The sequence below is a fragment of the Curvibacter gracilis ATCC BAA-807 genome (genome assembly GCF_000518645.1).
Taxonomy (GTDB): domain Bacteria; phylum Pseudomonadota; class Gammaproteobacteria; order Burkholderiales; family Burkholderiaceae_C; genus Curvibacter; species Curvibacter gracilis.
This window is the reverse complement of sequence record NZ_JADZ01000010.1, coordinates 1-53,834: the sequence shown is the minus strand read 5'-3', so window position 1 is coordinate 53,834 and position 53,834 is coordinate 1. Positions and strand designations below refer to the sequence as shown.

The window sequence follows — 53,834 nt, the reverse complement described above, 5'->3', positions numbered from 1 at the left end:
ACCGTGGTGCGGCCCGGGCGGGCGGCCAGCGCGGCCTCCAGCGCCTGGCGCAGGCTCACGGGCTCAGCCTGCAGCATGCCGCGCCCCAGCAGGTGGTCGGCACGGTACAGCGGGGTGTCGTAGCCATGGCGCTGGCCCAGCGCACACAGGGCTGGGAACCGCGCCTCGGCCTCGGGGCCGGGGGGCAGCTCGGCCAGCAGTTCCAGCCATTCGCGGGCGCTCTGCCGGTCGTAGATCTCCCAGGGCTGCAGGCTGTCGGTGGCGGCCACCTTGCGGGCCAGGTCGGCCTCGTCGTAGGCAAACCAGGCGTGCGGCTCAGCCCGGGCGGGGACCAGGGTCCCCGCCTCGGCCTGTACCTCGGCGGGGCGCTCCAGGATGTAGATCATGGCGCGCTTCACTCAACGCCATCGGCCTCGGCCTTGGCCCACAGGGCCCGCCGGATGCGCTGGTTGATGCCCGAGGGGCTGGCGTCGAACTGGCGCTGCTCCTGCGTCAGGGCACCTTGGGCGGTGGCGGCCTCGCTGAGGGTGAGCGGCAGGCGGCCGGCCACATAGGCCGCATCGGGCATGACGCGGGCGATGGCCTGGCGGTTGGGGTGCTCGCTCAGGGGCACCAGCACCGTGGTCTCGGGCACACCGGCCAGGCACAGTTGCCCGCCGATGACCTCGACGCGACGCCCGTCCTGGGTGGTCTTCACATAGGTGACATGGGGGTTCATGAGGGCGCCTCCTCGGTGGGCTTGGGCGACGGGGCCAGGGGGTTGGGATCAGGGTGAGATCGGGGTAGATCCTGCCGGGCCCGGTCGGCACGGGCCACCCACCCGGGGTGGCCCGAGGACCTGGGCCCGTCAACGTCAACGTCAGCGGATGATGTCGAACGAGTAATCGGTCTTGGAGGCCACGTTGGTGTTGGCATCCAGGGTTTCAAAGAACTCGTCGAGCAGGGTGACCAGCACGCGCAGGCCGCCGTCATAGCCCCAGGTGGGGTAGCGGTGGTAGTGGTGGCGGTCAAAGATCGGGAACACCATGCGCACCAGCGGGGTACCGGTGTCGCGCTCCAGGTACTTGCCGTAGGTGTTGCCGATCAGAAAATCCACCGGCTCAGTGAACAACAGCGAGCGCAGGTGCCACAGATCGCGCTTGGGGTAGACCTTGCAGCCGGCGCCGTAGGGTGAGGCGTCGAACAAGGCCTGCACCCGGCTTGCCCACTCTTCGTTACCGTTGGTGGCCACCACATGGGCCGGCTCGGCGCCCAGCTCCAGCAGGAACTGGGTGTAGCCCAGCATCTGGTCGGGGTCGCCGTACAAAGCGTAGCGCTTGCCGTGCAGGTGGGCCTGGCTGTCGGCCATGGCGTCGACCAGTTGGCCGCGCTCCAGTTCCAGCTCGGCCGGCACGGGCTTGCCCGTGAGGCGCGAGATGGCCAGCAGGAAGGCATCGGTGCCGGCCACGCCCACGGGGGCGTTCAGCACCACCACTTCCTGGCCATGTTCCTTGATGAACTTGGTGGTCTTCTCGCAGCAGAATTCCTGGAACACGATGGTGGCCTTGGCATGCAGGGCGCGCTCCACCTCTTCCTTGGTGGTGCCGCCTTCGTACATGCGGAACTCGCCATCGGTGGGGGTGTTCCAGTTGCCCGAGGGGTCGCACAGCACGTTCACCTGCACGCCGAACAGGCTGAAGATGCGGCGGATCTCTTTCATGTTGCCGACCACAAAGCCATCAAAGCCGCCAATGAAGTTGATGCTCTCGTCGGGCACGCGGGTCAGCGGCGCGGTGGTGCCGGCCTTGCCATCCCAGAAGTGCTTGAGGATGCCCAGCAAGGCGTTGTCGTAGCCGGTGATGTGGCTGCCCACAAAGGCCGGGGTGTGGGCAAAAGGCACGTCGTAGGCCTCGGGCACGCTGCCCTTTTGCTTGCTGTTCTTGATGAAGGCGTCCAGGTCATCGCCGATCACCTCGGCCATGCAGGTGGTGGACACCGCAATCATCTCGGGCTTGTACAGGTTGTAGGCGTTGGCCAGGCCATCGATCATGTTGTTCAGGCCCCCGAAGACGGCGGCGTCTTCGGTCATCGACGAGCTCACGCACGAGGTGGGCTCCTTGAAGTGGCGCGAGAAGTGCGACCGGTAGTAGGCCACGCAGCCCTGGCTGCCGTGCACAAAGCTCAGGGTCTTGTGAAAGCCGTTGGCCACGTACACGGCGCCCAGCGGCTGGCAGGCCTTGGCCGGGTTCACGGTGAGTGAGTCGCGGGCAAAGTTCTTTTGCTTGTAGTCTTCGGTCTTGGTCCACTCGATGACCTGCTTGACGGTGTCGTCGGAGTGGTTGAACTCGAAGTTCTCTTTCTTGCTTCGGAAGATTTCCTGGTACTCGGGCTCACGGAACAGCAATTCGTGGTCGAGGATCTTGTCGGCGGATTGGGGCATGACGGGCTCCGGTAAACGAGAGGGGGTTCAGGGGGCCCCGGGCGCGGGGCACCCGGGGCGCTGGCGAGGCTGGCAGTGGCCGGCGGTGGCTGATGGGATCAGGCGGCCTTTTTCCAGGGCGCCTGGGTCAGGCCCCAGATCGGGCTGGAGATGGCCATGTCCATGTCGCGCGCAAAGATCGCGAAGCCGTCATAGCCGTGGTACGGGCCCGAGTAGTCCCAGCTGTGCATCTGGCGGAAGGGCACGCCCATTTTCTGGAACACGTACTTTTCCTTGATGCCCGAGCCGACCAGGTCGGGCTTGACCTGTTCGACGAACTTCTCGAACTCGTAGCCGGTCACGTCGTCATAGATCAGCGTGCCGTCTTTCACGTAGTGGGTGGTGCGCTGGTAGTCGTCGTTGTGGCCGAACTCGTAGCCCGTGCCCACCACTTCCATGCCCAGGTCTTCGTAGGCGCCGATCACGTGGCGCGGGCGCAGGCCACCCACGAACAGCATGACCTTCTTGCCTTCCAGGCGGGGCTTGTACTTGGCGATCACCGCGTCCATCAGGGGGCGGTAGCGGGCGATCAGCTTCTCGGCATTGGCCTTGATGGTGTCGTCGAAGTGGCTGGCAATCTCGCGCAGGCTCTTCTCGATCATCGAGGGGCCGAAGAAGTTGTACTCCACCCATGGGATGCCGTACTTTTCTTCCATGTGGCGGCTGATGTAGTTCATCGAGCGGTAGCAGTGCAGCACGTTGAGCTTGGCCTTGGGGGTGTTCTCCAGCTCGGCGATGGTGCCGTCGCCCGACCATTGCGCGATCACGCGCAGGCCCATCTCTTCGAGCAGAATGCGGCTGGCCCAGGCGTCACCACCGATGTTGTAGTCGCCGATGATGGCCACGTCGTAAGGGGTGGAGACAAAGTCGGGGCGCTTGTTGGGGTCGACCTTGTCGAACACCCAGTCGCGGATCGCGTCGTTGGCCAGGTGGTGGCCCAGCGACTGGCTCACGCCGCGAAAGCCTTCGCAGCGCACCGGCACGATGGTGTGGCCTTCGTACTGCTTGGCCTTCTTCTTGGAGACGGCTTCGATGTCGTCGCCGATCAGGCCGATCGGGCACTCGGACTGGATCGAGATGCCCTTGTTGAGCGGGAACAGTTCCTGGATCTCGTCAATGATCTTGTCGAGCTTCTTGTCACCGCCGAAGACGATGTCTTTTTCCTGGAAGTCCGAGGTGAACTGCATCGTCACGAAGGTGTCGATGCCGGTGGTGCCGATGTAATAGTTGCGGCGCGCAGCCCACGAGTACTGGCCGCAGCCCACCGGGCCGTGGCTGATGTGGACCATGTCCTTGATGGGGCCCCACACCACGCCCTTGGAGCCCGCGTAGGCACAACCCCGGATCGTCATGACGCCGGGCAAGGATTTGATGTTGGACTTGACCCCGCAATCGGGCTTGCCGTCCTCGAAGGTGCCCAGGTGCTTGGCGCGCCGCTTGGCCATCTTCTCAGGGTAGGCCTTCAGCACTTCATCGATCAGGGCCTTGTTCGCGGCCTTGCGTTCTTCAACGGTGGCGGTCATGGAGAGCTCCGGTTAGATAGTTGTCAGTGAGAGTCGGGCGCGGGGGCAGGCCCTCGTGAGGTGGGGCCCTGCGCCCCGCACCCGGGGGCCCTTCAGGCGGCCACGGCCGACTTGCCGACTTGCGACTCGTCGATCTGCTTCATGATCCCGTGCTCCATCAGCAGGTCTTCCAGCTGGTCCATGGTGATGGGGGTGGGGATGGTGCCGTTGCCAGCGTTGTTGTGCACCTTGGTGGCCAGTTGGCGGTACTCGTCGGCCTGCTTGGAGTCCGGGGCGTACTCGATCACGGTCATGCGGCGCAGCTCGGCGTGCTGCACGATGTTGTCGCGCGGCACGAAGTGGATCAGGCGCGAGCCCAGCATCTTGGCCAGCGATTCGGCCAGCTCCAGTTCCTTGTCGGTCTGGCGCTCGTTGCAAACCAGGCCACCCAGGCGCACACCGCCCGAATTGGCGTACTTCAGAATGCCCTTGGAGATGTTGTTGGCCGCGTACATGGCCATCATCTCGCCCGACATGACGATGTAGATCTCTTGCGCCTTGTTCTCGCGGATGGGCATGGCGAAGCCGCCGCACACCACGTCGCCCAGCACGTCGTAAGAGACGTAGTCGACACCGTCGTAGGCGCCGTTTTCTTCAAGGAAGTTGATCGAGGTGATCACGCCGCGGCCGGCGCAGCCCACTCCGGGCTCCGGGCCACCGGATTCGACGCAACGGATGTCCTTGTAGCCGATCTTCATCACGTCCTCGAGCTCCAGGTCCTCCACCGAGCCGGCTTCGGCCGCCAGTGACAGGATGGTGTCCTGGGCCTTGGCGTGCAGGATCAGGCGGGTCGAGTCGGCCTTGGGGTCGCAGCCGACGATGAGGATCTTCTGACCGAGTTCGGTCAGCGCGGCCAGCGTGTTCTGGGAGGTGGTGGATTTGCCGATGCCGCCTTTGCCGTAGAAGGCGATTTGCCGAAGTTTAGACATTGCAGTACTCCATTCAGGAAGGGTTGAGAACCAAGGTAGCGAACTCGCGACCATGTCAGCCTGGCGTGCCTGTTGGTCTTCTTCTATCGGGTCACGTTGGGCCGGACTTGTGTCCGCGCACTGGTTCTTTGCACCTTCTGTGCCATGCCGAAATCACGGTGTTCCAGCCCGATCAGCGCGCTGTTTACGACAAAACGACACCAACATGTCGGCTTGTGGCGGGCTTGGCGGGCGCTTTGTCCGGCCTGCTGCAACGCTTTGTTCCGTTTGCGACAAACCGGGCCCGGCCATCCCCACACCGCTGAGGCAGGCGCCCACCAAGGGCTGTTTTGTCGCGTTTGGTGGCCGCCCACGCGCGCGCCTGGCCTGGTACGGTCATTGCAGAAAGAAGGGCATGAGCACGCTGCCCCACCCCACGGCCCCTGCCGAGTCAGCCCCCCCGTTGGGCCCCCCATCGCGGCCCGTGGGCGCGCCGGTGTCAGCCCAGGTATCGCACTACCAACAGCTGGGCGGCCTGGCCCGGGTGCAGGCCCTGGTCGAGGCCTTCTATGCGCAGATGGACCAGCGCCCCGAGGCGCAGGTGATTCGCGCCATGCACCCCGCCGACCTGGGCCCGGTGAAGGCCGTGCTGGTGAGCTACCTGTGTGAATGGCTGGGTGGGCCGCGTGACTACAGCGCACAGCGCGGCCACCCGCGCCTGCGCATGCGCCACCAGCCCTTTGCCATTGGCGACGCCGAGCGCGATGCCTGGCTGAACTGCATGCAGGCCGCCCTGCTCGCCACCGAGGTTCCCCCTGGCCTGCGCCAAGCGCTGATGCAGGCCTTCTCCAAGACCGCCGACCACCTGCGCAACCGCGCGGCCGGCCCCTCTGTTTCCTCCACCCTTCCAAGGACTGACCATGACTGAAACCCTGGTGCGCAAACCCATTGAAGACACGGCCCTGGGCCCGCTCGATGCCGATGGCCGACTGCTGAACCCCGTGCTCAAGGCGCCCACGGCCAAGCCCGGGCGGGTCGGCTTCCGGGGCGAGCTGGCGCTGCGCTTTGCCGCCAAGCTGGCCGACGAGGCCCGCCCCCCCGAACTGACCTGCGACCAGGTGATGGCCGTGGCCCAGGTGGGGGAGGCCCACCTGCCCTTCTTTGCCGGCTACCTGCTGAGCTTCGAGCACCTGAAGGACGTGGCCGAGGTGCTGGGCGACAGCCTGAGCGCAGGCGGCAAGTACTTCTTGTTCTGCAACAACATCGACCTGTCGAAGAAGTACCAGGTGCCCTACCGTGGCGCGCTGTTCTATGTGCTGCCCATCGACGAGTCGACCGTCTACAACGAGCTGCTCGACCTGCTGTACCTCGAGAAGAGCGAGCTCAAGAAAAAGGACACGGCCGGCAAGCTCGACGCCGTGGCCGATGCGGCGCTCAAGTACGACGTGACCTTTGACACCATCACCTACGCCGAAGGCCTGAGCCTGATGGGGCCGGTGCGCAACCCCAACGAGAACCGCCCGGTCTGAGCGACGGCGCCATGCGCGGCCCCCGCCTCTTCCGCCGGCTCACGCTGGCCGAGCTGGAGCGCTGGTGCGCCAGCCGGCCCCACGCCCTGGTGCTGGATGCACGCGACCCGGGCAGCCACCAGCGCGATGGCTGGGCCGGCTCGGTGCGCCTGGGCCCGCACAACCAGGACGCGCTGCTGCTGCAGACCGATCGCAAGCGCCCCATCCTGATCTACTGCCACCACGGCCACGCCAGCCAGACCTGGGCCCAGATGTTTGCCGACTTCGGCTATGTGGACGTGTGCGACCTGGTCGGCGGCCACGCGGCCTGGGCCCAGGCCCACCCCCTGCCCCCGGAGGAGCCCGCATGAGCCACATCGTCTTCTACGAAAAGCCCGGCTGCGGCGGCAACGCCCGGCAGAAGGCCGCGCTGCGCGCTGCCGGCCACACCCTGGAGGTGCGCGACCTGCTGCACACCGCCTGGACCCCCGACACCCTGCTGCCCTTTCTGCAAGGCCAGCCCGTGCCCAGTTGGTTCAACCGCGCAGCGCCCCGCATCCGCCAGGGCCTGCTCGACCCCGACACCCTGAGCGCCGATCAGGCCCTGGCCTGCCTGCTGGCCGAACCCCTGCTGATACGCCGCCCGCTGATGCAGTGCGGCACCCGACACCACCTGGGCTTTGTGACGGAGGCCGTGCACGCCTGGGTGGGCCTGGGCCCCAGCCTGGCCACGCTGCCGGGGAGCACCGGGCTGGAGGGCTGTGCCCATGCCCATGCCCATGCCCATGCACACGCTCATACGCACCCTCACACCGCATCGACCACCCCACCGGACCCCGAGGCCGGCCGCTGCGCCAGTCCGCCGCCGCTCGCCGCCTGATGCCCCCACCACACAAGGACCCTCGCCATGCCTCTTTACGACTACCACTGCCCCGCCTGCGGCCACCGTTTTGAAGCCCTGGTGCGCGCCGGCAGCACCCCCGCCTGCCCCCAATGCGGCAGCAGCGCCCTGGAGCGCCAGATCAGCGCCCCGGTGCCCCCAGGCCAGAGCAAGGCCATCATCGCCTCGGCCCGCCGCCAGGCCGCACGCGAAGGGCATCTGAGCAACTTCTCGAAGGCTGAGCGCGGCAAGCTGGGTTGAGGCCAGGTCTCAGCCTGGCCCCTCACAACCCAATGCGAAACCACCGCGGCTGTTGTTGGCGGTAGAAGCGCAGCCACAGCAAGGTGGCGGGCACCAGCGATTCGACGGCGAACCACAGCGCCTCGTCCAGCGCGGGGCCGGCGGGGGCGCGCAGGCGTGGAGCCAGGGCGGCCCAGCCGGCCCAGTCCAGCTCGGGCATGGCGGCCTGAACGGCCGCGTCCAGCTGGGTGGCCGACAGGGTCAAAGTGCTCAACTGGCGTAACACTTCTGTGCGGGTCAGGCGCGAGCCCAGCAGCTCATCGCGGGTCAGGCCTTCACACAGCACCAACACGCCCTGGGCGGCCTGCTCGATCAGGCCCAGCAAGGCCCCGGTGGCCCAGGGCGAAGGGCCTGAGAGATCGATCTCGTCCGGGGTGGAAGGCCCAGGGGTGGAAGGAGACTGCGAGTTGGCGCCCGGCTTGGCCGGGCCGGGGCCGCTCACCGGCCGCCTCAGACGAAGCTGAGCAGTTCGACGGTGGCAGGCTCGGTGCCCAGCACCACCTGGCAGGCCAGGCGCGACTTGGAGCTGACGCCTACCAGCGCGTCGAGCTTCTCGTTCTCGAGCTTCTGGATCTTGGACAGGCCCTTGCGCCCTTCCTGGATGAACACATGGCAGGCGCCACATTTGGCCTGCCCATCGCATTTGCTGGCGATCACCTCGCCAACGGCAAGCAGGGCCTGCAGCAGGGTGCTGCCGGCAGTGGCTTCGTAGGTTTTGCCCGAGGGCAGGACGGTCAGTGCAGTCATGGTGGTACTCAGCTCAAGGCTGGTTCTGGTTGAGGAAAGGGGTGACGAGGCAACGGTGGGCCAGGCACTCAGGCGGTGGCGGTGTCCTGCAGGGCCTCCACCAGGCCGGCGGCAAAGCTGGCCAACGGCTGGGCGATGCGGGTGATGCCCTGCTCCTGCAGAAAGCGCGCCTCCATGCGCGTGGGTTCGTCGGGCAGCACGGCCCAGTGCTGGGCGCTGGAGCGCTTCATGATCTGGCGCGCAAAGCTGCGTGTAAGCTGGTCGTCGAAGCGGCAGCCCAGAAACAGAAAATGCCGCCCGCTGCGCCAGGCCTGCACGGCCGCCGGGATAGGGGTCTGGATGTCGATCTCGGTCAACACCTCGACATAGTCGCTGTCAGACACCAGGTAGTTGCCGGCCGGCGCGTGGGCCCCGATGGGCTTGTAGAGAATGGGCTGCGCGCCGCCCGGGGCCTGGGGCAGGAACTCGCCGTTGGCGGCATAGGCGCCCGTCCAGTGGCCGAAATGTTCCGATTGCGACAGGCCCTGCAGCTGCAGCCATCCGCCCTCGGGCCGCACCTGGGCCAGTGCGGTGGCCAGGGTGTCGTCGTACCAGGCATCGACCAGCAGGCCGGCATTGCTGCGCGCCAGGGCCAGGTGCAGGGCCGAGGGCGTGGTGGGCGCGGCAAAGGCCTGGTTCATCAGGTGCACCACTGATTTGCGGTGCTTGAAGTTCTCGATGAACTGCGCCGCCTGCGTCAGCCGCTTGCGGATCTTGTGCGGCACGCTGACCTGCGAGGTCATCAGTTCGGCCAGTGCCAGCGGCGTGGCCGGCACCGGGGCCTCGGGGCACAGGGCCAACATGCCCGGGCCGAGGTAGGGCACGATCAGGCCCTTGTCAAGTTGCTCGGCCAGGGTGGCCATCAGAGGTGTGTTCATGGGCGGCTTTCACAGGTAGATGGCGGCCCCGGCACCGACATTGGTGGCGGTGTCCTTGAGGGTCTTGACGATGTACTGGATGTGCTCCGGCCCCAGGCCGCCATGCAGCGGCAGGGCCAGGGCGCGGTCACCGATGCGCTCGGTATCGGGCAGCAGGCCGCGCTTGCGGCCGATGGTGTCGCCGGCGTTCATGTAGAAGAACTGCTGGTGCAAGGGGTGGCTGTAGGCCGCGCTCTCGATGCCGCAGGCGCGCAGGTCGTCGATCATCTGGGTGCGGGCGCTGGCGGTGAAGCGCTTGCCCAGGTGCACCACGTAGAGCATCCAGTGCACCTCGTCCACATCCTCGCCCAGGTAAGGGGGCTTGATGCCTTCAAAGCTCTGCATCTGCTCGTGGTACCAGGTCTCGACCTGCTTGCGCTGCAGCAGGCGCTCGTCCAGCGACGCCAGCTGGGCCAGGCCCAGGGCGGCACTCAGCTCGCTGAGGCCGGCCTGCAGGGGCACGCGCGAGCCCACCGACACCGAATGCCGGTCGCTCAGCCGGCGCTGGCGCAGGTAGCGCAGCTCATGGGCCAGTTGCTCGTCGTCGGTCACCACCATGCCGCCCTCGCCCGTGCACAGGGCCAGCGGTGAGGAGAAATCGAACACCGCCAGGTCGCCAAAGCTGCCCACGGTCTGGCCGCCGTAGCGCGAGCCCAGCGCCTCGGTGCTGTCTTCGATCAGCGCCAGGCCGTGGGCCTGGGCCAGGGCCCGCAGCGGCCCCCAGGCAGCCGGGTGGCCATTGGTGTTGCCGGCCAGCAGGGCCCGGGTGCGCGGGCCGATGCGCAGCGCGGCCTTGTCGGCGCTCAGGCAGCCGCTCCAGTAGTCGATGTCGGCAAACACCGGGGTGGCCCCGCACAGCGTGATGGCCTGGGCCACCTGGTGCCAGGTGTGGGCCGCGCACACCACCTCGTCGCCCGGCCCGATGCCCAGGGCGCGCAGGGCCATCCAGGTGCCCAGGGTGCCGCTGGCCACGCCCACGGCATAGGCACGGCCCACCCAGCCGGCAAAGGCCTGCTCAAAGGCTTCCAGCATGGGGCCGTCGCTCCAGCGGCCCGAATCGAGCACGGCCTGGATCAGCGCGCTCTCCTGCGGGCCGGCCTCGGGCTCGAACAGGGCGATGGTGTCGGTCTGCATGCTCAGACCTCGGTCAGGATCAGCGCCGAGGCCTGGGCCGGCTCCTGCGTGATCTGCCAGCAATGGCCGTCGCTGGCGGCCAGGTAGACGCGGCGGGCGCCCAGGATCAGCGTGGGGGCCTCGTCGCGCATGTCGAAGGCGTCCACCACCAAGGCGCGGATTTCGGGGTGGTGGGCGCGCCACAGCGCGGCGGCATCGCGCAGGCTGGAGGCGGCACCCACCAGCTGGCTGGCTTCGTGCAGGTGTTCGGGCATCAGGCTCATGGGGGGCTCCTGGGGTGGCGGGGGATCAGGACGGATTCAGCCGGTGATCAGCTGAAGATCACTCGGCGGCCGCGATGCGGCGGGCCTCGACGGTGATGGGCAGTGGCGTGTCGGGCGCCATGGCCGGCAAGTCAAGCTGCCAGCCATTGCCCAGGGTGACCAGGCCCCCCCACATGCCGGGCTCGACCATGGAGACGATGGGCTCCTCCAGGTCCTTCTTGGGCACATAGGCACTGAGCTGGCCTTTGCTGTCTTTTCGGATCATGACTTTCATGGGGGGCCTCTCGTTGGGTTCGGGGTTAAGGGAAGGGGGTGAGCGCTGTCGTGGCCTTCAGTGGCAGGCCTGGGCTTCGTGCAGCAGCGGCGCCAGCAGGGCCGGCAGGCCTTGCAGCACGGCGTTCACGTCGTCGGCCGTGCTGTCGCGGCCCAGCGACAGGCGCACGGCCGCCAGCGCCTGCTCGCGCGGCACGCCCATGGCCGACAGCACATGCGAAGGCTGGCTGCCGCCCGAAGAGCAGGCAGCGCCCGACGAGGCCGCCACACCGAGGCGGGCCAGGCGTTGCAGCACCGTATCGGCCGCCAGCAGGCCCACACGCAGGTAGCTGGTGCCCGGCAGCCGGGCCTGGCCCTGGCCCCACACCTGCAGCTCGGGCAGGGCCTGGGCCAGGCCCTGCTCCAGCGCATCGCGCAGGGTGGCCTGGCGGCGGGCTTCGGCGTTCACCGCCCCCGCATCGCCCAGCTGGCTCAGGGCCGTGGCCAGGCCCACGATGGCGGGCAGGTTCTCGGTGCCGCCGCGGCGCCCGCGCTCCTGGCTGCCCGGCACGGGCGAATGGAAGGCCAGGCCCTGGCGCAGCAGCAGGCCGCCCACGCCCTTGGGGCCATGGAACTTGTGGGCCGAGAAGCTGACCGCGTCGGCCGCGCAGTCGTCAAACCGGAAGGGCAGCTTGCCCAGCCACTGCGTGGCGTCGGTGTGCAGCAGCGCGCCGGCCTGGCGCGTCAGGGCGGCCACCTCGGCCAGCGGCATCAGCACGCCGGTCTCGTTGTTGGCGGCCATGAGCGACACCAGGGCCACCTCGGGGTTGATCAGCTCAGTGGCGGCCCGCAGGTCGAGTGCCCCGTCGGGCCGCACCGGCAGCCAGCCCACCGACACCCCCTGGGCCGCCAGGCTGCGCGCCAGGGCCAGGTGGGCGCTGTGCTCCACCTGGCTGAACAGCACGCGCCGGCGCCCCACCGGCGCGCCGGCCAGCAGGCCGCGCACGGCCAGCTGGTTGGACTCGGTCGCGCCGCTGGTGAACACCAGCTCGGCCGGCTTGCAGCCCAGGGCCTGGGCCGCCTGCTGCCGCGCCTGGGCCAGGCAGCGGCGCGCCTCTTGCCCTGGCGCGTGTTGCGACGAGGCATTGGCCCAGTGCTGCGCCATGGCCTGGGCCATGGCCTGCAACACGGCGTGGCTGGGCGCGGTGGTGGCGTTGTGGTCGAGGTAGATCATGGTTGCTGCGGCTCAGGCGGGGGTGGCGGGTGCGCTCAGGGCCAGAAGACCCGCTGCGGGTCCTGGCACAGCAGCGCCAGCAGGGGTTGCAGCGCCTCGTCTTCGGCCTGCGCGGCCCAGCAGCCGGCGGTGTGGTCGCGGGCATACAGGGTCCAGCCCCGGCCCCCTCGCGAGGTGCCGGGCTGCAGCAAGGCGATGTCGATCACGCCGCCGCTGCGGTCGATGTTGCGTGAGCAGCAGGGGCTTTCGATGCGCACGCCCTCGCCTTCGCGCAGTACCCGTGGCTTCACGTAGCGGTAGCGGCTGCGCTCGCCCAGCACACGCTGCACCTGGCGGATCAGCAGGTCCATCACGCGGCTGCCTGCCGGGGTGGCGGGCTGGGCGGCCATGCCCGAGGGCATCTCACGTCGACGCGCCTGAAGGGCGCGCTGCGTCTGCCGCAGCGGCCGCAGGGGGCGCACCTGGGCGCCGCCCACGCAACGCCCGGTCATGCCGGCACCTCGTCGGTCTCGGGCAGCACGCCGGCCGGGGCCGGGGCCAGTTCGACCTCCAGGCAGCCCACCACGGCATGGGCAAACTGCACCAGGTAGACGGGCTCGTTGAGCTCGACGGCGTGTCCGATGTTGACCACCTCGCCCACGCTGCCGCGCGGCGCCAGCAGGGCATCGGGGGCGCACTCGGGGTGGCTGCCGTCGTTGACCAGGTCGTCCAGCGCAATCACGCGCTGGCCCCAGGCGTAAACGGCGCTGCGGGCTTCGATCGGCAGCGGGGGGGTGGTCATGGCAGGTCCTCCTTGGGGGCGGGTGGCAGGCCCAGGTGGTTCAGCGCCTGGGCCTTGTCGCCCAGTTGCTGCAGCACCTCGTCGGGCAGGTGGTCCAGGGTGCACAGTTCCTTGGCCCGCATGCCGACCCGGTGGCCCGAGTCGACAAAATCGACGGCGTAGATGTAGAACTGCTGCAAAAAGGTGTTGATCTGGGTGACGTAGCCGATCTCGCCGCGCTGCACCAGCACGGCGCCGATGTCCAGGCCGTTGTAGGTGCCGTCGTTGCGCACCACCGAGCGGGCCACCACCCGCTCGCCAAAGCCGAAGCGCGGGGGCGAGGCGATCTCGATCAGGTCATCGTCACGGTTGATGTCAGCCATGGGCGTTGCTCCCGTGGGTGGAGGGGCCAGCCTGGGGGGCCGGGGCCAGAGGCAGGCGCTGGCGGGCGGCCGCGCGCACCTCGGGGTCGTCGTCGTTCAGCAAGGGGCTGAGGGCGGCGGGGGCGGCACGCTGGGCCACCTCCCAGCGCACGCGCCAGTCGGGGTCGCCCAGCAGCCGGGGCAGCAAGGCGGTGGGCAGGCGCTGGGCCACGGCGCGGCGCACCTCGCCTTCGGGGTCGTCGGCCAGGGCCAGCAGCGCGGGCATCTCCAGCCGCTGCGCCACGCGCAGGCGCACCGCCCGGTCGGGGTCGTGGGCCAACGCGCTCAGCAGGGGCAGTGGCAGGCGGGCTGCCACGCATTCGCGCACGCCATAGTCGGGGTCGCGCAGCAACGGGCCCAGTTGGGCCGGATCGATGCGCTGGGCCACGCGCAGGCGCACCTCGCGGTGCGGGTCCTGCGCCAGCATGGGCAGGTGGGCCAGCAGTTGGGCGATCGGCAGCCTTTGCACCACCTGCATGCGCACGGTCTCATCGGGGTCGCGCAGCAGGGCCGGCAGGCGGAACACGCTGGCGTGGCGCACGGCGATCGCACGCACCTCGAAATACGGGTGCTGCAACTGGGCGTCGGCCAGCCCGGGGTGCCAGCTCAGAAAGCGGCTGATGCGCCGGGCGTAGGCATCGTGCAGGCAGGCGAGGCCGGGTTGGCAGCCCTGGCCGGGTGGGCGCTGCAGCAGATCGCGCTGCGCGCAGGTGCCGCAGTCCAGAGCAGCACCTGACCAGTGCCGCAGCGGGATATCCACGTCAGAGACGTCAGCGGCTTCTGTCGATTCAGCGGCGTCAGCGGTGCTCATGAGCGGGGCCTCCAGCCGCGCACCGGGTCGCCCTCTTGCCACAGCGGGGTGTCGGGGTCTTCGCCGGCCTCGCGGCGCTCCAGCACCTGCAGCAGCAGCGAGCCACCGACATGGTCTGCCGGGTCCAGCCGGCGCAGCTCACCCAGCATCAGCCAGGCCTGGGGCCAGTCGCCCAGGCGCAGGTTGAGGTAGGCCAGGCCCTTGAGGGTGAAGAGGTAGAAGCGCACCGCAGCGTCGTGGCGGGTGGCCTCGTCGCTGGGCGGCACATCGCCAAAGTCCGGGCCCAGCGCGTGGCGCGCCATGGCCAGGGCGTCTTCGCCGGCGGCACGGGCCAGGGCCAGCTCGTGTGCATAAAAATGAAAGCGGTACACGGCAATCACCGGCACCGGGTGGCGCGGGGCCAGCTGCCGGGCCTGTTGCAGGCAGCGCAGGGCCGCCTCGGGTTTCTCACGCAGCTGGCCCGCCTGTTCGATCAAGGCCAGGGCTTCGGGCCCCAGGCCGGCGCCCACCACGCTGTCGGCAAAGGCCGCCAGCGCCTGTTCGTCGAAAGCCAGGGGGGCGAAGCTCATGGCGTGGGCCCTGCGTCAGGACAGCAGGCTGGCCGGGCGGCCGCGGCTGATGGAGCCGATCTCGATGCGCGCCACGCCCGGGGGCGCGGCCTCGACACTGCTGCTGCAGGCACAGGCCGACTGCTTGGGGTTGACGAAGGTGAGGCCGGACTTGGTCGGGGTGTCGGCAAAGTCCATGGTCACGCCATCGAGCAGCAGGCGGCTTTCGGCCGGCAGGAAGATCTTCAGGCCCTGGTGTTCCAGGGTCTGCTCGCCTTCACGCGGGGCCGGCTCGGCGCTGAACTCGGCGTTGTAGCCCGAGCAGCCGCCTTCGCTGACCAGCAGCCTGAAACCTGCGCCCTCGGGCAGGCCCGAGAAGCGGACGATGCGCCGCATGAATTTGTCGGCAGCGGCGGTGATTTGAATGTTGGGCAGCATGTCAGGCCTTCACGATGCAGCCGTCGACGGGGCACACGGCCACGCACTGGGGCGAGTCGAACTGCCCTTCGCATTCGGTGCACTTCTTGGGGTCGATGACATAGGTGCCGCCTTTTTCGCGGATCGCGACGTTGGGGCATTCAGGCTCGCAGGCCGAGCAGCCGGTGCAGGTGGAACCGATGATCTTCAAAGCCATGATGACGCTCCTTTGCTTGGATGAAAGTGGGGTTGAAAAAGCGGGGGCCAGGGAGGGCCACAGGGAGGCCGGCGGGCCTCAGGCCGCCTGCTGCGCGCCGGTGAAGGCGCCCTGGCGGATCTGGGCGTCGCCGCGGTGCTGGTGCACCAGGGCGCCGCTGGCCACGCGGCTGCGGTAGTCGTTGAACCACTCGAGCACGGCCTTCTCGATGAACTCGCCCGCATAGGCATCCACCGGCTCGATGCCGGCGGCCGACAGCTCATCGCGCGGGCAGGCACCGATCTTGGACACCAGCACGGCATGGCAGTCGTTGATGGCGCGCACCACCGAAGGCAGTTGCTCGTCGTCGCCGTAGCCGCCCTGGCAGTACAGGTCGACCCGGCGGTGGCCCACGAACAGGGTCTGCTGGGCCGAGACCTCGTAGATCTGGAACTCGGTGACGTGGCCGAAGTGCTCGTTGACGCGGCCCCCGCCCTGGGTGGCCACCGCCACAAGCAGCTTCAGGTCGTCCACCGGCAGCGCGCTGGCGCCGGCCAAGGCCATCTGCAAGGCCATTTGCTTGGCCTGGTGCTGGGCCTGGCGCTCGATCTCGACCTGCTCCTGGTAGCTGCGGCGGCGGTCCAGGTCGTACACCACCTCCATCTGGTCGATCTTGTCCTGGGTGAACTCTTCGCTGCGGTCTTCGCCCAGCAGGCCCACCGCATCGGCGCGGCACTGGCGGCAGTGCCGCATCAGGTTGGCACCGCCGGCACAGGCGTCCTGCACGGCCTTGAGCTCTTGCGCGGTGGGGCCGCGCTGGCCGGTGAGGCCGAACACCGTGCCGTGTTCGGCCTCGGAGATCAGGGGCATGATGTTGTGCAGAAAGGCGCCGCGCTTCTTGACCTCGCGGTTCACCTCGATCAGGTGCTGGTCGTTCACGCCGGGGATCAGCACCGAGTTGATCTTGGTGAGCACGCCGCGTGCGGTCAGCATCTCCAGCCCCAGCATCTGGCGCTCGTGCAGGATGCGGGCCGCCTCGATGCCGGTGATGCGGCGGTGGTCCCAGAAGATCCAGGGGTAGATCTTGGCCCCCACCTCGGGGTCGACCATGTTGATGGTGATGGTGACGTGGTCGATGTTGTAGCGGCAGATCTCATCGACCAGGTCCGGCAGGGCCAGGCCGTTGGTGGACAGGCACAGCTTGATGTCGGGGGCCTGCTCCTGCAGCATGCGGAAGGTGTCGAAGGTCTTCTTGGGGTTGGCCAGCGAGTCGCCCGGGCCAGCGATGCCCAGCACGGTCATCTGCGGGATTTCGCTGGCCACGGTGACCACCTTCTTCACGGCCTGCTCGGGGGTGAGCTTCTGGCTGACCACGCCGGGGCGCGACTCGTTGCTGCAGTCGTACTTGCGGTTGCAGTAATTGCACTGGATGTTGCAGGCCGGGGCCACAGCCACGTGCATGCGGGCGTAGTGGTGGTGCGCCTCTTCGGAGTAGCAGGGGTGGTTCTTGACCTTCTCCCAGATCTCGGGCGGCATGTCGTCGGGGCCGCCGGAGGAGCCACAACTGGCCTTGCCCTCGCCGCCTTCGGTGCTGCAGCCCCCCGAGGGGGCCGGGATGTCCAGGGGGTCGCCCAGGCGTTTGATCTGTCCAATGCCCACAAAGGCGACGGCGGGTGGGGTGCTGCTGGCGGGGGAAGCGGATTGCATGGAGATCCTTCCTGGCCACCTGGAGTGGCGGCCTCAGGCTTCTTTAGCCAAATCCATGCCACCTAAAAACTTCTTTTAAATCAACAGCTTGTCTTCTTTGTAGGGTGTTGGCTGGTGTCGGTGTCGCGACAGCCCGGACAGGGAGGCGGGGCGCTTGTCAGGCTTGCGACAAAGCGCACACAGGGATGACAAGGGGGCGACAAAGACAGGACGCGGGACGCACAAGGGACGCACAAGGGGCCAGGGCTGCCCCACTCAGAACTTGCGCACCTCAATGCCGTGCTTGCGCAAGGCATAGCCCATCTGCCGCGGCGAGATCTTGAGCAGCCGCGCCGCCTTGGCCTGCACCCAGCCACAGCGCTCCATGGCCCAGATCAGGCGTTCGCGCTCGCCCTCGGGCTTGCCGTCGGCGTTGGCCGGGGTGGGCTGGCCGCCGGGCAGGCCTTGCAGCGCGTCGTCCGCGTCCAGCCCATCGTCATCGAGGTGCTCGTGATCCGCGTGGCCGGTGGCCTCGGGCAAGGCGTCCGACGCCGTGGGCGGCAACGACGGGGGCGCAGGCAGCACCGCGCCCGCCTCAGCAGGTTGGCCGGCGCGCGCCAGCGGCACCTCATGGATCGGGATCACCCCGTGGCGGCCCGGGCGCACGGCGTCTTCGCGCTCGATGTGGTGCAGCACCTGGGTCAGGCAGCGGTTTTCACGGCACGGAAAGGCCAGGTCGGTGATCACGCCATCGCCGGCCATGGTGGCCGTGCGTTCCACGCAGTTCTCCAGCTCGCGCACATTGCCGGGCCAGTAGCAGCTCGACAGCACGCGCACGGCCGACACATCAAAGCGGGACTGGCGCCCGTTCTCGCGGTTGAAGCGGTCCAGAAAGTGCTGGGCCATGGCCGGGATGTCGCCACGGCGCTCGCGCAAGGGCGGCAGCTGGATGCTGATGACGTTGATGCGGTAGTACAGGTCGGCGCGGAACTCGCCGGCCTGCACCATGCGCTCCAGATTGCGGTTGGTGGCCAGGATCAGGCGCACATCGACCTTCACCTGCGAGGCCCCGCCCACACGCTCGAACACGCGCTCCTGCAGCACACGCAGCAGCTTGGCCTGGAACGAGGCGGAGATGTCCCCGATCTCGTCCAGAAACAAGGTGCCGCCATGGGCCATCTCAAAACGCCCCTTGCGCTGACCCTGGGCGCCCGTGAAGGCGCCCTTCTCATGGCCGAACAGCTCGCTCTCCAGCAGCGACTCGGTCAGGGCGGCGCAGTTGACGCAGACAAAGGCTTCATTGCGCCGGGGCGACAGGTTGTGGATGGCGCGCGCAATCACCTCCTTGCCGGTGCCGCTCTCGCCGCGCAGCAGCACGGTGGTGCGGGCCGCCGCCACCTGCTCGACCTGGGCGAACACCGCCAGCATGGGTGGCGACGAGCCCACCACCTGGTCGCTGAGCTGCACGGGCTTCAAGGCCTTGTGCATGCGCCGGGCCTCGCTTTGCAGCGAGTCGTGGGCGGCACTCACACTGCGATGCAGCAGATAGGCCTGGCCCATCATGGTGGCCACCATCTTGAGCAGGTGCAGGTCTTCGGCAAACACCCGGCGCGCCCCGGGATTCAGGCAGTCGACCGACACCACGCCGATGGTGCGCCGGTCGGCGCGGATGGGCATGACCAGCATGGCCACACAGCTCTCCAGCGACTGGTCGGCGCCGCCGGTGCGGTTCAGGAACAGGGGCTCGTTGCGGATGTCGGGCACCACGGCCGGCACACCACTGGCATACACCCGCCCCACGATCCCTTCGCCCGACTGGAAATGCAGGCGCTGCTGCTCCTCGCGCGTGAGCCCCACCGAGCACAGGCCGCGCAGGCGCCCCTCGGGCTCGCCCAACAGCACAAAGGCGCGGCGCCACGAACACGCGTGCAGCAGGTAATTGAGGGCTTCGCGAAAGGTCTTGGCGATGTCGAGCGAGGTCGACAGCGTCTTGCTGACCTCGTAGATCGCGTGCAGCTCTCGCCGGGCTTCGGATTCGTGTGTGCTCACCATAGGGCCTCGTTCTCGTGCGCCATCGCGGGGTTTGCGCTGCCAGCGTCCTTGTGGGACACCAGGCAGCCACCATTTCAGACACCACCTGCACCAGCTTTGGGAGGCACCCGGGATCGCAGCGCCACCCGCGAGCAGAGATGCAAAAAATATACCTATCGCGAGGCTGACGGCTTTGTAAAGACTCGGTTGCGCAAGCACTGTCCATGGGGCCGGCGCGCCACGACATTCGCGCACCCGCACCCGCCGCTGCAGCCACCTCCGTTCAATTGCGACAAACCCGACACGCCCTGCGGCGGGCAGGTGCAGGCACGCTCACAAATGCAACAAAGGAACGACAAAGAAGCGACAAAGCGCGTCGCAAAAGCACGCTTGCCGACACGAAATCGCGTGGCACCGAAGTTGCAAAACAGCCCTGCCAACCCACTCACACAGCAGGAGCTCCACATGACCGATTCGCGTGCAGACAAAGCCCCGCCCGGCCAGGGCCAGCCGGTCTACCTCGACTACGCCGCCACCACCCCCGTGGACCGCAGGGTGCTGAACCGGATGCTGCCTTACCTGACGAACCTGTACGGCAACCCGGCCAGCCGCTCGCATGCCTACGGCTGGGCCGCCGAAGAGGCGGTGGAGCTGGCCCGCGAGCAGGTGTGCTCGCTGATCAATGCCGATCCGCGCGAGATCGTCTGGACCTCGGGCGCCACCGAATCCAACAACCTGGCGCTCAAGGGCGCAGCGCACTTCCACAAGGGGCGCGGGCGCCATCTGGTGACGCTGGCCACCGAACACAAGGCCGTGCTCGACAGCCTGCGCGACCTGGAGCGCGAGGGTTATGAAGTGACGGTGCTACCGGTGCTGGACAGCGGGCTGGTCGACCCCGCCGTGTTCGAGGCCGCACTGCGCCCCGACACGGTGCTGGCCTCGGTGATGTTCGTGAACAACGAGACCGGCGTGGTCCAGGACGTGGCCACGCTGGGCGCGATGTGCCGCGCCCGCGGCGTGATCTTCCATGTGGACGCGGCGCAGGCCGCCGGCAAGGTGCCCATCGACCTGGAGCAGCTGCCCATCGACCTGATGTCGCTGTCGGCCCACAAGATCTACGGCCCCAAGGGCATTGGCGCGCTGTATGTGCGGCGCAAGCCCCGCATCCGCATCGATGCGCAGATGCATGGCGGCGGCCACGAACGCGGCATGCGCTCGGGCACGCTGCCCACGCACCAGATCGTGGGCATGGGCGAGGCCTTCTGGCTGGCGCGCGAGAACATGGCGGCCGACAACGCCCGCATCGAGGCCCTGCGCGAGCGCCTGTGGGCCGGCCTGTCGAAGATGGACTCGGTGGTGCTCAACGGCCATCCGCAGCAGCGTGCCCCCCAGTACCTGAACGTGAGCTTCAACTACGTGGAGGGCGAGTCGCTGCTGATGGGGGTGAAGAACCTGGCCGTGTCCTCGGGCTCGGCCTGCACCTCGGCCAGCCTGGAGCCCAGCTACGTGCTGCGCGCCATGGGCCGCAGCGACGAGCTGGCCCACAGCTCGGTGCGCTTCTCGCTGGGGCGCTTCACCACCGAGGCCGAGATCGACTTTGCCATCGCCCAGGTCACCGAAGTGGTCGAGCGCCTGCGCGCCATGAGCCCGCTGTGGGACATGGTGCAGGCCGGCGTCGACCTGTCCAGCATCCAGTGGGCGGCGCACTGAGGCGGCCCCGCGCCGCCAGCGCCCCTTCTTCATCCCCCCCCAACCCGACACGGAGTACCCCATGGCTTACAGCGACAAGGTGATCGACCACTATGAAAACCCCCGCAATGTGGGGGCCTTCAGCGCCGAGGACGAGGGCGTGGGCACCGGCATGGTCGGGGCCCCGGCCTGCGGCGATGTGATGCGACTGCAGATCCGCGTGAACGCGGCCGGCGTGATCGAAGACGCGCGCTTCAAGACCTATGGCTGCGGCTCGGCGATTGCGTCGAGCTCGCTGGTCACCGAATGGGTACGCGGGCGCACGCTGGACGAGGCGCTCAACATCAAGAACGCCGAGATCGCCGAAGAGCTGGCCCTGCCGCCCGTGAAGATCCACTGCTCCATCCTGGCCGAAGACGCCATCAAGGCCGCGGTGGCCGACTACCGCGCCCGCCATGCGGGCCAGGCCGCCGTGGTGAGCGAGCAGCCCGTGTGCCGCTCCAGCCAGGGCTGAACGATCCCCCGCCCCCCAACCCAGACCCATCCCTCCCCCAACCAACGACCAAGGAACACCGCCATGGCCCACGCCAGCCCCACCCCTGTAGAGGCCGCCCTGCCCGGCCTGATGCCCTCGCTGCTGGAATTCACCCACCAGGCCGCCGCCAAGGTGGCCGAGCTGATCGAGGAAGAAGGCAACCCCGACCTGAAGCTGCGCCTGTATGTGACGGGTGGCGGCTGCTCGGGCTTCCAGTACGGCTTTGCCTTTGACGACCAGCTGGCCGAAGACGACACCACCATCGTCACCGAAGGCGTGGCCCTGGTGGTGGACGCCATGAGCCAGCAGTACCTGATGGGCGCCCGGGTGGACTACGAAGAAGGGCTGGAAGGCTCGCGCTTCGTGATCCACAACCCCAACGCGCAGACCACCTGCGGCTGCGGCAGTTCGTTCTCGGTCTGAAGGAGAAGCCCCCATGATCAGCCTGACCCCGGCGGCCGCCCGCCACATCCAGAAATCGCTCTACAAACGCGGCTCGGGCCTGGGCCTGCGCCTGGCCGTGAAGACCAGCGGCTGCTCGGGCTATGCCTATGCGCTGGAGTTCGTCGACCAGGCCAACCCCGAAGACACCTGCTTCGAGGCCCATGGCGTGAGCGTGATCGTGGACCCGCGCAGCCTGGGCATGCTGGACGGCACCGAGCTGGACTTTGTGCGCGAAGGCCTGAACGAGGGCTTCAAGTTCAACAACCCGAACGCACGCGCCAATTGCGGCTGCGGCGAGAGCTTCGCCGTCTGAAGCGGGAGCCCACGCGCCATGGCCCTGTTGCAAATCACCGAACCCGGCCAGAGCGCCGCGCCCCATCAGCACGTGCTGGCCGCCGGCATCGACCTGGGCACCACCAACTCGCTGATTGCGACCGTGCAAAGCGCCCTGCCCCGCGCCCTGGCCGATGCCCAGGGCCGCTACCTGCTGCCCTCGGTGGTGCGCTACCAGGCCGAGGCCACACCTTGCGTGGGGCACGAGGCCCAGGCCCTGCAGGCCAGCGACCCGCGCAACACGGTGGTGTCGGTCAAGCGCTTCATGGGCCGGCGCCTGGCCGACCTGCGCGAGGCCAGCTCGCTGCCCTATGAATTCCTGGACCGCCCCGGCATGGTGAGCCTGGCCACGGCGGCGGGCGAGCGTTCGCCGGTGCAGGTGTCGGCCGACATCCTGGGCGCCCTGCGCGAGCGGGCCGAGGCCACGCTGGGCGGGCCGCTGTCGGGCGTGGTGATCACGGTGCCGGCGTACTTTGACGACGCCCAGCGCCAGGCCACCAAGGATGCGGCCCGGCTGGCCGGCCTGAACGTGCTGCGCCTGCTCAACGAGCCCACGGCGGCCGCCATTGCCTACGGCCTGGACAAGCGCGCCGAGGGCACCTTCGCCATCTACGACCTGGGCGGCGGCACCTTCGACATCTCGGTGCTGCGCCTGAGCCAGGGCGTGTTCGAGGTGTTGGCCACCGGGGGCGATTCGGCCCTGGGCGGCGACGACTTCGACGCCGTGATCGCCCAGTGGTTCTGCACCCAACAGGGCTTGAGCGCCCCCGCCAGCCTGGCCCCCGGCCTGCAACGCGGCCTGCTGGCTGCCGCCCGCGCCGCCAAGGAGGCCCTGAGCGACGCCCCTGAGGCGCTCATGAGCCTGGCCCTGGAGGGCGCCCCGCCCCTGCAGGCCCAGTTGACGCGGGCCGGCTTTGCCACGCTGGGCCAGGCGCTGATCGAGCGCACCCTGCAGGCCTCGCGCCGCGCCCTGCGCGACGCCGGCCTGAAGGCCGACGAGCTGGACGGCGTGGTGCTGGTGGGCGGGTCGACCCGCATGCCACTGGCGCGCGACGCGGTGCAGGCCTTTTTTGGCCGGGCCCCGCTGGCCGACATCGACCCCGATCAGGTGGTGGCCCTGGGGGCGGCCATGCAGGCCGACGTGCTGGCCGGCAATGGCCGCCAGGACCCCTGGCTGCTGCTGGACGTGTGCCCGCTGTCGCTGGGGCTGGAGACCATGGGCGGCCTGGTAGAGAAGATCATCCCGCGCAACTCCACCCTGCCGGTGGCGCGGGCCCAGGAGTTCACCACCTTCAAGGACGGCCAGACCGCCATGGCCCTGCACGTGGTGCAGGGCGAGCGCGACAGCGTGGCCGAGTGCCGCAGCCTGGCCCGCTTCGAGTTGCGCGGCATCCCGCCGGCGGTGGCCGGGGCGGCGCGCATCCAGGTGACCTTCCAGATCGATGCCGATGGCCTGCTGTCGGTGAGCGCGCGCGAGCAGACCAGCGGGGTGCAGGCCCATGTCGAGGTCAAGCCCTCGTACGGGCTGCAGGACAGCCAGATCGCGGCCATGCTGCAGGACGCGGTGGGCGCCGCCCGCGCCGACATGCAGTTGCGCGCGCTGCGCGAAGCCCAGGTGGACGCCCGGCGCCTGCTGGACGCCACAGAGGGCGCGCTGGCCCAGGACCAGGCCTTGCTGAACGCGGCCGAGCTGGCCCGGGTGCGCCAGGCCCTGTACCGACTGGCCGATCACCTGGAGACCGAGGCCCCGCTGGATCGCCTGCGCGAGGCCAGCGAGGCCTTGTCGCAAGAGACCGGCGAATTTGCGGCCCGGCGCATGAACGCCTCGATCCAGCGCGCCCTGTCGGGCCAGCTGATCGACAGCCTGAGCTGAGGGGGGCCCGCCATGCCCCAGATCACCCTGCTGCCCCACCCCGACCTGTGCCCCGAGGGCCGCACGCTGGACATGCGCCGTGGTGCGATGCTGTGCCGTGGCCTGCTGGAGGCCGGCATTGCCATCGAGCACGCCTGCGAGATGGTGGCGGCCTGCGCCACCTGCCACGTGCATGTGCGCCGTGGTGCCGATTCGCTGGCGCCGCCCGACGATGAGGAAAACGACCAGCTCGACAACGCCTGGGGCCTGGACGCCCAGTCGCGCCTGGCCTGTTGCGTGAAGGTGCGCGACACCGACCTGGTGATCGAGCTGCCGCGCCACACCCGCAACCACGCCCGCGAGGCCTGAAGCCGCAGGGCCTGGGCCACACCTCGCACCCAACCCCTCCCTGTGCACAAGGGCCGGCCATGCCGGCCCTTGCTGCTTTGGCACGCCTGCTTTTCAGCACTGTCGGGGCCGTGCCGGGCGGCGTGTTGCAAACAGCACATTCCCGACATCGCAAGCCGCTGACAGCGTGCTTTGCAGGCCGACAACCGGGGCTGCGGCGGCCCATCCGTGTCGGGTTTGCAGGCTGTGGCCCATGGCACGCGCTTTGCGAAGAAGGGGCAGGAAGGACCCCATCCATGACCTCCTCGCTAGTGATCAACGACACCACCTTGCGCGACGGCGAACAGACCGCCGGCGTGGCGTTCACCGATGCCGAGAAATGCGCGATTGCCAGCGCGCTGGCCCAGGCCGGTGTGCCCGAGATGGAGATCGGCATCCCGGCCATGGGCCAGGAAGAGCTGACCAGCATCGAGGCCATCGTGGCCCTGGGCCTGCCGGTGCGCCTGATGGTGTGGGGCCGCATGACCCGGGGCGATCTGCACCAGGCGCTGCGCACGGGGGCCGACATCATCCATCTGTCGATCCCGGTGTCGGACATCCACCTGCAGCACAAGCTGCGCCAATCGCGTGAGGCGGTGCTGCGCCAGATGACCGAGGTGCTGGAGCTGGCCGTGGCCAGCGGCCGGCACATCTCGGTGGGGGCCGAAGACGCCTCGCGCGCCGACCCCGATTTTCTCGACCTGGTGGCCCGCCGCGCCCAGGCCTGCGGGGCGCGCCGCATCCGCTTTGCCGACACGCTGGGCGTGCTGGACCCGTTTGCCACCCACGAGGCGATTGCCCGCCTGCGCGCTGCGGTGGATCTGGAGATCGAAGTCCACGCCCACGACGACCTGGGCCTGGCCACCGCCAACACCCTGGCCGGCCTGCGGGCCGGGGCCAGCCACGCCAACACCACCGTCAACGGCCTGGGCGAGCGGGCCGGCAATGCGGCGCTCGAAGAGGTGGTGATGGGCCTGCGCCACCTGCACCAGGGGCAGACCGGCATCGACACGCGCGCGCTGCTGGGCATCTCGCGCCTGGTGGAGCGGGCCTCAGGGCGCAGCGTGGCCTTCAACAAGAGCATCGTGGGCGAGGCGGTGTTCACCCACGAGTCGGGCATCCACATCGATGGCCTGCTGAAGAACGCCAGCACCTACGAGAGCTTTGACCCGGCCGAGCTGGGCCGCCAGCGCCGCACGGTGCTGGGCAAGCACTCGGGCGCCCATGCGGTGCGGCAAGCCTACAGCGCCCTGGGGGTGGAGGTGGCGGATGGCCCGCTGGCCAACCACCTGCTGGCCCGCGTGCGCGAACACGCGGTGCGCGTGAAGCGCGAGCCCAATGCCGCCGACCTGGTGCGCTTTCTCAGCGAAGGCCCGGCGCTGGCGGGCCTGAAGGCGGTGCCGGCATGAACACCAGCCTCACCCCGCCGCTGCCCGAGCCAGCCCAGGCACAGGGCGACGCACCTCCCACACCGCCGAACTGGTGGGCCAGCCTGCGGGCCGATGTGGACTGTGTGCTGGCGCGCGACCCCGCCGCGCGCAACCGGCTCGAGGTGTGGACGATCTACCCCGGCGTGCATGCCGTGGCCTGGCACCGCGTGGCACACGCCCTGTGGCGGCGCGGCTGGCGCTACCTGCCGCGCTGGATGGCCTTTGTGGCCCGGGCCCTGACGCAGGTGGACATCCACCCCGGGGCGCGCATCGGCCAGCGCTTCTTCATCGACCACGGCGCCGGGGTGGTGATCGGCGAGACCGCCGAGATCGGCGACGACGTGACCCTGTACCACGGTGTGACCCTGGGCGGCACCACCTGGCGTGCCGGCAAACGCCACCCCACGCTGGGCCACCGGGTGGTGGTGGGGGCCGGCGCCAAGATCCTGGGCGCCATCGAGGTGGGCGACGACGCCCGCATCGCCGCCAACTCGGTGGTGATCGAGCCGGTGCCCGCGGGCGCCACCGTGGTCGGCATCCCCGGGCGCGTGGTGGCGCGCCGGCGTGATGCGCCGCACGGCTTCGACCTGAACCACCACCTGATCCCCGACCCGCTGGGCAAGGCCGTGTCCTGCCTGCTGGACCGCGTGGCACGGCTGGAGGCGGCCAGCGCCCCGACGGGCCCTGCCCAGGCCCAGCGCCCTGACAGCGACTGCGCCCGGTGCGACGGCGCCCAACTGCCCCACACCCTGCCCCATACGCTGCCCCAAACCCTGCCCCCCGGAGCCGATTCCCAGCCCCGTCCCCAACCCTGTCCGACCGAGGAGTGAACCCATGGAAGACCTGCTCATGCAACTCAAGTCGCTGTCCTCGGCCGAGGACTTTCTTGAATTCTTCGGCGTGCCCTTTGACCAGAAGGTGGTCAACGTGAGCCGCCTGCACATCCTGAAGCGCTTTTTCCAGTACATCCGGCAGCAGGCCACGGCGCCCACCAGTGACGAGGTGACGCTGTTCACGGTGTACCGGGATCTGCTGGCCCAGGCCTATGCCGACTTCGTGCACTCGACGCCGGCGCAGGAGAAGGTGTTCAAGGTGTTTCAGGACACCCAGGGCACGCAGCATGTCCCGCTGGACCGGCTGCGCGCATCCATGACCCCGCGCACCGCCGCATAAGCCCCAAGGAGAGGCAAGCCATGCACATCGTCGTCTGTATCAAACAGGTTCCGGACTCGGCGCAGATCCGGGTCCACCCGGTGACCAACACCATCATGCGCCAGGGGGTGCCGGCCATCGTCAACCCCTACGACCTGTTCTCGCTGGAAGAGGCGCTGCGCCTCAAGGACAAGCTGGGCGGCAAGGTGACCATGCTGTGCATGGGCCCGCCGCAGGCCGAAGATGCGCTGCGCAAGTGCATCGGCTTCGGGGCCGACGACGCGGTGCTGGTGACCGACCGGGCCTTTGCCGGTGCCGACACCCTGGCCACCTCGTACGCACTGGCCGCCGGCGTGCGCCAACTGGCCCGCGAGCAGGCGGTGGACATCGTGTTCACCGGCAAGCAGACCATCGACGGCGACACCGCCCAGGTGGGGCCGGGCATCGCCAAGCGCCTGGGCCTGCAGCTGCTGACCTATGTGTCGCGCATCATCGAAACCGATCTGGTGAACCGCACCATCACGGTGGAGCGGCGCGCCGAAGGCGGGGTGCAGGTGCTGAAAACCGCCCTGCCCTGCCTGATCACGATGCTCGAAAACACCAACGAGATGCGCTTTGCCAACCTGCCCGCCATGATCCACGCCGCGGCCTACCCGGTGCGCAAATGGAACAAGGAGCAGGCCGGCATCGAAGACCCGACCAAGATCGGCCTGAAGGGCTCGCCCACGGTGGTGAGCAAGGTGTTCGGCCCCACGCCCCGCAGCGAGAAGGCCGACATGCTGGAGCTGGAGACCTCCAGCCTGCGCGACGTGTCGCTGAACCTGATCCAGAAGATTTTCACCCGCCACCCCACGCTCGAATCCGATCTGCTGATGAAGGAGCTGACATGAGCACGCCCACACCTTCCGCCGCCCCCGCCACCGCGGCCCGCCCCGCCGGCCGTGGCCGCAACCTGGAGCTGCCCGAGCACCTGAAGGCCTACAAGGGCGTGTGGGTGTTCATCGAACACGACCGGGGCCATGTGCACAGCGTGTCCTGGGAGCTGCTGGGCGAGGCGCGCAAGCTGGCCGACACCCTGGGCAGCAGCGTGGGCGCGGTGATCCTGGGTGGCGACGACGAGCCCCTGGAGAAGTTTGCCGCCGAGGCCTTCACCATGGGCGCCGACAAGGCCTATGTGATGCACGACCCGGTGCTCAAGGGCTACCGCAACGAGCCCTTCACCAAGGGCCTGACCGACCTGGTCAACAAGCACCAGCCCGAGATCCTGCTGCTGGGTGCCACCTCGATGGGGCGCGACCTGGCGGGCTCGGTGGCCACCACCTTGCTGACCGGGCTGACCGCCGACTGCACCGAGCTGAAGATCGACCCGGTCTCTCGCGCCCTGGCCGCCACCCGCCCGACCTTCGGTGGCTCGCTGCTGTGCACCATCATGACCCTGGCCTACCGACCCCAGATGGCCACCGTGCGGCCCCGCGTGATGGCCATGCCGCCAGTCGACGCCACGCGCAGCGGCGAGATCACGCAAGAGACCCTGGGCATGGTGGAGACCCAGATCGTGACCAAGCTGCTGGACTTCATTGCCGACGCCAACAGCCAGCAGATCAACCTGCCCTATGCCGACGTGATCGTGAGCGGGGGCAAGGGGCTGAAGAACCCCGACAACTTCAAGCTGGTGTTCGAACTGGCCCGGGTGCTGGGCGGCGAGGTGGGCGCCACCCGCCCCTGCGTGCAGGCGGGCTGGGTGGAGGCCGAGCGCCAGGTGGGCCAGACCGGCAAGACGGTGCGGCCCAAGCTGTACATCGCGGCGGGCATCTCGGGCGCCATCCAGCACCGGGTGGGCATGGAGGCCTCGGACGTGATCGTGGCCATCAACACCGACCCGAATGCGCCGATCTTCGAATTTGCGCACTACGGCATCGTGGGCAACGCCATGCAGGTGCTGCCGGCGCTGACGCAGGCCTTTGCGGGCCATTTCGCCAACCACCGGCGCCAGGCCGCCTGAGCGGCGCCAATCACACCCAGGGCAGATCATGAAAAAACCCTCTCAATTCGACGCCATCGTGGTGGGTGCGGGCCCCTCTGGCAACGCCTGCGCCTACACCCTGGCCAAGGCCGGCCTGAAGGTGCTGCAGATCGAACGCGGTGAATACCCGGGCAGCAAGAACGTGCAGGGCGCGATCCTGTACGCCAAAGCGCTGGAGGAGATCATTCCGGATTTCCGCGACGACGCACCGCTGGAGCGCCACATCATCGAGCAGCGCATGTGGATGCTGGACGAAAGCTCTTTTGTCGGCACCCACATCCGCAGCGAGGACTACAACAAGCCCCCGTACAACCGCTACACCATCATCCGGGCGCAGTTCGACAAGTGGTTCAGCTCCAAGGTGCGCGAAGCCGGCGCCCTGCTGATCTGCGAGACCACGGTGAACCACCTGATCATGGACGGCGACCAGGTGGTGGGCGTGCAGTGCGACCGCGAACAGGGCGATGTGTACGCCGACGTGGTGATCCTGGCCGATGGCGTGAACTCGACGCTGGCGCGCAAGGCGGGCTTTCATGGCGAGATCAAGTCGAGCAACGTGGCCCTGGCCGTGAAAGAGATCCTGTTCATGCCCGAGGAGACGATACGCCAGCGCTTCAACGTGGGCGAGGAGTCGGGGGTGGTGATCGAGATGGTGGGGCGCATCACCGACGGCATGATGGGCACCGGCTTCCTGTACACCAACAAGGAGTCCATCACCATCGGCGTGGGCTGCATGCTGAGCGACTTCACGGGCAACCCGAACCGCACCAGCCCCTACGTGCTGCTGGAGCAGATGAAGCGCCACCCCTCGATCGCGCCGCTGATCGAAGGCGGTGAGATGAAGGAATACTGCGCCCACCTGATCCCGGAAGGCGGCTTTCACGCCATCCCCAAGGTGTATGGACACGGCTGGATGATCGTGGGCGACTCGGGCGGCTTTGTGAACGCGGCCCACCGCGAGGGCTCGAACCTGGCCATGACCACGGGGCGCCTGGCCGCCGAGACGGTCATCCAGGCCAAGGCCGCCGGCCAGGGCTTCCGCGAAAGCGCCTTGAAGGGCTACAAGGCGGCACTGGACGAGAGCTTTGTCATGAAAGACCTGCACAAGTACCGCGACATGCCCGCGGTGCTGCACCAGAACCCGCAGTTCTTCACCACCTACCCCGATCTGCTGGCCCGCGCCGCCCGCACCATGATCACGGTGGATGGCGTGGACAAGAAGACCAAGGAGCGCGAGATCCTCTCCAGCTTCCGCAAGACCCGTTCGCTGACCGGCCTGGTGGGCGATGCATTCAAGATCTGGAGGGCTTTCCGATGAACCCCAACCCCAACCTCGGCCCCATCACCGTGAACGTGGAAGAAAAGCTCTTCCAGAACCGCTACAAGGTGGACGCCGGGCGGCCCCACATCCGCATCAAGGATGCCGACATCTGCACCCATGCCTGCGCCAGCAAGAGCTGCACCTTTGTGTGCCCGGCCTCCTGCTACAAGACCGAGGGCAATGGCAGCGTGACCCTGATCACCGACGGCTGCCTGGAGTGCGGCAGCTGCCGCATCCTGTGCAGCGAGTTCTCCAACGTCGACTGGGAGTACCCGCGCGGGGGCCACGGCATTCTGTTCAAGTTTGGCTGAGGGCAGCGCCCTGCAGCAGCCAGGCAAGGGCCTGCCGGTGCTGCAGGGCTCCAGCAGCCCAAGCACCTGACCCACCCGCCCAGGCCAGGCAGTGGCCGCGCAGGCAGTCCAGCGCCAGCGCATGCAGGCATGAACCCAGGGCCTGGGGCTGGCAGCCCGCCCGCAGCAGGCCACGCGCCTCGGCCAGCGCGCAGACCTCGACCAGGCGGACCGAGGCCTCGGCCACCTGGCGCTCGAGCTGCGCCACCAGATCAGGGGGAAGATCGGTGGCTGGGTCGGGCGGCATGGGGCTGCAGCGCTGCTGGGACAGCAACACGGCCACCTGGCTGCGCTGGCGGGGGTCGGCCAGGCAGCGGTCGATGCGCTGCACCAGGGTTTCGCGCAGCAGGGCCAGGGGGTTGTGGCACTGCAGGTAGGGCTGCAGGTCGGGGCCGATGTCGAGCGGCCATTGCAGGCCCCCGAACACCTCGCGCAGCAGGCTGACCCGGTCGGTGAAATGCCAGTAGACCGCCCCCCGCGTGACGCCCGCCAGCTCGGCCACATGCTGGAAGCTGGCGCCGCCGATGCCATGCCGGACAAAGGCCTGCAGGGCCGCGGCCAGGATGGCTTCACGCGTGCGCAGCGCACCGGCGCGGCTGCGTTTCATGGCGACGGGGTGCTGTCGGTGGCCGGCAGGGTGGCCACCGGCTGGCCCGTGTTCTCGACCCAGCCACCGCCCAGTGTCTTGTAGAAAGTGATCAGGTTCGACTGCTGCGACAGGCGCAAGCCGATCAGGTTCTGCTGGGCCGCGTAGAGGGTGCGCTGCGAATCGAGCTCACTGAGGTAGCTGTCCACCCCACGCTTGAAGCGGGCCTGCGACAGGCGGTAGGCGTCATCGGCCGCACCCACCAATGCGCTCTGGGCCGACAGTTGCCGCTCGATGCCGGTGCGCTGCACCAGGGCATCGGAGACCTCCTTGAAGGCACTCTGGATGGCCTTTTCGTACTGGGCCACGTAGAGATCGCGATCGGTCTTGGCGATGCTGAGGTTGGCCTCGTTGGCGCCGGCATTGAAGATCGGCAACGAGACCTGGGGCGCGAAGGTCCAGGCCCCCGAGCCGCCCTTGAACAGGCCCGACAGGCTGGCGCTGGAGCTGCCCGCGCTCGCCGTGAGGCTGATGCGCGGGTAGAAGGCGGCCCGCGCAGCACCGATGTTGGCGTTGGCGGCGCGCAGATTGCGCTCGGCCTGCAGGATGTCGGGACGACGCTGCAGCAGATCGGACGACAGGCCCGGCGGCACCTGGGCCAGGGGGTTGGCCGCCACGGCCACGCTGTCGGGCAGGCCCGTGGGCAGCAGGCGATCGGGCAGTTCGGTGCCCATCAGCAAGGCCAGGGCATTGCGGTCCTGGGCCACCTGCGTGCTGTATTTCTCGACATCCACCCGCGCCGACTCGACGCTGGTCTGCGACTGGCGCAGGGTCAGGGCCGAGCTGACGCCCAGCTCGAAGCTGCGCTGGTTGAGCTGGTAGGTGGCGGTCTGGCTGAGCAGGGTGTCCTGCGCGAGCTTCAATCGCTCCTGGTCGCTGGCCAGGGTGAGGTAGGCGGTAGCCACCTCGGCCACCAGACTGATCTGGGTGCTGCGCCTGGCCTCGGCCGTGGCCATGAAGGATTCGAGCGCCTGGGTGCTCAGGCTGCGCACCCGGCCGAACAGGTCGAGCTCGTAGGCGCTGAAGCCCAGCGAGGCGCTGTAGCTCTGGCCCGTGACGGTGCGGCCGGTGGCCGACAGATCGGCCGGGGTGCGGCTGGCCGTCTCGCCCAGGCTGGCGTTGACCGAGGGCAGCAGCGCGGCACGCTGCACGCCGTACTGGGCACGCGCCTTCTCGATGTTCAGCACGGCCACCCGCAGATCGCGGTTGTTGGCCAGCGTCAGCTCGATGACGGCGCGCAGCGAGGGGTCGGTGAAGACGTCGCGCCAGCCGATGTCGGCCACGGCTTGCGCGGCGCCAGCGCCGCGGGCTTCGCGGGTATCGCGGGTATCGCGGGTATCACGGGTGTCGCGGGTGTCGCGGGTGTCGCCCGCGAAGCGCTCGGGCACGGGGGCCTGGGGGCGTTCGTAGGCTGGCATCAGGCTGCAGCCCGACAGAAAGACCGCGAGGGCCACGGGGGCCAGCATGGCCCGGGGCGCCAACGAGGGGCGGCCCAAAGGGGAACGGTACAGGTTCATGGTGATGTCCTCAGGGGGTGTCAGTGGTGGGCGCCGGCCGGGCTGGCAGGGGCCAGGGCCGGCTGGGCGGGGGTGGCCCGCTTGCGCCCGAAAAAGCCCACGACCACGACATAGAACAAGGGCACGAAGAAGATCGCCAGGATGGTGCCGGACAGCATGCCGCCGATCACCGCGCCGCCCAGCGCATGCTGGGCGCCCGCCCCCGCCCCGCTGCCCAGCACCATGGGCAGCACGCCCAGGATGAAGGCCAGCGAGGTCATCAGGATGGGGCGCAGCCGCAGCCGTGCGGCCTCAAGGGCGGCCTCGGCCAGGCTCTTGCCGGCCGCATGCAGCTCCTTGGCGAACTCGACGATCAGGATGGCGTTCTTGGAGGCCAGGCCGATGGTGGTCAGCAGGCCGACCTGGAAGTACACATCGTTCATGTGCCAGTTCAGGAAGGCGTTGAGCAAGGCGCCAAAGACGCCCAGCGGCACGACCAGGATCACCGAGAAGGGGATGGCCCAGCTCTCGTACAGCGCGGCCAGGGCCAGGAACACGATCAGGATCGACAGCGAGTAAAGGATGGTGGTCTGGCCGCTGGAGGCCTTCTCCTGGCGCGACAGGCCGGTCCATTCGTAGCCTATGCCCGCGGGCAGCTTGGCCACGGCGGCTTCGACGATGTCCATCGCCTGCCCGCTGGAGGCCGAGCCCGGCATGGCCATGCCCAGCACTTCCATCGAGGGCACGCCGTTGTAGCGCTCCAGACGAGGCGAGCCCGAGGTCCAGCTGGCCTTGGAGAACGCGCTGAAGGGCACCATGTTGCCGTCGCTGTTGCGCACATACCAACGGTCAATGTCACTGGGCAGCATGCGGTAGCGTGCCTCGCCTTGCAGCATCACCTTCTTCACGCGGCCCTTGTCGATGAAGTCATTGACATAGCTGCTGCCCAGGGCGGTGGAGATGGTGTTGTTGATGTCGGTCATGGCCACGCCCAGGGTGCCGGCCTTGTGGGTATCGACCTCCAGGCGGTATTGCGGCGTGTCTTCCAGACCGTTGGGGCGCACGGCGACCAGGCGCTTGTCGGCCATCAGCTCGCCCAGCAGCTGGTTGCGTGCCTGGGTCAGGGCTTCGTGGCCGAGGTTGGCCTCGTCCTTGAGCATCAGGTCAAAGCCCGTGGCATTGCCGAGTTCGGACACGGCCGGCGGCGCAAAGGCGAAGATGCGGGCGTCGCGCACCGTGCCAAAAAAGGCACCGGCCTTGGCCGCCACATCGGTCACGCTGAGGCCGGGAGCGGTGCGCTCGTCCCAGGGCTTGAGCTTGACAAAGGCGAAGCCCATGTTCTGGCCGCTGCCGGCAAAGCTGAAGCCGGCCACCGAGAAAATGCCGGCCACGGCTTCTTTCTGGTCTTCCAGAAAGTGGTGCTCGACCTGGCGCAGCACGTCATCGGTGCGCGACTGGGCGGCGCCCGGCGGCAACTGCACGATGGCAAACAGCGTGCCCTGGTCTTCGTCAGGCAAGAAGCCCACCGGCAGCTTGGTGAAACCGAGCACCACCAGCGCCAGCACCACGGCATAGCCCAGCATGTAGCGCTTGCGCTGGCCCAGCATGCGCCGCACCACGCCCTGGTAGCCGCGGTTGCCACGGTCGAAGGTGCGGTTGAACCAGCCGAAGAAGCCGGTGTCGGCCAGCACATGGCCCGCCGCCATGGGCTTGAGCAGGGTGGCACACAGGGCCGGGGTGAGCACCATGGCCACCAGCACCGACAAGGTCATGGCCGACACGATGGTGATGGAGAACTGGCGGTAGATCACGCCGGTGGAGCCGCTGAAGAAGGCCATGGGCACGAACACCGCCGCCAGCACCAGGGCCACGCCCACCAGGGCGCCCGAGATCTGGCCCATGGACTTGCGGGTGGCTTCAAGCGGCGCCAGCCCCTCTTCGCTCATCACGCGCTCCACGTTCTCGACCACCACGATGGCGTCGTCCACCAGCAGGCCGATGGCCAGCACCATGGCGAACATGGTCAGGGTGTTGATGGTGAAGCCGCAGGCGGCCAGCACGCCGAAGGTGCCCAGCAGCACCACGGGCACGGCGATGGTGGGAATCAGGGTGGCGCGGAAGTTCTGCAGGAACAGGTACATCACCAGGAACACCAACACCACGGCCTCGATCAGGGTGCGCACCACCTCTTCGATCGAGATGCGCACGAACGGGGTGGTGTCGTAAGGCTTCTGCACCTTCATGCCCGGCGGGAAGAACTTCTCAAGCTGGGCCACACGGGCGTCGATGGCGCGCACGGTGTCCAGCGCGTTGGCGCCGGTGGCGAGCTTGATGGCCAGACCGGCCGCGGGCTTGCCGTTGTAGCGGCCCACGGTGTTGTAGGCCTCGCTGCCCAGCTCGATGCGGGCCACGTCGCGCAGGCGGATCTGCGAGCCATCGGTGCGCGTGCGCAGCAGGATGTTGCTGAACTCTTCTGCGGTGCGCAGGCGGGTCTGGGCCGTGATGGTGGCGTTGATCTGCTGCTCGCCGACGGCGGGCAGGCCGCCGAGCTGGCCCGCGGACACCTGGGCGTTCTGGGCCTGGATGGCGCTCTTGACGTCCAGCGGCGTGAGGTTGAAGTTGATCAGCTTGTCGGGGTTGAGCCACACGCGCATAGCGTACTGCGAGCCGAACAAGGTGGTGTCGCCCACGCCCTCGACCCGGCTCAGCGCCTCTTGCACATTGGCCGCCACGTAGTCGGACAGGTCAGATCCATTCATGCTGCCGTCTTCAGACGTGAAGGCCAGCACATTGAGGAAGTTGGTGGCCGACTTGGTGACGGTGATGCCCTGTTGCTGAACCTCCTGCGGCAGCAGCGGCGTGGCCAGGGTGAGCTTGTTCTGCACCTGGACCTGCGCCGTGTCGGGGTTGGTGCCGTTCTCGAAGGTGAGCGTGATGGTGACCTGGCCCGAAGACTCGCTGGTCGAGGCCATGTAGCTCAGCCGGTCCAGCCCCTTCATCTTCTGCTCGATGATCTGGGTGACAGTGTCTTCCAGCGTCTTGGCCGAAGCCCCGGGGTAGTTGGCCGTGATGGCGATGGCCGGCGGCGCAATGCTGGGGTATTGCGCAATCGGCAGGGTGTAGATGGAAATCGCCCCGGCAAGCATGACCACAATGGCCAGCACCCAGGCGAAGATCGGTCGGTCGATGAAAAAACGTGCCATGACGGGATTCCGATCGATCAACGGGCCGACGCTGTGGTCTCAGCGGCCGGCGTGGAGGGAGCCGTACTGGCGGACGCTTCGGCTGAGGCTGCGGCAGGCTTGGCCTTGGGGGCCCAGGGCTCGGTCTTCACCTCGATGCCGGGGGCGGCGCGCTGCAGGCCGTCCACCACCAGTTGCTCGCCCTCGCTCAGGCCGCGGCGCACCAGCCATTGGTCGCCGATGGCGCGGTCGGTCTCGAGCGCACGGCGCTCCAGCTTGTTGTCCTTGCCCACCACATAGGCCACCGGCTTGCCGGCGCCATCGCGGGTGACCGCCTGCTGCGGCACCAGCAGGGCCGACTCCTTCACGCCTTCTTGCAGCACGGCGCGCACATACATGCCCGGCAGCAGATCGGCCTTGGGGTTGGGGAACACCGCGCGCAGCGTGATCGAGCCCGTGCTCTGGTCCACCGTCACATCCGAGAACTCCAGCCGGCCTTCCAGGGGGTAGGCGCTGCCGTCTTCCAGCAGCAGGCGCACCTTGGCGGCGGTGGCGCCGGCCTTCTTGAAGTCGCCCCGGGCCAGGGCCTGCTTGAGCTGCAGCAAAGAGGCATTGGACTGCGTCAGGTCGACATAGATGGGGTCGAGTTGCTGGATGGTGGCCATGGCCGTGGCCTGGCTGGCCGTGACCAGCGCCCCGGGCGTGACCGTGGACTTGCCGATGCGGCCCGAAATGGGGGCATCCACCCGGGCGTAGGCCAGGTTGATGCGGCTGCTCTCCACATTGGCCTTGGCCGCCGCCACGTCGGACTGCGCCTGGCCCAGGGCGGCGAAGGCGTCGTCGTAGTCCTGCTTGCTGACGGCATTGATGCCCACCAGCTCCTTGTAGCGCTCGGCCTTCAGGCGGGTGGATTGCAGGGTGGCCTCAGCCTTGCCCAGGGCCGCCACGCTGCTGTCGTAGGCGGCCTTGTAGGTGGCGGGGTTGATTTCATACAGCGTCTGGCCGGCCTTGACGTCGCTGCCCTCGCGGAAGCTGCGCGTCTTGATGATGCCGTTGACCTGGGGGCGCACATCGGCAATCAGGTAGGGCACCGTGCGGCCCGGCAGTTCGGTGCTCAAGCCCACGGCCTGGGACTTGACCGCCATCACGCCCATGACCGGGGTGCCCGCAGCGGGAGGTGGACCGCCCGGCGGCTTGCCACATGCGCTCAGCAGGCAGGACAAGGCCAGCACGGTGCTGGTCGAACGGAGGTTCAGGAAACGGCGCAGTGGGTGGGGCATGGGTTGGACTCCAGTAAGTGCATGCTGCGAATGACGGCTTTTTGTCTTAACCGAACCGTACGGTATGTTTAAAACAGTGGCGCCATGTTAGATTGAGCCCCCCGATGGAGTCAAGCAAAACTAAACACCCTGGTTCATTAAAGGATTAAAAGAATGAGAGTCAAGACCGAGGCAAAGCGCGAGGCCATCCTGGAAGCGGCCTCCAAGGTGTTCATGGAGGCCGGTTTTGAGGGCGCTTCGATGGCCGAAATCTCCAAGGTGACCGGCGGGTCCAAGGCCACGCTGTACAGCTACTTCAAGTCCAAGGAAGAGTTGTTCGTCGACGTGATGCACCACGCCGCGCACCAGCAGCTCGACCCCATGCTGTCGGCGCTGAACCAGGACAACGAGAACCTGCCCCGGGCGCTGCAGGTCTTTGGTGAGCAGGTGGTGGGGTTTCTGTGCTCGGCGGGCGCCATCCAGACCCGCCGCCTGGTGATTGCCGAGTCAGGCCGCAGCGACATCGGTCAGCGCTTCCACGAGCAAGGGCCCAAGGAGGGCATGCAACAGATCGCCGCATTTCTGAAGCTGCAGATGGACCGCGGCAAACTGCGCCAGGCCGACCCCATGCTCGCCACCTTGCAGCTCAGCGCCCTGCTCGAATGTGAGACCGTCGCGCCGCTGTTGATGGGCATCGAGACCGAGATGCCGCCCGCCCGCATCAAGCAGGCGGTGAAACGCGCGCTGCAGACCTTTTTCACCGCCTACGGCATGCCCGAGGAAGAGCTGGCCCAACTGGCCCAAGCAGCCGAGCCCGCCGGGACGGCTTGACGCCTTCAGCCCCGCTCGACGCCGGCAAAGCCGGCCTCCGGGTAGCGGGCCCCGGCCACGGCGGCGGGATCGAACAGGCGGTCCAGCCAGGCCATCTCATCGGCGGACAACGCCATACCCGCGCTGGCCGCGTTGCTCTCCAGGTAGTGGATGCGGCGGGTGCCCGGGATCGGGATCACATGGGGTGCCTTGTTCAACAGCCAGGCCAGTGCGACCTGGGCGTTGCTCAGGCCGCGTGCCTCGGCAAAGCCCCCCAGCGCGGCCACCAGTTGGCGGTTGTGGGCCTCGGCCTCACCCGCAAAGCGGGGGTTGTGCTTGCGGAAGTCGTTGTCGGCCAATTGGGCCGTGTCGACGGTGGCGGTCAGGAAGGCCCGGCCCAGCGGGCTGTAGGCGACAAAGGCGGTGCCCAGTTCGGCGCAGGCGGCCAGCAGGCCCTGCTCGGGTTCGCGGCTCCACAACGAGTATTCGCTCTGCACCGCCGCCACCGGGTGCACGGCATGGGCCCGGCGCAGCGTGGACACCGACACCTCTGACAGGCCGATGGCCCCCACCTTGCCGGCGGCCACCAGATCGGCCATGGCGCCCACCACCTCTTCGATGGGCACGGCCGGGTCGCGGCGGTGGCAGTAGTACAGATCGATGCGCTCCAGCCCAAGCCGGCGCAGCGAGGCCTCGCAGGCGGCGCGGATGTAGGCCGGCGAGTTGTCGATGCGGCGCTCGTACTGGCCGGCCTGGCGCACGATGCCGAACTTGGTGGCCACCACCATCTGCTGGCGCCGGGCGGGGCCGCCCTGTTCGATGAAGCGGCCCAGCAGCGACTCGTTGTGGCCCAGGCCATAGGTGTCGGCGGTGTCGAACAGGGTGATGCCCAGCTCCAATGCGCGGGCCAGGGTGTGCAGCGACTGCTCGTCGTCGCTGGGCCCGTAGAACTCGCTCATGCCCATGCAGCCCAGGCCCAGGGCCGAGACCAAGGGGCCGCCGGCCCCCAATTGACGTTGTTGCATGCGAAAACTCCTGTCTTGGGTGGCGGCGCCGGGCCGCCTGGGTTGATCGAGTGCCTCTATGGCCGCGAGCGTAAGCCCGAAAGACACATGCAACAATACGCACAATCAAACATGAGCTGTTGAACAATTTTCAACAATGACATCATCCCCTGCCTCCCAGGCGCCCAAGCCTGCCGGCCTGAACGATCTGCACGCCTTCGCTGCCGTGGCCCGAACGCGCAACTTCCGCCAGGCCGCCACCGAACTGGGCGTTTCGCCTTCGGCGCTGAGCCACACGCTGCGCGCCCTGGAGGCCCGCCTGGGCGTGCGCCTGCTGAACCGCACCACGCGCAGCGTGGCGCCCACCGAAGCCGGCGAACGCCTGCTGGCCCGCCTGGCCCCGGCGCTGGCCGAGATCACCCAGGCTTTGGCGGCCATCGAAGACCTGCGCACTTCGCCCCATGGCACCTTGCGCATCAACGCCCCGCGGGCGGCCTGCGACTGGGTGCTGGCCCCGCTGGTGCCGCTGTTTCTGGCCCGGCACCCCGGCATGCGGGTGGAGTTGGTGGGCGACGACAGCCTGGTCGACATCGTGGCCCGGGGCTTTGACGCGGGCGTGCGCTTTGGCGAGAGCCTGCAGCAGGACATGGTGGCCGTGCCGCTGGGGCCGCCGCAGCGCTTCATCGTCGTGGCCTCACCCGAGCACCTGGCCCGGCATGGGCGGCCGGCCCACCCGCGCGAGCTGATCGAGCACCCCTGCATTCGCCTGCGCTTTCCGAACGGCACCTTCTACCGCTGGGAGTTTGCCCAGGGCGATGAGCGCATCGAGGTCGCGGTGGACGGCCCGCTGGCGCTGGGCGACATGCGCCTGATGGTGCAGGCCGCCGAACAAGGCCTGGGGCTGGCCTTTGTCTACCAGCAGTACGCGCAGCAAGCCCTGGCGGCCGGCCGGCTGATCACCGTGCTGGACGACTGGCGGCCCGCCGAGACCGGCTTTTTTCTGTACTACCCCAGCCAGCGCCTGGTGCCCGCGGGCCTGCGCGCCTTCATCGAACTGGTGCGCGAGCGCCACCCCTGAGCACTCAAGCCTCTTTGGAGGCAAACGCATTGCGCCCGGCCGCCTTGGCCACATAAAGCTGGGTGTCTGCCAGCTTCAGCAACTCCTTGCCATCGGCGGCCGTGGTGCCATCGCTGCAGGCCACGCCCACGCTGACAGTGACCTGCAAGGCCATCTTGTCCAGCGCCAACGGGGCCTTGAACTGTTCGACGATCTTGGCCGCCACCCCGTCGGCCTCCTGCGGACTGCCCAGGTCCTCAAGCAGGATCACAAACTCGTCGCCCGCCAGGCGCACCACCCGATCGGTCTCGCGCACGGCCAGTGTCAGCCGCCGGGCGATCTTCTTGAGCACCTCGTCCCCGATGGCGTGGCCATGCGTGTCGTTGACGCTCTTGAACCTGTCGACATCGAGAAACAGCAGGCCGATGTGTCTGCCCGAGCGCCGCGCGCGTGCAATGGCCTGAGGCAGGGCCTCATTGAGCCGAAGCCGGTTGTCCAGCCCGGTCAGGGCATCCTGGTACAGCAGGCGCGACAGTTCGGCCTCGGTGCGCTTGAAGTCGGTGATGTCGAAACTGAGCATGTACACGCCCTGCACCACACTGTCGCTGCTCCAGTCGGGGATGTAGATGTTCTGCAAGGTGCGCAGGCCGCCGGTGGTTTCGGAAGTGACCAGGACCTCGACACGCTCGCCATCCAACGCGCGCTCGACATAAGGCATGCGTTGCTCGCACAGGGCCGGGCTCCAGTGCTCAGACAAGGCCTTGCCCAAGGGGGGCGTCGCATCCGGGCCGTACCAATGCTGGTAGGTGTCGTTGACAAAGGTGATGACCAGATCCAGGTCGACGCAGGCGATCAGCGCGGGCACGTTGTTGGTGATGGCCAGCAGTTGCCGCTCGCTTTTCTCCAGCGCGGCACGCTGTTCCTGCAGCAACTGCTCCCGGGCATGGGCCTGGGTGACATCGCGCAAGGTGATCGCCAGGCCATCGCCCACCGGCACGATCTGCTGCACCACACGCCGCACATCCCCTTGCGGGGTGTGCCACGAAAACTCATCTTCGATGGCGGTGCGGGTGTTGAGCGCCTGCGCATACAGCCGGCCCAGATGCGGCCGCAGCACGGCGGGCATCAGCGGCTCCACCACCTGCCCCACCAGGCTGGCGCCTGTGTCGCCCATCCATTGTTGGGCGCGGGGGTTGGCCAGATCGCAGCGAAAGCCGCTGAGGCCGCCATCCTCAAGCCGGACCGCCGCCAGCATCATGAAAGGATCAAGCTGGGCGTGTGCCGCGGCCTGGAATCTGTCCTCGGCCAGGCTGGCACGGCGGCGGGATTGCTCCAGCCGGATCGCCAGCAGCGTCAAGCCCGCCGTGACCAGGCAGATGAAAAAGGTGGCCGCACTCAGAAACTCGATCAGCCGCTCGCTTCTGATCTGGTAATGGGCAAATACCTCATCCGAGGCCAAGCCCGTATAAACCACAAGCTGGTATTGCGGCACCACCCGATAAGAGATGAAACGCAATACCCCATCGACGTGGCTTTTCCCCAGGAATACCCCTTTGGGTGATTTTTCGATCTGGCGGGCCAAGGCCGTCTGACCGCCATGGTCACCAAACTGAAGGGCTGTACCGCTGCGCCGGGCCCGCAAGACCTGATCGATCCCCGTCACGCTGACCAGCCCACGCTGGCCGAATTGGGCCTCGTTGTAGAAATCCACCAGGTATTGGGGGTTGACGGTGGCCACCACCACGCCGGCAAACGCGCCATCGGCATGGAAACGGGCCCGGCTCAGATGGATCACCCAGCTGCGGCTGACCCGGCCGATGGCAGGCTGGCCCACATACAGGCCCTGGACGCGCCGCTCCTTGTGAACCTGAAAATACAGGCGGTCAGCCGCCGAGCCCGCCGCCGTCACCTTGCCCTTGCTCAGGGCTGCGGCCACCACCTCGCCCTGTTCATCGGTCACATACAGGCTGCCCAGGCTGGGTTGGTGCTGCAAAGCCTGCTGCAGCAGGGTGGTGAGTGATTCGTCCGACCGGGTCAGTTGGGCATTGCCCGCCACCAACTCGGCCAACTGGTCGATCTGCTGCAAGGCCCGCAGGATGTACGACTCATAAGCCTGGGTGGAAGCTTCGGCGCGCCGGTAGGCCTCTGCCTCGGTCCGCTGCTGGTCCTGTTGCAGATAAGTCCACCCGAGAAACCACATGGTGGCAATGATCAGGACCCCAAATGCCGGCTGCCCCCATCGCAACATCCCCAGCACGGTGGGCCTGGGCATCGCGGCAAAAATTGATTTGTGCATGAATCATCAGAAACGCTTTCTCTTATTCGGCCGATTTCTGATTTTCTGAAGCGTGTTCGATGGATTGACATGCCGTAATCGGAGAATCCTGAACTGCGCCCAATATCATTTGACTGTTTTTATGATTAATGGTGATTGATATGATGCACATTATGTTCTGTGCGTCTGAATGACGGTTGAGTGTCATTTGGATGACGTCTGAATGTCGTTTGAATGTGGCTTGAATGCGGTCTGAATCCCGTTTCAATGCCGTGTCAATGCCGTTTCAGGACTGCACGGGGCATGCCTGGGCAACAGGCCATCCCATTGACCCGAAACCATGACCAACAACCCACCCGACGCCCGACTTCAGGCACGCCTGACTTTCCTCACCACCGCCTGCGGTCTGCTTCTGGCCGCACTGGCGGGCACCCTGCCGTGCACTGCGCAGGCACAGGCACCTTCCAGGATGGCGGCAGGCAACTACCGCCTTGAAGGCCAGTGTTCGCGGACCTTCTACCTGGGCGCGGCGACGGCCCCCCAGTGCAGCCCTTTCCTGGGTGTCAAGGTGGGGGCCCAAGGCGGCCCGCAATTCATCTTCGCGCTCAAGGACGGAGGGCGGGCCTGGTTCTTTGTCACCTCGGGCCGGGTGCAAGGCGCGCCGGACCGGGCCCTGTACACGGTCGAGAAGGTCTACGACCAGGCCTTGAACGCCGAGTTTTCGTACCCGGCCGGCGAATGCGAAATCCTGCCCGGGCCCAGCGTGCGCTGCAGTGTGTGGAAGGACGCCGAACGCAACACCCTGGGCCGCGAGTTGGTGTTCTTGGGCTCCGGGCCCTGGCTGTACCGGCCTTAGGCAACGCAGCCGGTCTGCGCCACCCGCGCAGTGGGGCCGCCGCCTGGCGGCAGGTCCAGCAAGGCCACCACCTCCCGCAGATCCTGCTCGGGGCCAAAGGCGCCGGAGCGGCTGTGGCAGAGCACGCCGTCCCATCGCCCACCCACCATGCGGGCACAGCCCCAGCCCGAACGCGCCAGCGGCTGGCCGGATTGCAGCCCACGGGCCCCCAGGGCCTGACACAGCGCCAGCAAGGTGTCGCCCCCCACCACCACCAAGGTGTGTGGCACGGGCGCATGCAGCGCGATGGTGGCCGCCTGCCGAGCCAGCAGGCGGGCCGCCTGCTCGGGGCTCAGGGGCTCTGGCGCACACAGATCCAGCAGCAGCGGCTGGCCCGGGCCTGCCTGCGTCCAGGCGACCGAGTCCACACCGCTGTGGCAATGCACTGCCCACGGGGACTGGCGCAATTGCAGCCACTGCCCGCGCGACACCGCATGGTGGCTGGCGCTGACCAGCACCAGCGGCCCCGTCTGGCGCGGCGCTGCAGCAGGCAGGGGTTCGCTGTTCAAGCACGGCGGCAAGGGCAGCTGGCGGGCCAGGGCCTGTGCCAGACCGGCACTGCCGCACCACAGCCAGGCACCGTGGTCACGCACTGCCAGCCCTGCGATGCGGTCCAGATCGGCATCACCACAAGCCTCGGGAATCCAGGCGCTCAGAGCGCCGTCGGGCTGCGGGCGCTCAGCGCCGGTGTGCACCGCCCAGCCCCGGGCCCGCAAGCCATCCGCCAGCTGGGTGGCCACCGCAGTGTCAGCCTGGCCGGGGCGTACCCACCATTGCTGGCCGCCCCGGGTGACCCGACCCTGTGACGGAAATGCCGGCGCCATGACCAGGCCCTGAAAGCCGCCCTGCCGGGCCAGCCAATCGACCTCGTCCAGGGTGTTGCCGCGCAGCAGGCTGTCCACCTTCTTGAAAGCGATGTCGGCCCCCTGCAGCCAGGGCAGGCAGGGCGCCAGCAGCGCCTGCATCTGCACCGCATCCACATCCCGGGTGGCCGTGGCCACCACGTCCAGCCCCGGCACTGTGACCGAAGCCGGCTGGCCCAGGTGCACCGGCACGCCGGCACCAAAGGCGGCCGCACAGTCCAGCGCGCCGGTCAGGTCATCGGCCAGTATGCGCAGCCGGCTCATGCGGGCACCACGCTCAGCTGCAGCGGCAGGGCCCGCAGGCGTTCTTCGTCGGCGGCGGGCAGGCCGGTGTCGGTGATGAGCTGGTCGATCTCCTGCAGCCGGGCGAACTGCATGAAGGCCCGGGGCCTGAACTTGGACGAATCCACCAGCAGCACGCGCCTGTGGGCCGCCCGCATCAGGGCCTGCTTGGCGGCTGCCACCTCGGCCGAGGTTTCCGACACCAGGTCGTGGGTGACCGCATGGGCCCCCATCAGCAACAGGTCGGCCTGAAAAGCGCTGGCCTGGTGCACCAGGGCCTGGCCGATCACCGTGGGGCTGTTGGGCCGCAGCGTGCCACCCAGCACATGAACCTGGATGTGGGGTGACTGCCCCAGCACCTGGGCGATGGCCAGGTCGTTGGTGACCGCCGTGAGGGGGATACCGCGCTTGACGGCGGCCCGGGCGGCCTCCAGTACGGTGGTGCCGCTGTCAAAGATCACGCTTTGCTGCGGTATCAACTGCTGCGCCGCCATCTGGCCAATGGCGGCCTTTTCACGCGGCGACAGTTCGGCCGCAGCAGCCGTTTCGGGCTCGAAGGTGCCATAGCTCGCGACCTGCTGGCGCAACACCGCCCCGCCGTGGGTGCGGTCGACCACGCCCTCGCCGGCCAGGGTGTCCAGATCGCGCCGCAGCGTCGACAGCGACACGCCCAGGGCCTGTTCCAACTGGGTGATGGTGACCGCGCCGTGCCGCTGCAGAAAGTCAATGATGTGCTGACGCCGCTGCACAGGCATCAGGGGCGAAGGCGCCGACTCGGTGTTCATGGTGGATTTTGGAAGGGTTGACAAGAGAAGCCCGCGAATGATGATTGATCGTGACGGATTTGCTCATCCGGGTAAACGATAATGACCGTTTTTGAAGCTTTGTGGCGTAATTTGAAGCATTCGAAGGCGCAAAAACGCCTCAACATGCCTTATTTTGCTTTAATAACACCAGAGACAAACCATGATCTACCACAAAGCTTCACGCCGCGATCTCCTGGCTGCCGGTGCCGGCGCCTGGATGCTCTCGGCCTTGGCAGGTGCAGCATGGGCGCAGGCCCCCTTCCCCAACAAAACCCTCACCTTTGTGGTGCCCTACCCCGCGGGGGGCGCCAACGACATGCTGGGTCGCCTGATCGGGCAGAAGATGGCCGAGGCCCTGGGCGGCACCGCCATCATCGACAACCGCCCCGGTGCCGCCGCCCTGCTGGGGGCTGGTGTGGTGGCGCGCGCGCCGGCCGACGGCCACACCCTGCTGGTGGGTGGCCTGGCCACGCACGCGGCCAGCCCCAACCTGCTCAAGGCCGACTACGACCCGCTGAAGGATTTCGAGCCCGTGGGCCTGATCGGCAGCGCCCCCATCATCGCCATCACCTACCTGGATTCGCCCTTCAAGACGCTCAAGGACGTGGCCGATGCCGCCCAGAAAGACCCCACCGCGGTGATGTATGGATCGTCGGGCAACGGCTCGCCGCTGCACCTGGCGGGCGAGATGTTCATCGACCAGGCCAAGGTCAAGATGACGCATGTGCCCTACAAGGGTGGCAACGCCCACATCCTGGACCTGATCGGCGGCCGCGTGCCGGTGATCTTCGACACCGCCACCAACTGCATGCCCTTGCTCAAGGCCGGCAAGGTGCGTGCCCTGGCCGTGGGGGCCAGCGCCCGCCTGCCCGAGCTGCCCCAGGTGCCCACCTTTGCCGAGTCGGGCTACCCGCAATTCGATTTTTCGGCCTGGTACGCGATCTTTGTACCCGCCAAGACCCCCAAGCCCGTGGTGGCCAAACTCTCAGCCGCCCTGGGCAGCGCCCTGAAGAACCCCGACGTGGTGAGCCGCCTCAACAGCGTGGGCATCACGGTGGCTGCGGGCGACACGGCCACGCTGGCGCGCTTCCTGCCCGGCGAATACGAACGCATCGGCCGCCTGATCAAGGCGGCCAACATCAAACCGGATTGACACCCCCATCCACCCTGAAGGACTGACAACATGACTGCACCGATACGACTCGCTTTCACGATGGGCGACCCGGCGGGCATCGGCCCCGAAATCACGGCCAAGGCCACGCGCCAGATGGCCGAGCTGGCGCGCAATGGCCTGGCCGAGTTCATCGTGCTGGGCAGCGCCCAGGCCATGCACGAGGCCGAGCTGCGCATGGGCCTGGCGCCCGACGACCAGGGCCGCCCCTTCTACCGCATGGTCGATGTGGGCCCGGTGCACACCCCTGTGGTCACCGGGCAGATCAGCGCCGTGGGCGGCGAATGGGCCTACCGCGCCGTGGCCAAGGGCGTGGCACTGGTGCAGGCGGGCGAGGCCGATGCCATCGTGACCGGCCCGCTGTCAAAAGAGGCCCTGCACATGGCCGGCCACCTGTTTGAGGGCCACACCGAGATGCTGGCCCACCTGACCGGCCAGCGCGACGCCGTGATGATGCTGGCCCATGGCGACATGCACGTCACCCATGTCACCACCCACTGCGCCCTGGCCGATGTGCCCAAGCGCATCACCCCGCTGCGCCTGCGCCGGGTCTTTGACGTGACCCACCAGGCCTTGCGCACACTGGGCATCGAGAACCCGCGCATCGCCGTGGCCGGGCTGAACCCGCACTGCGGTGAAGGCGGCATCCTGGGCAAGGAAGACGACGAGATCGTGGCCCCCGTGGTGCGCGAGTACGCCGACCGGGGCTTCTCGGGCCCCTGGCCCGGCGACACCGTGTTCATCAAGCTGCGCGCGCGCCAATACGACGCGGTGGTGGCCATGTTCCACGACCAGGGCCACATCCCGGTCAAGCTGATGGGCTTTCAGGTGGACCCGGCCACAGGGGCCTGGCAAGCCATCAGCGGGGTCAACATCACGCTGGGGCTGCCGATTTTGCGCACCTCGGTGGACCACGGCACGGCCTTCGACATCGCCGGCAAGGGCGTGGCCAGTGCCGACAGCCTGGTCGAGGCCGCCGAGTACGCCTTCAAGCTCATCAAGGGCCAGCGTGCGGTGAGCGCCGCTGCCGAGGTGGCGGCATGATAGCCGGGCAACTGACACCCCACGCGGCGGACCCACTTCGCCTGGTGGCCGACATCCCGTCGCTGCGGGTGCAGGCCCATGCCGCCAACCTGATGGTGTTGCCCGACGACACGCTGGCTTGCGTTTGGTTTGGGGGTTCGATGGAGGGGCGCTCGGACATCAGCGTGTTCATGTCGCGCCTGAGCCAGGGCAATGCGGGCAGCGAAGGCAGCCAGCACTGGAGCGCGCCGGTGCAGCTGTCCGACGACCCGGATCGCTCCGAGCAGAACCCCATCCTGTTCCCACTGCCCGACGGCACCCTGTGGCTGCTGCACACCGCCCAGCTGGCGGGCAACCAGGACACGGCCCTGGTGCGCCGGCGCATCTCGCACGACAACGGCCTGAGCTGGGGCCCCACCGAGACCCTGGCCGCCGCGCCGGCCGGCACTTTTGTGCGCCAGCCCGTCCAGGTGCAGGCCGACGGCAGTTGGCTGCTGCCCGTCTTCCGCTGCCGCACCCTGCCGGGCCAGGCCTGGGACGGCAGCCTGGACGACAGCGCCGTGCTGCGCTCCACCGACCAGGGCCAGAGCTGGTCGTGGATAGCAGTGCCCGACAGCCTGGGCTGCGTGCACATGAACATCGTGCCGGCCGCCCAGGGTGGCCAACACCTGCTGGCTTTCTTCCGCAGCCGCTGGGCTGACCATGTGTACCGTGCCACCAGCGAAGACGGCGGCCTGAGCTGGAGCGCGCCCCAGACCACCCCACTGCCCAACAACAACTCGTCCATCCAGGCCCTGCGCCTGGCCGACGGCCGACTGGCCATGATCTTCAACGCCAGCAGCGCGCTGAACGCCACGGCCCGCCGCGAGTCGCTGTACGACGAACTCGACGAGCACCAGCCGGCCGGGGCCACCCCGACGCCGGAAGCTGCCGAGCCCCTGGCCCGGCGGGCCTTCTGGGGTGCGCCCCGCGCGCCCCTGACCCTGGCCCTGTCGGAAGACGATGGCCTGAGCTGGCCCTGGCAGCGTCATCTTGAAGAAGGCGACGGCCACTGCCTGAGCAACAACTCCGAGCAGCGCCTGAACCGCGAGTACTCCTACCCCTCGCTGCGGCAGACGGCCGACGGCGCCCTGCACCTGGCCTACACCGTGTTCCGCCAACACATCCGCCACGCGCGGGTGATGCCGGACTGGGTGAAACAAACGAACTGAAGGACCCACCCTCCATGAGCTCCACCCCCTACGCCCTGCTGAACCCGGGCCGCGTCATCGCCGGCCCCGGCAGCATCGAGCAACTCACCGAACTGGCGCAAGGCTTCTTCCAGGCCCGTCGCGTGCTGATCATCAGCGACAAAGGCGTGGCCGCCGCTGGCCTGGTGAACGCCCCGCTGCAGCAGCTGCAGGCCGCCGGCCTGCAGGTGAGCCTGATCGCCAGCACCCCGCCCGAACCCGATGTGGCCGATGTGCAGGCCATCGAGGCCGAGGCCCGCGCAGCCGGCCCCTTTGACCTGGTGGTGGGCATCGGCGGCGGCAGTGCCATGGACGTGGCCAAGATCATCGCCGTGCTGCTGGCCCACCCGCTGGACCTGCGCGAGTTGCTGAGCAAGAAGGCCGACATCACGGCGCGCGGCCTGCCCACGGTGATGGTGCCCACCACCTCGGGCACCGGCTCGGAGGCCACGCCCAACTCCATCATCCTGGTGGCGGAAGACGAGCTGAAAGTGGGCATCGTGAGCGCCCGCCTGATGCCCGACGCGGTGATCCTGGACGCCCGCCTGACCCTGACACTGCCGCCAGCTGTGACCGCCTCCACCGGCATGGATGCGCTGACCCATGCCATCGAGTGCTACTGCTCGAAAAAGGCCAACCCCTTCAGCGATCTGTACGCGCTGGAGGCCATCCGCCTGATCGCGCGCAGCATCCGCCGTGCCGTGCACCAGGGCGACGACCTGCAGGCCCGTGCCGACCTGCTGCTGGGGGCCTACTGGGGCGGGGTGTGCATCGCCACCTCCAGCACCACGGCGGTCCATGCCCTGGCCTACCCGCTGGGGGGCAAGTACCGCATGCCGCATGGTCTGTCGAACGCCATCCTGCTGCCCTCGATCATGGCCTTCAACCAAGTCGGCTCGGAAGTGCGCTTTGCCGCCATGGCGCGCGCCATGGCCTTGCCGGTCGAGGGCCTGAGCGACGGCGAGGCCGCCAGCGCCTTTGTGCAGGCCCTGCGCGATCTCAACCACGACCTGGGCGTGCCCGCCACGCTGCGCAGCCTGAACATCCAGCCGGCCGACCTGGAAGGCCTGGTCGACGGTGCCGCCAAGGTCACCCGGCTGCTGGACAACAACCCCCGTCCCCTGAGCCGCGACGACATGCGCGCCCTGTACGCCGCCCTGATCTGAAACCCCTCACCCGAGCACTGACATGAACCCCAGCTCTCTGCCCAGCAACACCTTCAAACAGGCCCTGCAACAGAACCGCCGCCAGGTCGGTCTGTGGGTCACCTTTGCCCACCAGCCCATCGCCGAGGTGCTGGCCGATTCGGGCTTCGACTGGCTGCTGTTCGACATGGAACACAGCCCCACCGACCTGGTGGACGTGGGCCAGCAGCTGCTGGCCGTGCGCGGCCGCCCGGTGGCCCCCATCGTGCGCGTGCCCATCCTGGACATGGGCTGGATCAAGCGCGTGCTGGATGCAGGCGCTCCCAACATCATGGTGCCCAACATCCGCAACGCGGCCGAGGCGCGCGAAGCCGTGTCCTACACCCGTTTTGCGCCCGAGGGCCTGCGTGGTGTGGCCGGCAGCACCCGGGCCGGCAACTACACCCGCTACAAAGACTACATGGCGCGCGCCAACGACGAGATCGGCCTGGTGCTGCAGATCGAATCACGCGAGGCGCTGGATGACCTGGATGCCATCTGCCGCGTGCCGGGCGTGGATGCGGTGTTCATCGGCCCCTCCGACCTGGCGGCCAGCCTGGGCTACCGCGGGCAAGCCGGCCACCCCGAGGTGCAGGCCGCCATTGCCCAGGCCTTCCAGACCGCGCGCGCCGCCGGCAAGGCCGCCGGCGTGCTGGCCGCCGATGGCAAGGCCGAGCACTACTTTGAAGGCGGCGCCACGATGGTGGGCGTGGGCACCGACCTGCACCTGCTGATCGCCGGGGCCGACGCCGTGGCCGCCCGATTCCGCCAGGCCGCATGATGGCCGACGCCCCCCAGCCGACGCGGCACGCGGTGCTGACCGGCGTGTCCTCCGGCATTGGCTGGGCCATCGCCCAAGCCCTGCTGGCGCAGGGCTGGCGGGTGACCGGCTTGAGCCGCAGCGCCCCACCCACAGCCCATGCACTGTTGCGCTGGCTGCCGGTGGACCTGGACGACAGCGCGCGATTGGCCCAGGCCTGTGCTGATCTGGGCACGGTGGACGGCCTGGTGCACGCCGCCGGCTTCATGCGCACCGCGCCGCTGGGCGCGCTGTCGGTGGACGACGCCACCGCCATGTGGCGCGTGCATGTGCTGGCCGCCCAGGTGCTGGCCGATGCCCTGCTGCCGCAGCTGCGCGACGGCGCCCGCATCGTGCTGGTGGGCAGCCGGGTGGCCCAGGGGGCGGCCGGGCGCAGTGCCTATGCCGCCACCAAGTCGGCGCTGCTGGGCATGGTGCGGTCGTGGGCGGCCGAGTTGGCGCCGCGTGGCATCACCGCCAATGTGATCGCGCCCGGCGCCACCGACACGCCGTTCCTGCACCAGCCCGGGCGCAGCAGCAGCCCGCCCCGGCTGCCGCCCATCGGCCGGCTGGTACAGGCCGAAGAGGTGGCCGGTCTGGCCGCCTTCCTGCTGGGGCCTTTGGGGGGGGCCATCACCGGCCAGCAAATCGTGATGTGTGGTGGCGCTTCGCTCTAGAGATCAAAAAGTCAAATAAAAGGAGACAGACATGAAGCAAGCAACCGGCTTGTGGCGGGCAGCGCTCGCCCTGTTTTTGGGCTGCAGCGCGGCCGTGGGCCCGGCGGCAGCGGCCGAGGCCTACCCGGGCAAGCCCATCCGCATGGTCATCCCCTTCCCGCCGGGGGGCACGCTGGACGCGGTGGGCCGCCAGTTGGCCCAGAAACTCAGCGAGCAGATGGGCCAGGCCGTGATGGTGGACAACCGGCCCGGGGGCAATGGCGTGATCGGTGCCCAGGCCGTGGCCAAGGCGGCGGCGGACGGCTACACCGTGCTGTTCAACGCCTCCACCTTCACCACCGCGCCCATGACCATGAAGCAGGTGCCGTATGCGGTGACGCGCGACTTCGCGCCGGTGGCCCTGGTGGCCAAGGCACCGCTGTCGGTGGCGATCAACAAGAACCTGCCGGTCACCGACCTCAAGTCGCTGATCGCCTACTCCAAGAAGTCAGGCCAGCCGCTGACCTTCGCCGTGGGCTCGGTGGGCTCGGCCGGCCACCTGGCCACCGAGCAACTCAGGCGCAGCGCAGGCCTGAACTACTCGGTGGTGCCCTACAAGGGCACGGCACCGGCCTTCCAGGACCTGGTGGGGGGGCAGATCGACGGCTTCATCGACCCCATCCTGGGCTCGCTGCAATACCACCGCAGCGGGCTGCTGCGGGTGGTCGCGGTGACCTCGGCCACCCGGGCGACCAACCTGCCGGACGTGCCCGCGGCCGCCGAGACCGTGCCCGACTTCGAGTTCTACAGCTGGTACGGCCTGTGGGTACCGGCGCAGGTACCGGCCGAGTTCCGCCAGCGCCTGAACCGGGAGATCAACAAGGCCCTGGGCGGCGACATGAAAGACTGGCTGAACCAGCAAGGCCTGATCGCCGGCGGCGGCGACACCGAGGCTTTTGAGCGCTTCCAGCGCGACGAGATGCGCAAGGCCCAGACCCTGATCACCGAGGCGAACATCCGTGTCGAATGAACACCACCCAGCCCCCACGGGGCACAGCGTTCAGCACGCCAAGCACCGGGCCATGGCCTCGCGCCGAGCCTGGCTGGCCACCGGGCTCGGGCTGCTCGGGGGGCTGCCCCCGGCGCTGGCGCAGGGTACGGACAAGACCTTGCGCCTGGTCGTGCCCTTTGGCACCGGAGGCGGCTCGGACAACCTGGCCCGCATCCTGCAGCCCCGATTGGCAGCCCTGCTGAAGCAGCCCGTGATCGTGGACAACCGCCCCGGTGCCGGGGGCGCGGTCGGCGCGGCCTATGTGGCCAAATCAGCCCCCGACGGGCAGACCCTGCTGCTGGCCGACGCCAGCGTGCTGACCATCAGCCCGGCGCTGTTTCCCAAACTGCCCTACAGCAGCAGCGATCTGCAGCCCGTCATCAACCTGGCCCAGTTTCCGCTGGTGCTGGTGGGCCCAAGCCGCCTGCCCGCCCAATCGCTGCCCGAGCTGCTGGCCCTGGACAAGGCCCGGCCCGGCAGCCTGTCGATCGCCTCCTCGGGCAATGGCGCCACGCCCCACCTGGCGGCCGAGCTGCTGAAGCTCACCACGGGCCTGCAGCTCAACCACATCCCGTACAAGGGCTCCGGCCCGGCCATCAACGACACCGTGGGCGGCCAGGTGGACCTGGTCTTCACCGGCTATGCCACGGTGGCCAGCCTGATCAAGGCCGGCAAGCTCAAGCCCCTGGCCGTCACCTCGCCTCAGCGCATCGCCGAGCTGCCCCAGGTGCCCACAGTGGCCGAGGCCGGCTTTGCCGGCTTCGAGGCCTGGATCTCGCAGGGCGTGTTCAGCGCCGCGGGCACCCCGGCCGACACCGTGCACCGGCTCAACCAGGCCATCGCCAGCATCCTGCGCCAGCCCGAGGTGAGCGAGTTGCTGCGCCAGCAAGGGCTGGATCCGCTGGACAACAGCCCGCAGGACTACGCCACCTGGCTGCAACAGCAGCAAACCCTCTGGAGCCGGGTGATACGGCAGGCCGGCGTCAAGCCCGATGCCTGAGCCCAGCCACCCTGATGGCCATCCCTTTTTCCCCCAACCACAACGGAGACCTTTGAAATGAAAAAAACCCTTGTCGCCCTCGCGGCCGTGAGCGCCTGCGGCCTCAGCCTCGCCCAGTCCTCGGTCACCCTGTTCGGCGTGCTCGACCTCGCCTATGAAAACGTCAAGACCAACGCCGGCCGCGTCTCCGGCGTCTCCCCTTCCGGCAACAGCGCCAGCCGCCTCGGCTTTCGCGGCGTCGAAGACCTGGGCGGCGGCCTGAGCGCCGGCTTCTGGCTTGAGGGCGCCATCAACCCCGCCAGCGGCATCGGCAGCAGCGGCACCACCACCAACAACCAGCGCTCCGACATCGCCGCCGGCGGCCTCACCTTCAACCGCCGCGCCACCGTCAGCCTGGCTGGCGCCTTCGGCGAGCTGCGCATCGGCCGCGACACCACCCCCAGCTGGCAGAACTACCTCAATGCCGACCCCTTCGCCGCCGCCGGCGTGGGCACATTGATCCTTGATTACACCGGCTCGGCCGCCACCAACACCTTTGTGCGCGCCTCCAACTCGGT

Annotated in this window: 59 protein-coding genes (1 of these 59 running past the window's edge); 30 read left to right on the top strand and 29 right to left on the bottom strand. The window is 68.3% G+C overall.

Annotated elements, in window-relative coordinates; genetic code table 11:
• The 5 genes from L880_RS0106970 to nifH form a co-directional block, all read right to left on the bottom strand.
• Positions 1-386, bottom strand: partial view of a hypothetical protein gene (locus tag L880_RS0106970; protein WP_027475058.1) — the 5' portion only. The gene continues 136 nt to the left of window position 1, outside the view; the window shows 386 of its 522 coding nt (coding positions 1-386); the start codon lies at positions 384-386; its stop codon lies off the left edge, out of view.
• An 8-nt stretch (positions 387-394) separates the two neighbouring features.
• Positions 395-718, bottom strand: a complete 324-nt coding sequence (locus tag L880_RS0106965; protein WP_019572774.1) for a hypothetical protein — start codon at positions 716-718, stop codon at positions 395-397.
• A gap of 141 nt (positions 719-859) precedes the next feature.
• Complete coding sequence (gene nifK, locus L880_RS0106960; protein WP_027475057.1) at positions 860-2,419, bottom strand: nitrogenase molybdenum-iron protein subunit beta; 1,560 nt, start codon at positions 2,417-2,419, stop codon at positions 860-862.
• Positions 2,420-2,517: 98 nt separating this feature from the next.
• Entirely contained in the window at positions 2,518-3,981 is a 1,464-nt protein-coding gene (gene nifD / locus L880_RS0106955; protein WP_019572772.1) for a nitrogenase molybdenum-iron protein alpha chain, read from the bottom strand.
• 92 nt (positions 3,982-4,073) lie between these two features.
• Positions 4,074-4,949, bottom strand: a complete 876-nt coding sequence (gene nifH / locus L880_RS0106950) for a nitrogenase iron protein (protein WP_019572771.1) — start codon at positions 4,947-4,949, stop codon at positions 4,074-4,076.
• 394 nt (positions 4,950-5,343) lie between these two features.
• Here nifH and L880_RS31835 point away from each other — a divergent pair, with 394 nt between their 5' ends.
• Genes L880_RS31835 through L880_RS0106925 form a run of 5 tightly spaced genes read left to right on the top strand, consistent with a single transcriptional unit; the run spans position 5,344 to position 7,577 of the window.
• On the top strand, positions 5,344-5,856 hold the full coding sequence (locus L880_RS31835) for a group II truncated hemoglobin (RefSeq protein WP_027475056.1): 513 nt from the start codon (positions 5,344-5,346) through the stop codon (positions 5,854-5,856).
• Positions 5,849-6,457, top strand: a complete 609-nt coding sequence (locus L880_RS0106940) for a hypothetical protein (protein ID WP_019572769.1) — start codon at positions 5,849-5,851, stop codon at positions 6,455-6,457. Before L880_RS31835 ends, L880_RS0106940 begins: the two co-directional genes overlap by 8 nt.
• Before the next feature lie 11 nt (positions 6,458-6,468).
• Positions 6,469-6,807, top strand: a complete 339-nt coding sequence (locus tag L880_RS0106935) for a thiosulfate sulfurtransferase GlpE (protein ID WP_019572768.1) — start codon at positions 6,469-6,471, stop codon at positions 6,805-6,807.
• Positions 6,804-7,316, top strand: a complete 513-nt coding sequence (locus L880_RS31830) for an ArsC/Spx/MgsR family protein (protein WP_084461083.1) — start codon at positions 6,804-6,806, stop codon at positions 7,314-7,316. The genes L880_RS0106935 and L880_RS31830 overlap by 4 nt, the downstream gene beginning before the upstream one ends.
• 27 nt (positions 7,317-7,343) lie before the next feature.
• Positions 7,344-7,577 carry an FmdB family zinc ribbon protein gene (locus tag L880_RS0106925; protein ID WP_027475055.1) on the top strand — a complete coding sequence of 78 codons (234 nt, stop codon included), beginning with the start codon at positions 7,344-7,346 and terminating at the stop codon, positions 7,575-7,577.
• Positions 7,578-7,599: 22 nt separating this feature from the next.
• Here the strand turns inward: L880_RS0106925 and L880_RS0106920 are convergent, their stop codons facing one another.
• From L880_RS0106920 to nifA, 16 genes are all read right to left on the bottom strand, one after another.
• On the bottom strand, positions 7,600-8,058 hold the full coding sequence (locus L880_RS0106920) for a hypothetical protein (RefSeq protein WP_245615005.1): 459 nt from the start codon (positions 8,056-8,058) through the stop codon (positions 7,600-7,602).
• 8 nt (positions 8,059-8,066) lie between these two features.
• Positions 8,067-8,363, bottom strand: coding sequence for a 2Fe-2S iron-sulfur cluster-binding protein (locus L880_RS0106915; protein ID WP_019572762.1), 297 nt, complete (start codon positions 8,361-8,363; stop codon positions 8,067-8,069).
• Positions 8,364-8,431: 68 nt separating this feature from the next.
• Positions 8,432-9,280: an SIR2 family NAD-dependent protein deacylase gene (locus L880_RS0106910; protein ID WP_211245288.1), complete on the bottom strand. Its 849-nt coding sequence runs from the start codon at positions 9,278-9,280 to the stop codon at positions 8,432-8,434.
• Positions 9,281-9,289: 9 nt separating this feature from the next.
• Positions 9,290-10,453, bottom strand: coding sequence for a DegT/DnrJ/EryC1/StrS family aminotransferase (locus tag L880_RS0106905; RefSeq protein ID WP_027475052.1), 1,164 nt, complete (start codon positions 10,451-10,453; stop codon positions 9,290-9,292).
• A 2-nt stretch (positions 10,454-10,455) separates the two neighbouring features.
• On the bottom strand, positions 10,456-10,716 hold the full coding sequence (locus L880_RS0106900) for a hypothetical protein (protein ID WP_019572759.1): 261 nt from the start codon (positions 10,714-10,716) through the stop codon (positions 10,456-10,458).
• Between the two features lie 58 nt (positions 10,717-10,774).
• Positions 10,775-10,990, bottom strand: a complete 216-nt coding sequence (gene nifT / locus L880_RS0106895) for a putative nitrogen fixation protein NifT (protein WP_019572758.1) — start codon at positions 10,988-10,990, stop codon at positions 10,775-10,777.
• A 57-nt stretch (positions 10,991-11,047) separates the two neighbouring features.
• Positions 11,048-12,202 (bottom strand): cysteine desulfurase family protein, encoded by a 1,155-nt coding sequence (locus tag L880_RS0106890; protein WP_027475051.1) that lies wholly within the window; start codon positions 12,200-12,202, stop codon positions 11,048-11,050.
• A 35-nt stretch (positions 12,203-12,237) separates the two neighbouring features.
• Entirely contained in the window at positions 12,238-12,693 is a 456-nt protein-coding gene (locus L880_RS0106885; RefSeq protein ID WP_245615003.1) for a DUF3024 domain-containing protein, read from the bottom strand.
• A complete protein-coding gene (locus L880_RS0106880) occupies positions 12,690-12,983 on the bottom strand; it encodes a nitrogen fixation protein NifZ (RefSeq protein ID WP_027475049.1) in 294 nt (97 codons plus the stop codon). Before L880_RS0106880 ends, L880_RS0106885 begins: the two co-directional genes overlap by 4 nt.
• A complete protein-coding gene (locus tag L880_RS0106875; protein WP_019572754.1) occupies positions 12,980-13,345 on the bottom strand; it encodes a nitrogen fixation protein NifZ in 366 nt (121 codons plus the stop codon). Before L880_RS0106875 ends, L880_RS0106880 begins: the two co-directional genes overlap by 4 nt.
• Positions 13,338-14,195, bottom strand: coding sequence for a 4Fe4S-binding leucine-rich repeat protein (locus tag L880_RS31825; RefSeq protein ID WP_051443129.1), 858 nt, complete (start codon positions 14,193-14,195; stop codon positions 13,338-13,340). Before L880_RS31825 ends, L880_RS0106875 begins: the two co-directional genes overlap by 8 nt.
• Complete coding sequence (locus tag L880_RS0106865; protein WP_027475048.1) at positions 14,192-14,764, bottom strand: hypothetical protein; 573 nt, start codon at positions 14,762-14,764, stop codon at positions 14,192-14,194. The genes L880_RS31825 and L880_RS0106865 overlap by 4 nt, the downstream gene beginning before the upstream one ends.
• A 15-nt stretch (positions 14,765-14,779) precedes the next feature.
• Complete coding sequence (locus L880_RS0106860; protein ID WP_027475047.1) at positions 14,780-15,181, bottom strand: HesB/IscA family protein; 402 nt, start codon at positions 15,179-15,181, stop codon at positions 14,780-14,782.
• A gap of 1 nt (position 15,182) precedes the next feature.
• Positions 15,183-15,377, bottom strand: a complete 195-nt coding sequence (locus L880_RS0106855) for a 4Fe-4S binding protein (RefSeq protein ID WP_019572750.1) — start codon at positions 15,375-15,377, stop codon at positions 15,183-15,185.
• 78 nt (positions 15,378-15,455) lie between these two features.
• Positions 15,456-17,063 (bottom strand): nitrogenase cofactor biosynthesis protein NifB, encoded by a 1,608-nt coding sequence (nifB, locus tag L880_RS0106850; RefSeq protein ID WP_027475046.1) that lies wholly within the window; start codon positions 17,061-17,063, stop codon positions 15,456-15,458.
• Positions 17,064-17,318: 255 nt separating this feature from the next.
• A complete protein-coding gene (nifA, locus tag L880_RS0106845) occupies positions 17,319-19,094 on the bottom strand; it encodes a nif-specific transcriptional activator NifA (RefSeq protein WP_027475045.1) in 1,776 nt (591 codons plus the stop codon).
• A 444-nt stretch (positions 19,095-19,538) separates the two neighbouring features.
• Here nifA and L880_RS0106840 point away from each other — a divergent pair, with 444 nt between their 5' ends.
• The 13 genes from L880_RS0106840 (at position 19,539) to L880_RS0106780 (ending at position 30,550) form a co-directional block, all read left to right on the top strand.
• Positions 19,539-20,783 carry an IscS subfamily cysteine desulfurase gene (locus L880_RS0106840; RefSeq protein ID WP_027475044.1) on the top strand — a complete coding sequence of 415 codons (1,245 nt, stop codon included), beginning with the start codon at positions 19,539-19,541 and terminating at the stop codon, positions 20,781-20,783.
• A gap of 61 nt (positions 20,784-20,844) precedes the next feature.
• The gene (gene iscU, locus L880_RS0106835) at positions 20,845-21,276 is read left to right on the top strand and encodes a Fe-S cluster assembly scaffold IscU (protein WP_019572746.1); all 432 of its coding nucleotides are present in this window, start codon (positions 20,845-20,847) and stop codon (positions 21,274-21,276) included.
• A 63-nt stretch (positions 21,277-21,339) separates the two neighbouring features.
• Entirely contained in the window at positions 21,340-21,720 is a 381-nt protein-coding gene (gene erpA / locus L880_RS0106830; protein ID WP_019572745.1) for an iron-sulfur cluster insertion protein ErpA, read from the top strand.
• 13 nt (positions 21,721-21,733) lie between these two features.
• Entirely contained in the window at positions 21,734-22,054 is a 321-nt protein-coding gene (iscA, locus tag L880_RS0106825; RefSeq protein WP_019572744.1) for an iron-sulfur cluster assembly protein IscA, read from the top strand.
• 18 nt (positions 22,055-22,072) lie between these two features.
• Positions 22,073-23,947 carry a Fe-S protein assembly chaperone HscA gene (gene hscA / locus L880_RS0106820; RefSeq protein WP_027475042.1) on the top strand — a complete coding sequence of 625 codons (1,875 nt, stop codon included), beginning with the start codon at positions 22,073-22,075 and terminating at the stop codon, positions 23,945-23,947.
• A gap of 12 nt (positions 23,948-23,959) precedes the next feature.
• Positions 23,960-24,295 (top strand): ISC system 2Fe-2S type ferredoxin, encoded by a 336-nt coding sequence (gene fdx / locus L880_RS0106815; protein ID WP_027475041.1) that lies wholly within the window; start codon positions 23,960-23,962, stop codon positions 24,293-24,295.
• A gap of 275 nt (positions 24,296-24,570) precedes the next feature.
• Positions 24,571-25,722: a homocitrate synthase gene (nifV, locus tag L880_RS0106810; RefSeq protein ID WP_027475040.1), complete on the top strand. Its 1,152-nt coding sequence runs from the start codon at positions 24,571-24,573 to the stop codon at positions 25,720-25,722.
• Positions 25,719-26,573, top strand: a complete 855-nt coding sequence (cysE, locus tag L880_RS0106805) for a serine O-acetyltransferase (RefSeq protein ID WP_027475039.1) — start codon at positions 25,719-25,721, stop codon at positions 26,571-26,573. Before nifV ends, cysE begins: the two co-directional genes overlap by 4 nt.
• Before the next feature lie 4 nt (positions 26,574-26,577).
• The gene (gene nifW, locus L880_RS0106800) at positions 26,578-26,916 is read left to right on the top strand and encodes a nitrogenase stabilizing/protective protein NifW (protein ID WP_027475038.1); all 339 of its coding nucleotides are present in this window, start codon (positions 26,578-26,580) and stop codon (positions 26,914-26,916) included.
• A gap of 20 nt (positions 26,917-26,936) precedes the next feature.
• Positions 26,937-27,785, top strand: coding sequence for an electron transfer flavoprotein subunit beta/FixA family protein (locus tag L880_RS0106795; RefSeq protein WP_027475037.1), 849 nt, complete (start codon positions 26,937-26,939; stop codon positions 27,783-27,785).
• Entirely contained in the window at positions 27,782-28,897 is a 1,116-nt protein-coding gene (locus L880_RS0106790; protein ID WP_027475036.1) for an electron transfer flavoprotein subunit alpha/FixB family protein, read from the top strand. The genes L880_RS0106795 and L880_RS0106790 overlap by 4 nt, the downstream gene beginning before the upstream one ends.
• Positions 28,898-28,925: 28 nt before the next feature.
• A complete protein-coding gene (locus L880_RS0106785; RefSeq protein ID WP_027475035.1) occupies positions 28,926-30,236 on the top strand; it encodes an FAD-dependent monooxygenase in 1,311 nt (436 codons plus the stop codon).
• On the top strand, positions 30,233-30,550 hold the full coding sequence (locus L880_RS0106780; protein WP_027475034.1) for a ferredoxin family protein: 318 nt from the start codon (positions 30,233-30,235) through the stop codon (positions 30,548-30,550). The genes L880_RS0106785 and L880_RS0106780 overlap by 4 nt, the downstream gene beginning before the upstream one ends.
• Here the strand turns inward: L880_RS0106780 and L880_RS34280 are convergent.
• The 4 genes from L880_RS34280 to L880_RS0106760 are packed head-to-tail and all read right to left on the bottom strand — an operon-like array spanning position 30,537 to position 37,193.
• Positions 30,537-31,196: a TetR family transcriptional regulator gene (locus L880_RS34280; RefSeq protein ID WP_051443128.1), complete on the bottom strand. Its 660-nt coding sequence runs from the start codon at positions 31,194-31,196 to the stop codon at positions 30,537-30,539. The two genes, L880_RS0106780 and L880_RS34280, sit on opposite strands and share 14 nt — an antisense overlap.
• Positions 31,193-32,752 carry an efflux transporter outer membrane subunit gene (locus L880_RS0106770; RefSeq protein WP_084461081.1) on the bottom strand — a complete coding sequence of 520 codons (1,560 nt, stop codon included), beginning with the start codon at positions 32,750-32,752 and terminating at the stop codon, positions 31,193-31,195. The genes L880_RS34280 and L880_RS0106770 overlap by 4 nt, the downstream gene beginning before the upstream one ends.
• A 20-nt stretch (positions 32,753-32,772) precedes the next feature.
• Entirely contained in the window at positions 32,773-35,934 is a 3,162-nt protein-coding gene (locus tag L880_RS0106765) for an efflux RND transporter permease subunit (RefSeq protein WP_027475032.1), read from the bottom strand.
• Positions 35,935-35,951: 17 nt separating this feature from the next.
• Positions 35,952-37,193, bottom strand: coding sequence for an efflux RND transporter periplasmic adaptor subunit (locus tag L880_RS0106760; protein WP_051443127.1), 1,242 nt, complete (start codon positions 37,191-37,193; stop codon positions 35,952-35,954).
• Between the two features lie 153 nt (positions 37,194-37,346).
• Here L880_RS0106760 and L880_RS0106755 point away from each other — a divergent pair, with 153 nt between their 5' ends.
• Complete coding sequence (locus L880_RS0106755; RefSeq protein WP_027475030.1) at positions 37,347-38,003, top strand: TetR/AcrR family transcriptional regulator; 657 nt, start codon at positions 37,347-37,349, stop codon at positions 38,001-38,003.
• Positions 38,004-38,008: 5 nt separating this feature from the next.
• Here the strand turns inward: L880_RS0106755 and L880_RS0106750 are convergent, their stop codons facing one another.
• Positions 38,009-39,007 (bottom strand): aldo/keto reductase, encoded by a 999-nt coding sequence (locus L880_RS0106750; RefSeq protein WP_027475029.1) that lies wholly within the window; start codon positions 39,005-39,007, stop codon positions 38,009-38,011.
• 136 nt (positions 39,008-39,143) lie between these two features.
• Here L880_RS0106750 and L880_RS0106745 point away from each other — a divergent pair, with 136 nt between their 5' ends.
• Positions 39,144-40,064, top strand: a complete 921-nt coding sequence (locus tag L880_RS0106745; RefSeq protein ID WP_043328801.1) for a LysR family transcriptional regulator — start codon at positions 39,144-39,146, stop codon at positions 40,062-40,064.
• A 4-nt stretch (positions 40,065-40,068) separates the two neighbouring features.
• On the opposite strand, the gene L880_RS34275 is transcribed toward L880_RS0106745, so the two are convergent.
• The gene (locus tag L880_RS34275; protein WP_169737730.1) at positions 40,069-42,243 is read right to left on the bottom strand and encodes a bifunctional diguanylate cyclase/phosphodiesterase; all 2,175 of its coding nucleotides are present in this window, start codon (positions 42,241-42,243) and stop codon (positions 40,069-40,071) included.
• Between the two features lie 415 nt (positions 42,244-42,658).
• Between L880_RS34275 and L880_RS0106735 the strand changes: the two genes are divergently transcribed.
• A complete protein-coding gene (locus L880_RS0106735; RefSeq protein ID WP_027475026.1) occupies positions 42,659-43,174 on the top strand; it encodes a hypothetical protein in 516 nt (171 codons plus the stop codon).
• Here the strand turns inward: L880_RS0106735 and L880_RS0106730 are convergent.
• Both L880_RS0106730 and L880_RS0106725 read right to left on the bottom strand, forming a co-directional pair.
• Positions 43,171-44,340 carry a four-carbon acid sugar kinase family protein gene (locus L880_RS0106730; protein WP_027475025.1) on the bottom strand — a complete coding sequence of 390 codons (1,170 nt, stop codon included), beginning with the start codon at positions 44,338-44,340 and terminating at the stop codon, positions 43,171-43,173. The two genes, L880_RS0106735 and L880_RS0106730, sit on opposite strands and share 4 nt — an antisense overlap.
• The gene (locus L880_RS0106725; protein WP_027475024.1) at positions 44,337-45,143 is read right to left on the bottom strand and encodes a DeoR/GlpR family DNA-binding transcription regulator; all 807 of its coding nucleotides are present in this window, start codon (positions 45,141-45,143) and stop codon (positions 44,337-44,339) included. The genes L880_RS0106730 and L880_RS0106725 overlap by 4 nt, the downstream gene beginning before the upstream one ends.
• Positions 45,144-45,324: 181 nt before the next feature.
• Here L880_RS0106725 and L880_RS0106720 point away from each other — a divergent pair, with 181 nt between their 5' ends.
• The 9 genes from L880_RS0106720 to L880_RS0106680 form a co-directional block, all read left to right on the top strand.
• Complete coding sequence (locus L880_RS0106720; protein WP_027475023.1) at positions 45,325-46,317, top strand: Bug family tripartite tricarboxylate transporter substrate binding protein; 993 nt, start codon at positions 45,325-45,327, stop codon at positions 46,315-46,317.
• Between the two features lie 30 nt (positions 46,318-46,347).
• Positions 46,348-47,379, top strand: a complete 1,032-nt coding sequence (gene pdxA, locus L880_RS0106715) for a 4-hydroxythreonine-4-phosphate dehydrogenase PdxA (protein WP_027475022.1) — start codon at positions 46,348-46,350, stop codon at positions 47,377-47,379.
• Positions 47,376-48,569, top strand: coding sequence for a sialidase family protein (locus L880_RS0106710; RefSeq protein ID WP_027475021.1), 1,194 nt, complete (start codon positions 47,376-47,378; stop codon positions 48,567-48,569). Before pdxA ends, L880_RS0106710 begins: the two co-directional genes overlap by 4 nt.
• A gap of 14 nt (positions 48,570-48,583) precedes the next feature.
• Positions 48,584-49,753 (top strand): iron-containing alcohol dehydrogenase, encoded by a 1,170-nt coding sequence (locus tag L880_RS0106705; RefSeq protein WP_027475020.1) that lies wholly within the window; start codon positions 48,584-48,586, stop codon positions 49,751-49,753.
• Positions 49,754-49,775: 22 nt separating this feature from the next.
• On the top strand, positions 49,776-50,552 hold the full coding sequence (locus tag L880_RS0106700; protein ID WP_027475019.1) for an HpcH/HpaI aldolase family protein: 777 nt from the start codon (positions 49,776-49,778) through the stop codon (positions 50,550-50,552).
• Positions 50,552-51,247 (top strand): SDR family NAD(P)-dependent oxidoreductase, encoded by a 696-nt coding sequence (locus tag L880_RS0106695; protein ID WP_027475018.1) that lies wholly within the window; start codon positions 50,552-50,554, stop codon positions 51,245-51,247. The genes L880_RS0106700 and L880_RS0106695 overlap by 1 nt, the downstream gene beginning before the upstream one ends.
• 31 nt (positions 51,248-51,278) lie before the next feature.
• Positions 51,279-52,256, top strand: coding sequence for a Bug family tripartite tricarboxylate transporter substrate binding protein (locus tag L880_RS0106690; RefSeq protein ID WP_027475017.1), 978 nt, complete (start codon positions 51,279-51,281; stop codon positions 52,254-52,256).
• Positions 52,246-53,277 carry a Bug family tripartite tricarboxylate transporter substrate binding protein gene (locus L880_RS0106685; RefSeq protein ID WP_157462656.1) on the top strand — a complete coding sequence of 344 codons (1,032 nt, stop codon included), beginning with the start codon at positions 52,246-52,248 and terminating at the stop codon, positions 53,275-53,277. Before L880_RS0106690 ends, L880_RS0106685 begins: the two co-directional genes overlap by 11 nt.
• A 57-nt stretch (positions 53,278-53,334) precedes the next feature.
• The coding region (locus tag L880_RS0106680; RefSeq protein WP_027475015.1) for a porin at positions 53,335-53,834 on the top strand (500 nt) is incomplete at its 3' end.

Coding starts and splice junctions, on each gene's coding strand:
- L880_RS0106965 (WP_019572774.1), bottom strand. CDS start 718: ATGAACCCCCATGTCACCTATGTGAAGACCACCCAGGACGGGCGTCGC.
- nifK (WP_027475057.1), bottom strand. CDS start 2,419: ATGCCCCAATCCGCCGACAAGATCCTCGACCACGAATTGCTGTTCCGT.
- nifD (WP_019572772.1), bottom strand. CDS start 3,981: ATGACCGCCACCGTTGAAGAACGCAAGGCCGCGAACAAGGCCCTGATC.
- nifH (WP_019572771.1), bottom strand. CDS start 4,949: ATGTCTAAACTTCGGCAAATCGCCTTCTACGGCAAAGGCGGCATCGGC.
- L880_RS31835 (WP_027475056.1), top strand. CDS start 5,344: ATGAGCACGCTGCCCCACCCCACGGCCCCTGCCGAGTCAGCCCCCCCG.
- L880_RS0106940 (WP_019572769.1), top strand. CDS start 5,849: ATGACTGAAACCCTGGTGCGCAAACCCATTGAAGACACGGCCCTGGGC.
- L880_RS0106935 (WP_019572768.1), top strand. CDS start 6,469: ATGCGCGGCCCCCGCCTCTTCCGCCGGCTCACGCTGGCCGAGCTGGAG.
- L880_RS31830 (WP_084461083.1), top strand. CDS start 6,804: ATGAGCCACATCGTCTTCTACGAAAAGCCCGGCTGCGGCGGCAACGCC.
- L880_RS0106925 (WP_027475055.1), top strand. CDS start 7,344: ATGCCTCTTTACGACTACCACTGCCCCGCCTGCGGCCACCGTTTTGAA.
- L880_RS0106915 (WP_019572762.1), bottom strand. CDS start 8,363: ATGACTGCACTGACCGTCCTGCCCTCGGGCAAAACCTACGAAGCCACT.
- L880_RS0106910 (WP_211245288.1), bottom strand. CDS start 9,280: ATGAACACACCTCTGATGGCCACCCTGGCCGAGCAACTTGACAAGGGC.
- L880_RS0106905 (WP_027475052.1), bottom strand. CDS start 10,453: ATGCAGACCGACACCATCGCCCTGTTCGAGCCCGAGGCCGGCCCGCAG.
- L880_RS0106900 (WP_019572759.1), bottom strand. CDS start 10,716: ATGAGCCTGATGCCCGAACACCTGCACGAAGCCAGCCAGCTGGTGGGT.
- nifT (WP_019572758.1), bottom strand. CDS start 10,990: ATGAAAGTCATGATCCGAAAAGACAGCAAAGGCCAGCTCAGTGCCTAT.
- L880_RS0106890 (WP_027475051.1), bottom strand. CDS start 12,202: ATGATCTACCTCGACCACAACGCCACCACCGCGCCCAGCCACGCCGTG.
- L880_RS0106885 (WP_245615003.1), bottom strand. CDS start 12,693: ATGACCGGGCGTTGCGTGGGCGGCGCCCAGGTGCGCCCCCTGCGGCCG.
- L880_RS0106880 (WP_027475049.1), bottom strand. CDS start 12,983: ATGACCACCCCCCCGCTGCCGATCGAAGCCCGCAGCGCCGTTTACGCC.
- L880_RS0106875 (WP_019572754.1), bottom strand. CDS start 13,345: ATGGCTGACATCAACCGTGACGATGACCTGATCGAGATCGCCTCGCCC.
- L880_RS31825 (WP_051443129.1), bottom strand. CDS start 14,195: ATGAGCACCGCTGACGCCGCTGAATCGACAGAAGCCGCTGACGTCTCT.
- L880_RS0106865 (WP_027475048.1), bottom strand. CDS start 14,764: ATGAGCTTCGCCCCCCTGGCTTTCGACGAACAGGCGCTGGCGGCCTTT.
- L880_RS0106860 (WP_027475047.1), bottom strand. CDS start 15,181: ATGCTGCCCAACATTCAAATCACCGCCGCTGCCGACAAATTCATGCGG.
- L880_RS0106855 (WP_019572750.1), bottom strand. CDS start 15,377: ATGGCTTTGAAGATCATCGGTTCCACCTGCACCGGCTGCTCGGCCTGC.
- nifB (WP_027475046.1), bottom strand. CDS start 17,063: ATGCAATCCGCTTCCCCCGCCAGCAGCACCCCACCCGCCGTCGCCTTT.
- nifA (WP_027475045.1), bottom strand. CDS start 19,094: ATGGTGAGCACACACGAATCCGAAGCCCGGCGAGAGCTGCACGCGATC.
- L880_RS0106840 (WP_027475044.1), top strand. CDS start 19,539: ATGACCGATTCGCGTGCAGACAAAGCCCCGCCCGGCCAGGGCCAGCCG.
- iscU (WP_019572746.1), top strand. CDS start 20,845: ATGGCTTACAGCGACAAGGTGATCGACCACTATGAAAACCCCCGCAAT.
- erpA (WP_019572745.1), top strand. CDS start 21,340: ATGGCCCACGCCAGCCCCACCCCTGTAGAGGCCGCCCTGCCCGGCCTG.
- iscA (WP_019572744.1), top strand. CDS start 21,734: ATGATCAGCCTGACCCCGGCGGCCGCCCGCCACATCCAGAAATCGCTC.
- hscA (WP_027475042.1), top strand. CDS start 22,073: ATGGCCCTGTTGCAAATCACCGAACCCGGCCAGAGCGCCGCGCCCCAT.
- fdx (WP_027475041.1), top strand. CDS start 23,960: ATGCCCCAGATCACCCTGCTGCCCCACCCCGACCTGTGCCCCGAGGGC.
- nifV (WP_027475040.1), top strand. CDS start 24,571: ATGACCTCCTCGCTAGTGATCAACGACACCACCTTGCGCGACGGCGAA.
- cysE (WP_027475039.1), top strand. CDS start 25,719: ATGAACACCAGCCTCACCCCGCCGCTGCCCGAGCCAGCCCAGGCACAG.
- nifW (WP_027475038.1), top strand. CDS start 26,578: ATGGAAGACCTGCTCATGCAACTCAAGTCGCTGTCCTCGGCCGAGGAC.
- L880_RS0106795 (WP_027475037.1), top strand. CDS start 26,937: ATGCACATCGTCGTCTGTATCAAACAGGTTCCGGACTCGGCGCAGATC.
- L880_RS0106790 (WP_027475036.1), top strand. CDS start 27,782: ATGAGCACGCCCACACCTTCCGCCGCCCCCGCCACCGCGGCCCGCCCC.
- L880_RS0106785 (WP_027475035.1), top strand. CDS start 28,926: ATGAAAAAACCCTCTCAATTCGACGCCATCGTGGTGGGTGCGGGCCCC.
- L880_RS0106780 (WP_027475034.1), top strand. CDS start 30,233: ATGAACCCCAACCCCAACCTCGGCCCCATCACCGTGAACGTGGAAGAA.
- L880_RS34280 (WP_051443128.1), bottom strand. CDS start 31,196: ATGAAACGCAGCCGCGCCGGTGCGCTGCGCACGCGTGAAGCCATCCTG.
- L880_RS0106770 (WP_084461081.1), bottom strand. CDS start 32,752: ATGAACCTGTACCGTTCCCCTTTGGGCCGCCCCTCGTTGGCGCCCCGG.
- L880_RS0106765 (WP_027475032.1), bottom strand. CDS start 35,934: ATGGCACGTTTTTTCATCGACCGACCGATCTTCGCCTGGGTGCTGGCC.
- L880_RS0106760 (WP_051443127.1), bottom strand. CDS start 37,193: ATGCCCCACCCACTGCGCCGTTTCCTGAACCTCCGTTCGACCAGCACC.
- L880_RS0106755 (WP_027475030.1), top strand. CDS start 37,347: ATGAGAGTCAAGACCGAGGCAAAGCGCGAGGCCATCCTGGAAGCGGCC.
- L880_RS0106750 (WP_027475029.1), bottom strand. CDS start 39,007: ATGCAACAACGTCAATTGGGGGCCGGCGGCCCCTTGGTCTCGGCCCTG.
- L880_RS0106745 (WP_043328801.1), top strand. CDS start 39,144: ATGACATCATCCCCTGCCTCCCAGGCGCCCAAGCCTGCCGGCCTGAAC.
- L880_RS34275 (WP_169737730.1), bottom strand. CDS start 42,243: ATGTGGTTTCTCGGGTGGACTTATCTGCAACAGGACCAGCAGCGGACC.
- L880_RS0106735 (WP_027475026.1), top strand. CDS start 42,659: ATGACCAACAACCCACCCGACGCCCGACTTCAGGCACGCCTGACTTTC.
- L880_RS0106730 (WP_027475025.1), bottom strand. CDS start 44,340: ATGAGCCGGCTGCGCATACTGGCCGATGACCTGACCGGCGCGCTGGAC.
- L880_RS0106725 (WP_027475024.1), bottom strand. CDS start 45,143: ATGAACACCGAGTCGGCGCCTTCGCCCCTGATGCCTGTGCAGCGGCGT.
- L880_RS0106720 (WP_027475023.1), top strand. CDS start 45,325: ATGATCTACCACAAAGCTTCACGCCGCGATCTCCTGGCTGCCGGTGCC.
- pdxA (WP_027475022.1), top strand. CDS start 46,348: ATGACTGCACCGATACGACTCGCTTTCACGATGGGCGACCCGGCGGGC.
- L880_RS0106710 (WP_027475021.1), top strand. CDS start 47,376: ATGATAGCCGGGCAACTGACACCCCACGCGGCGGACCCACTTCGCCTG.
- L880_RS0106705 (WP_027475020.1), top strand. CDS start 48,584: ATGAGCTCCACCCCCTACGCCCTGCTGAACCCGGGCCGCGTCATCGCC.
- L880_RS0106700 (WP_027475019.1), top strand. CDS start 49,776: ATGAACCCCAGCTCTCTGCCCAGCAACACCTTCAAACAGGCCCTGCAA.
- L880_RS0106695 (WP_027475018.1), top strand. CDS start 50,552: ATGGCCGACGCCCCCCAGCCGACGCGGCACGCGGTGCTGACCGGCGTG.
- L880_RS0106690 (WP_027475017.1), top strand. CDS start 51,279: ATGAAGCAAGCAACCGGCTTGTGGCGGGCAGCGCTCGCCCTGTTTTTG.